The organism is Marinomonas fungiae, assembly GCF_001418205.1.
GTDB classification, from domain to species: Bacteria; Pseudomonadota; Gammaproteobacteria; order Pseudomonadales; family Marinomonadaceae; genus Marinomonas; species Marinomonas fungiae.
On the sequence record NZ_LIQF01000012.1, the window covers coordinates 1 to 42840 of the forward strand.

General features: G+C 46.4%; 40 protein-coding genes, 2 tRNA genes, 1 other RNA gene and 1 pseudogene. 20 read left to right on the forward strand and 24 right to left on the reverse strand.

Annotated features, from left to right (window positions below):
• Positions 1 to 367: 367 nt before the first annotated feature.
• Both nhaD and amt read left to right on the forward strand, forming a co-directional pair.
• A complete protein-coding gene (gene nhaD / locus ASC49_RS15190) occupies positions 368 to 1633 on the forward strand; it encodes a sodium:proton antiporter NhaD (RefSeq protein WP_055464106.1) in 1266 nt (421 codons plus the stop codon).
• 195 nt (positions 1634 to 1828) lie between these two features.
• The gene (gene amt / locus ASC49_RS15195; protein ID WP_055464107.1) at positions 1829 to 4897 is read left to right on the forward strand and encodes an ammonium transporter; all 3069 of its coding nucleotides are present in this window, start codon (positions 1829 to 1831) and stop codon (positions 4895 to 4897) included.
• Here the strand turns inward: amt and ASC49_RS15200 are convergent.
• The 15 genes and pseudogenes from ASC49_RS15200 to smpB all read right to left on the reverse strand — a co-directional run bounded on the left by ASC49_RS15200 (position 4894) and on the right by smpB (position 18067).
• On the reverse strand, positions 4894 to 5268 hold the full coding sequence (locus ASC49_RS15200) for a Na+/H+ antiporter subunit G (protein WP_055464108.1): 375 nt from the start codon (positions 5266 to 5268) through the stop codon (positions 4894 to 4896). The two genes, amt and ASC49_RS15200, sit on opposite strands and share 4 nt — an antisense overlap.
• 14 nt (positions 5269 to 5282) lie before the next feature.
• A complete protein-coding gene (locus ASC49_RS15205; protein WP_055464109.1) occupies positions 5283 to 5552 on the reverse strand; it encodes a K+/H+ antiporter subunit F in 270 nt (89 codons plus the stop codon).
• The gene (locus ASC49_RS15210; RefSeq protein WP_055464110.1) at positions 5546 to 6031 is read right to left on the reverse strand and encodes a Na+/H+ antiporter subunit E; all 486 of its coding nucleotides are present in this window, start codon (positions 6029 to 6031) and stop codon (positions 5546 to 5548) included. Before ASC49_RS15210 ends, ASC49_RS15205 begins: the two co-directional genes overlap by 7 nt.
• Complete coding sequence (locus tag ASC49_RS15215) at positions 6031 to 7560, reverse strand: monovalent cation/H+ antiporter subunit D (RefSeq protein ID WP_055464111.1); 1530 nt, start codon at positions 7558 to 7560, stop codon at positions 6031 to 6033. Before ASC49_RS15215 ends, ASC49_RS15210 begins: the two co-directional genes overlap by 1 nt.
• Complete coding sequence (locus tag ASC49_RS15220; protein WP_055464112.1) at positions 7561 to 7926, reverse strand: Na+/H+ antiporter subunit C; 366 nt, start codon at positions 7924 to 7926, stop codon at positions 7561 to 7563.
• Positions 7926 to 10724 carry a monovalent cation/H+ antiporter subunit A gene (locus tag ASC49_RS15225; protein WP_055464113.1) on the reverse strand — a complete coding sequence of 933 codons (2799 nt, stop codon included), beginning with the start codon at positions 10722 to 10724 and terminating at the stop codon, positions 7926 to 7928. The genes ASC49_RS15220 and ASC49_RS15225 overlap by 1 nt, the downstream gene beginning before the upstream one ends.
• 257 nt (positions 10725 to 10981) lie before the next feature.
• Positions 10982 to 11359, reverse strand: coding sequence for a CZB domain-containing protein (locus ASC49_RS20320; protein ID WP_245624743.1), 378 nt, complete (start codon positions 11357 to 11359; stop codon positions 10982 to 10984).
• Positions 11360 to 11407: 48 nt separating this feature from the next.
• Positions 11408 to 12064: pseudogene (locus ASC49_RS20325) on the reverse strand (methyl-accepting chemotaxis protein); the annotation flags it as partial.
• 214 nt (positions 12065 to 12278) lie between these two features.
• Positions 12279 to 12890 carry a Yip1 family protein gene (locus ASC49_RS15235; RefSeq protein ID WP_072242137.1) on the reverse strand — a complete coding sequence of 204 codons (612 nt, stop codon included), beginning with the start codon at positions 12888 to 12890 and terminating at the stop codon, positions 12279 to 12281.
• A 201-nt stretch (positions 12891 to 13091) separates the two neighbouring features.
• Complete coding sequence (locus tag ASC49_RS15240; RefSeq protein ID WP_055464115.1) at positions 13092 to 13736, reverse strand: hypothetical protein; 645 nt, start codon at positions 13734 to 13736, stop codon at positions 13092 to 13094.
• Positions 13737 to 13829: 93 nt separating this feature from the next.
• Positions 13830 to 15893, reverse strand: coding sequence for an FUSC family protein (locus tag ASC49_RS15245; RefSeq protein WP_055464116.1), 2064 nt, complete (start codon positions 15891 to 15893; stop codon positions 13830 to 13832).
• Positions 15894 to 15903: 10 nt separating this feature from the next.
• Positions 15904 to 16764 carry an efflux RND transporter periplasmic adaptor subunit gene (locus ASC49_RS15250; RefSeq protein WP_055464117.1) on the reverse strand — a complete coding sequence of 287 codons (861 nt, stop codon included), beginning with the start codon at positions 16762 to 16764 and terminating at the stop codon, positions 15904 to 15906.
• A 7-nt stretch (positions 16765 to 16771) separates the two neighbouring features.
• Entirely contained in the window at positions 16772 to 16972 is a 201-nt protein-coding gene (locus ASC49_RS15255; protein WP_055464118.1) for a DUF1656 domain-containing protein, read from the reverse strand.
• Between the two features lie 181 nt (positions 16973 to 17153).
• Positions 17154 to 17516: a transfer-messenger RNA gene (ssrA, locus tag ASC49_RS19655) on the reverse strand.
• Positions 17517 to 17587: 71 nt separating this feature from the next.
• A complete protein-coding gene (gene smpB, locus ASC49_RS15260; protein WP_055464119.1) occupies positions 17588 to 18067 on the reverse strand; it encodes an SsrA-binding protein SmpB in 480 nt (159 codons plus the stop codon).
• Positions 18068 to 18223: 156 nt separating this feature from the next.
• Between smpB and ASC49_RS15265 the strand changes: the two genes are divergently transcribed.
• Genes ASC49_RS15265 through ASC49_RS15275 form a run of 3 tightly spaced genes read left to right on the forward strand, consistent with a single transcriptional unit; the run spans position 18224 to position 20298 of the window.
• Positions 18224 to 19582: a sodium-dependent transporter gene (locus tag ASC49_RS15265; protein ID WP_055464120.1), complete on the forward strand. Its 1359-nt coding sequence runs from the start codon at positions 18224 to 18226 to the stop codon at positions 19580 to 19582.
• Between the two features lies 1 nt (position 19583).
• Positions 19584 to 20012, forward strand: coding sequence for a type II toxin-antitoxin system RatA family toxin (locus ASC49_RS15270; RefSeq protein WP_072242139.1), 429 nt, complete (start codon positions 19584 to 19586; stop codon positions 20010 to 20012).
• The gene (locus tag ASC49_RS15275; protein ID WP_055464121.1) at positions 20005 to 20298 is read left to right on the forward strand and encodes an RnfH family protein; all 294 of its coding nucleotides are present in this window, start codon (positions 20005 to 20007) and stop codon (positions 20296 to 20298) included. Before ASC49_RS15270 ends, ASC49_RS15275 begins: the two co-directional genes overlap by 8 nt.
• Position 20299: 1 nt before the next feature.
• On the opposite strand, the gene ASC49_RS15280 is transcribed toward ASC49_RS15275, so the two are convergent.
• Positions 20300 to 20617, reverse strand: coding sequence for an outer membrane protein assembly factor BamE (locus ASC49_RS15280; RefSeq protein ID WP_055464122.1), 318 nt, complete (start codon positions 20615 to 20617; stop codon positions 20300 to 20302).
• A gap of 71 nt (positions 20618 to 20688) precedes the next feature.
• On the opposite strand from ASC49_RS15280, the gene fur reads away from it, so the two are divergent.
• Positions 20689 to 21099 carry a ferric iron uptake transcriptional regulator gene (fur, locus tag ASC49_RS15285; protein ID WP_055464123.1) on the forward strand — a complete coding sequence of 137 codons (411 nt, stop codon included), beginning with the start codon at positions 20689 to 20691 and terminating at the stop codon, positions 21097 to 21099.
• 18 nt (positions 21100 to 21117) lie between these two features.
• Here fur and recN read toward each other — a convergent pair whose 3' ends face one another.
• Positions 21118 to 22794, reverse strand: coding sequence for a DNA repair protein RecN (gene recN, locus ASC49_RS15290; protein WP_055464124.1), 1677 nt, complete (start codon positions 22792 to 22794; stop codon positions 21118 to 21120).
• A gap of 208 nt (positions 22795 to 23002) precedes the next feature.
• On the opposite strand from recN, the gene grpE reads away from it, so the two are divergent.
• The 3 genes from grpE to dnaJ all read left to right on the forward strand — a co-directional run bounded on the left by grpE (position 23003) and on the right by dnaJ (position 26835).
• Positions 23003 to 23572, forward strand: a complete 570-nt coding sequence (gene grpE / locus ASC49_RS15295; protein WP_055464125.1) for a nucleotide exchange factor GrpE — start codon at positions 23003 to 23005, stop codon at positions 23570 to 23572.
• 103 nt (positions 23573 to 23675) lie between these two features.
• Positions 23676 to 25592 (forward strand): molecular chaperone DnaK, encoded by a 1917-nt coding sequence (gene dnaK / locus ASC49_RS15300; RefSeq protein ID WP_055464126.1) that lies wholly within the window; start codon positions 23676 to 23678, stop codon positions 25590 to 25592.
• Between the two features lie 115 nt (positions 25593 to 25707).
• Positions 25708 to 26835, forward strand: a complete 1128-nt coding sequence (gene dnaJ / locus ASC49_RS15305; RefSeq protein WP_055464127.1) for a molecular chaperone DnaJ — start codon at positions 25708 to 25710, stop codon at positions 26833 to 26835.
• Positions 26836 to 26875: 40 nt separating this feature from the next.
• On the opposite strand, the gene ASC49_RS15310 is transcribed toward dnaJ, so the two are convergent.
• Positions 26876 to 27484 (reverse strand): uridine kinase family protein, encoded by a 609-nt coding sequence (locus tag ASC49_RS15310; RefSeq protein WP_055464128.1) that lies wholly within the window; start codon positions 27482 to 27484, stop codon positions 26876 to 26878.
• 130 nt (positions 27485 to 27614) lie between these two features.
• Here ASC49_RS15310 and ASC49_RS15315 point away from each other — a divergent pair, with 130 nt between their 5' ends.
• The 4 genes from ASC49_RS15315 to ASC49_RS15330 all read left to right on the forward strand — a co-directional run bounded on the left by ASC49_RS15315 (position 27615) and on the right by ASC49_RS15330 (position 31456).
• Positions 27615 to 28205, forward strand: a complete 591-nt coding sequence (locus ASC49_RS15315; RefSeq protein ID WP_055464129.1) for a hypothetical protein — start codon at positions 27615 to 27617, stop codon at positions 28203 to 28205.
• Positions 28206 to 28212: 7 nt separating this feature from the next.
• Positions 28213 to 28545: a DUF3392 domain-containing protein gene (locus tag ASC49_RS15320; protein ID WP_055464130.1), complete on the forward strand. Its 333-nt coding sequence runs from the start codon at positions 28213 to 28215 to the stop codon at positions 28543 to 28545.
• A gap of 265 nt (positions 28546 to 28810) precedes the next feature.
• Complete coding sequence (locus ASC49_RS15325; protein WP_055464131.1) at positions 28811 to 30181, forward strand: glyceraldehyde-3-phosphate dehydrogenase; 1371 nt, start codon at positions 28811 to 28813, stop codon at positions 30179 to 30181.
• Between the two features lie 357 nt (positions 30182 to 30538).
• Positions 30539 to 31456: a LysR substrate-binding domain-containing protein gene (locus ASC49_RS15330; RefSeq protein ID WP_055464132.1), complete on the forward strand. Its 918-nt coding sequence runs from the start codon at positions 30539 to 30541 to the stop codon at positions 31454 to 31456.
• A gap of 3 nt (positions 31457 to 31459) precedes the next feature.
• On the opposite strand, the gene ASC49_RS15335 is transcribed toward ASC49_RS15330, so the two are convergent.
• Positions 31460 to 32227 (reverse strand): TSUP family transporter, encoded by a 768-nt coding sequence (locus ASC49_RS15335; RefSeq protein ID WP_055464133.1) that lies wholly within the window; start codon positions 32225 to 32227, stop codon positions 31460 to 31462.
• A gap of 188 nt (positions 32228 to 32415) precedes the next feature.
• On the opposite strand from ASC49_RS15335, the gene ASC49_RS15340 reads away from it, so the two are divergent.
• A complete protein-coding gene (locus ASC49_RS15340) occupies positions 32416 to 32700 on the forward strand; it encodes a hypothetical protein (RefSeq protein ID WP_055464134.1) in 285 nt (94 codons plus the stop codon).
• Positions 32701 to 32768: 68 nt separating this feature from the next.
• Here the strand turns inward: ASC49_RS15340 and ASC49_RS15345 are convergent, their stop codons facing one another.
• Together ASC49_RS15345 and ASC49_RS15350 are read right to left on the reverse strand one after the other, a co-directional pair.
• Positions 32769 to 33290, reverse strand: coding sequence for a DUF501 domain-containing protein (locus ASC49_RS15345; RefSeq protein ID WP_055464135.1), 522 nt, complete (start codon positions 33288 to 33290; stop codon positions 32769 to 32771).
• An 8-nt stretch (positions 33291 to 33298) separates the two neighbouring features.
• The gene (locus ASC49_RS15350; protein ID WP_055464211.1) at positions 33299 to 33709 is read right to left on the reverse strand and encodes a PilZ domain-containing protein; all 411 of its coding nucleotides are present in this window, start codon (positions 33707 to 33709) and stop codon (positions 33299 to 33301) included.
• Positions 33710 to 34161: 452 nt separating this feature from the next.
• Between ASC49_RS15350 and ASC49_RS15355 the strand changes: the two genes are divergently transcribed.
• The 3 genes from ASC49_RS15355 to ppnN all read left to right on the forward strand — a co-directional run bounded on the left by ASC49_RS15355 (position 34162) and on the right by ppnN (position 38184).
• Entirely contained in the window at positions 34162 to 36138 is a 1977-nt protein-coding gene (locus tag ASC49_RS15355; protein ID WP_055464136.1) for a methyl-accepting chemotaxis protein, read from the forward strand.
• A gap of 63 nt (positions 36139 to 36201) precedes the next feature.
• Entirely contained in the window at positions 36202 to 36681 is a 480-nt protein-coding gene (locus ASC49_RS15360; RefSeq protein WP_055464137.1) for a peroxiredoxin, read from the forward strand.
• 129 nt (positions 36682 to 36810) lie between these two features.
• Complete coding sequence (gene ppnN / locus ASC49_RS15365) at positions 36811 to 38184, forward strand: nucleotide 5'-monophosphate nucleosidase PpnN (protein WP_055464138.1); 1374 nt, start codon at positions 36811 to 36813, stop codon at positions 38182 to 38184.
• A gap of 70 nt (positions 38185 to 38254) precedes the next feature.
• On the opposite strand, the gene nudC is transcribed toward ppnN, so the two are convergent.
• The 3 genes from nudC to ASC49_RS15380 form a co-directional block, all read right to left on the reverse strand.
• Positions 38255 to 39067, reverse strand: coding sequence for an NAD(+) diphosphatase (gene nudC, locus ASC49_RS15370; protein WP_055464139.1), 813 nt, complete (start codon positions 39065 to 39067; stop codon positions 38255 to 38257).
• A gap of 80 nt (positions 39068 to 39147) precedes the next feature.
• Positions 39148 to 40182 carry an L-threonine 3-dehydrogenase gene (tdh, locus tag ASC49_RS15375; protein WP_055464140.1) on the reverse strand — a complete coding sequence of 345 codons (1035 nt, stop codon included), beginning with the start codon at positions 40180 to 40182 and terminating at the stop codon, positions 39148 to 39150.
• A 9-nt stretch (positions 40183 to 40191) separates the two neighbouring features.
• On the reverse strand, positions 40192 to 41403 hold the full coding sequence (locus ASC49_RS15380; protein ID WP_245624741.1) for a glycine C-acetyltransferase: 1212 nt from the start codon (positions 41401 to 41403) through the stop codon (positions 40192 to 40194).
• A gap of 116 nt (positions 41404 to 41519) precedes the next feature.
• Between ASC49_RS15380 and ASC49_RS15385 the strand changes: the two genes are divergently transcribed.
• The 3 genes from ASC49_RS15385 to ASC49_RS15395 all read left to right on the forward strand — a co-directional run bounded on the left by ASC49_RS15385 (position 41520) and on the right by ASC49_RS15395 (position 42837).
• Positions 41520 to 42590, forward strand: coding sequence for a polysaccharide deacetylase family protein (locus ASC49_RS15385; protein WP_055464141.1), 1071 nt, complete (start codon positions 41520 to 41522; stop codon positions 42588 to 42590).
• Between the two features lie 52 nt (positions 42591 to 42642).
• Positions 42643 to 42733: transfer RNA gene (locus ASC49_RS15390), tRNA-Ser, on the forward strand.
• 28 nt (positions 42734 to 42761) lie between these two features.
• Positions 42762 to 42837, forward strand: a tRNA-Asn gene (locus tag ASC49_RS15395).
• The last annotated feature ends 3 nt before the right edge of the window (positions 42838 to 42840 follow it).

Below are 42840 nucleotides of genomic sequence, written 5' to 3' on the forward strand. Positions count from 1 at the left end.
GATCCCTTATCTGATGGCAGTCATTAGAAGCTGATGTGCGTGCAGGGATCTGACCCCAGAAAGGCTATTGTCTTTGTCTGATCAGGTATCTAAAGAATGGCCATAGCATTTAAAACTTACGAATCTGACTGGCTTTTGAATCTTTTGTAAGTTTCTAAATGAAGTGTTGTTTCATTTAAGACTTTGAATGGTTGTTTTATGTCTTTTCACGCCAATAGATTCTGGGTTATCACTCTGGTAAATAGTCTTTATGTAATTTTTTTTCATAAATGAGCAGTAAATGAGTATGTGCCTTCGATAAAGCGGTATAAAATTTCCAAATCAAATTTTTGGGCTTTTTAAAATTCACTTTTGAGGGTTATGACAGATGTCTGATGTACTGCAAATGGTACTCATCGGGCTCGCGGTGTTCGCGTTGCTTGGTGTCGTACTAGAAGATGTTATACATGTAAATAAGGCGAAGATTACCTTGTTTCTAGGAACCTTTTCTTGGTTTTTATTGTATGTATTCCACTCTGAAACCGCTGCAGAATTGCAAGCTATAGGGCATGGCTTTGAGGAGAATGTATCCGAAATTGCCAGTTTATGGTTGTTTCTAGTGGCGGCCATGACTTTCGTTGCCTATCTCAATAAGAAGGGCATGATTGAAAACGTGATCTTGCTATTTTTGCCTAAGCAGGTCAAAGAGCGAACCTTATTGTTTTTAACTGCAATTTTCTGTTTTGTATTCTCTTCTCTGGCGGACAACATCACCGCGACTTTGGTTTCTGTGACCTTGATTTTATCGCTTAATCTCTCAACCCAGAAAACTGTGCGCTTTGCCACCTTGGTTGTGTTTGCTGTGAACTCGGGAGGCGTCTCACTGATTACAGGTGATGTTACAACTCTGATGATCTTCCTAGAAGGCAAAGTTCATATTCTTGAGCTTTTGATGTTGTCGTTGCCAGCGTTCTCTGCGGTGATGGTGTTAGCCTTGATTCTAAGCCGTGGCATGAATGAAGTTGTCGCAATTAACATTCGACATAACGAAGTGCGTCCAGTTGATCTAATGATTGCAGGTGCTTTCTTGTGTACGATCATTTCGACTATTGCGGCAAATGTGCTATTCGGCATTCCTCCTGTTTTGATGTTCTTAATGGGAATGGCGACCATGTTTTTGATTGCGCGCTTTTTTAATGATGATAAGGAAGAAGAGCAGTCGATCTTGGAATACATCCGTGTGATTGAGTTTGAAACCTTATTATTCTTCTTAGGTATTCTCCTGTTAGTTGGCATGTTAAAAGAGATCGAAGTGCTCGATTCTATTGTACGTATGTATGAAATCTTACCGCCGTATATTGCTAACTTCTTAATGGGGGTGCTGTCTTCTATGATTGATAACGTACCTTTGACTGCAGCGCTGCTTAAAGCAGGCATCGTGATGAGCGATACGGATTGGCTGGGCTTGACCTACGCTGTGGGCGTTGGCGGTTCTTTATTAGTTATTGGCTCTGCGGCAGGTATTGTGGCCATGAGTAAGGTCGATGGCCTGACTTTTGGTTCTTACGCTCGTTACAGCTTTATTCTCCTTATTGTTTATTCCCTTGGTTACGTCGCCTCGATCAGCTTGGCGCAGCTGGTCCTCGGCTCCTAATTACCATATGGCAATAGCAGGCACTTAGGTGCCTGTTTTTGTTTGTGGCATCGTCAGCGATATTGGCCTGAGTCTTGTATATAAACTATTGCTATGGATAACAAGTTTTGCTTTGAGCAAAGCTCCTCTTTATTGCGCATTTAGATGCGCGCTAGCGGTGCGTGCTCAGCTTGTATGTATCAAATTGGAGCATTTATGGTAGAGGTTGTGTGGCTTTTGGTCTCGGCTACGCTGGTGTTTATGATGCAAGCAGGCTTCCTATGTTTAGAAAGTGGACGCATACGCAGCAAGAATAGCATCAATGTCGCGGCGAAAAATATTTCGGATTTCATCGTTTCATCTGCCGTTTTTAACCTCGTTGGCTTCGGTTTAATGTTCGGGGCTTCCTATCAAGGAATATTCGGCACTTCTGATTTTCTATTTGGCGATCAAGCGTCATTCTCCTCAATCGCGTTCTTCTTATTTCAAATGATGTTCTGTGGCACAGCGGCAACCTTAGTGTCTGGTGCTGTCGCAGAACGTATGACATTTGTTGGTTATTTAGCGATCACCATTATTCTCAGTGCTTTTATTTATCCAATTGTGGGTCATTGGGCTTGGAATGGGATCTATCAAGTCAATAGCCAAGGCTGGCTTGAAACGCTGGGTTTTATTGACTTCGCCGGGTCAACCATTGTGCATTCCGTCGGTGGTTGGGTGGCGTTAGTCGCTATTTGGATGATAGGCCCTCGTCTGCGCCGTTTTGATCAAGGAATCTTGTTACCACAAGGCAGTAACCTACCGCTGTCCGGATTGGGTGTTTTGCTGATTTGGCTAGGTTGGGTGGGCTTTAATGGTGGCAGTACCCTGAGTTTTGATAAAAGCGTGCCACATATACTGTTGAACACCTTTATTTCTGCTATTTGGGGCGGTATTGCTTCAACCCTGCTCTTTTACAGTTTGTATCGCTACATCAATGTATCACAGCTGTTAAATGGCGTAATTTCGGGACTGGTGGGTATTACCGCAGGGTGTCATGTGGTCTCTACCTCTGCGTCGATCTTTATTGGTCTGATGAGTGGCATTATTACGGTAGTAGGCTCTATTTTGATGGAGCGCTGGCGTTTGGATGATGCTTTGGACGTTGTTCCATCGCACCTATTCGCCGGAGTATGGGGAACCTTAGCGGTTTCCCTATTTGGGAATCTTGAAACGATGGCAACGGGCTTAAGTCGTTGGCAACAGTTTCAAGTACAAGCCCTTGGTGTGGTCAGTATTGGTGCTTACTGCGTAATTGTCTCGGTTGTCGCTCTGACTTTATTGACAAAGATAATGCGATTAAGAGTGACGCATGAAGAAGAGGAGCAAGGGCTGAATATTGCGGAGCATCGGGCAACGACCGAGTTGATCGACTTGCTGAACTCAATGCATTACCAAGAGGATCAGGCTGATTTTTCCAAGCATGTACCAGAAGAACCTTTTACTGAGGTTGGCCAGATCGCCAAGCAGTATAACCAGGTCATTGATCGTGTACAGCAGGAGATTTCCGAGCGAGATCAAGCCTTGTACTGGTTTAAAGAAAGTGAAATGCGTAAATCGGCGATTTTGGACTCCTCGATGGACTGCATTGTCACCATCGATGGCGAGGGTAATATTATTGAATATAACCCAGCGGCCGAGCGCACATTTGGTGTGCTGAAACGTCAGGTTAAAGGTGCTAATTTCATCACTACCTTTGTACCTGAAAATGAGCGAACAGGCATTTTGAGTAGTTTAGAAACGGGTTTCTCCAGTTCTGATGGGTGGCTGATTAATCGGCGTAATCATTTCCAGTTACAGCGTGGTGACAATGAGGTCTTTCCTGTAGAGATAGCGATCACGAAAGTCGTCAACGAGCAGGGAAGTTTTCAAGAATTCACCCTACATATACGTGATGTAACTCGCCATGTGAAATTACAGCAGCGCTTACGTTTTTTAGCTTACAGCGATCCATTGACCAGTCTGTTCAATCGTACCTATATGACAGAGCGCTTAGAGCATGCTTTGCAGCAAGCGCAAGATACCCATCAAGCGGTCGCGTTACTATTTTTAGACTTGGATAAATTTAAGATTATTAACGACACCTTAGGCCATAAAGCAGGAGATGAGCTGCTCTGCGAAGTCTCTGAACGACTCTCTAGAGTTGTATCAGAATCCGATATCATTGCACGTTGGGGTGGCGATGAGTTTCTGATTATGCTCAAGCATGATGTCTGTACATCTCGCGCAGAGCGGTTGGCAAACGAAATCTTACAGCAGATGCGGGAGCCGGTTTTGTTGGCGGGTAAGCCTGTAAAAGTCGGCACCAGTATTGGCATAGCGATGACTGAGCAGCTTTATAATGCCGAATTATTAATTCAGCAAGCGGATATGGCTATGTATTGGGCCAAGCAAAACGGCCGAGATAATGCCAAATTCTTTGAGGCATATATGGCCAGTGAGGTCACTAGTCGTTTTCAATATGAACAAGAGATCAAAGACGCCCTAGACCAGCAGCAGTTTCATTTATTGTATCAGCCGCAGGTAGATACCTTGTCGCAGTCGATTGTTGGCTTCGAAGCTTTGATTCGCTGGTCTCACCCAGCGAATGGCATGGTGTCACCTGCCGAGTTTATTCCTATTGCGGAGGAGTCCAATTTAATCTGTCGCATCGGCGATTGGGTACTGGAACATAGCATTGCGACGCTATCTCAATGGCAAAAAGAGTGCGCCAATGCATTACCGATTGCTGTCAATATTTCCGGGCGTCATTTTGTTGCGGAGGGATTCATTAAGACGATTGAAACACTTCTGTTGCGCCATCAAGTGGATGGACAGCTGCTTAAGATCGAAATCACGGAAGGCGTGTTTATCCACGATATGAGTCAGTGCATTGATATCATGGGAGCACTAAAAGCCATAGGCGTGGAAATATCAGTGGATGACTTTGGTACAGGGTACTCGTCATTGCACTATTTAAAAGAGCTGCCGCTGGATATTTTGAAAATTGATAAATCATTTGTCCGTGAAATCGGGGATCAAGCAGAAGGCGATAAGATCTGTGAAGCCATTATTCAATTGGCGCATAATCTGGATTTGAAAGTCATTGCGGAAGGGGTTGAGACACAGGAGCAGGCTAAGGTATTGAATCGACTAGGCTGTTATATACACCAAGGTTATTACTATGATCGTCCGCTTTCAGAAGACGCTGCCCTAAAACTCTTAAAGCGAGAGCAGCATACTCCTGACGAAGTTAAGGTACCTTAATCTTCTTCCTTAGCATCCGCCGCTTTGCGTTGACGAATGTTGTTCAGCAGCGATAGACCTGTAGTACGAGGAATCGCAGAATTTTCGCGGTGCAGTGCCGTCTTGGCAATCATATTCGCTGCAACGGGAGCCGTGATTAACAAGAATAAGGTAATCAGTAGTTCTGAGACAGAGAAGTGTCCTTGATTAAGGGTTTGGTAAATCATGGAGGCTAATAGCACCCCCGTAATCCCAAGAGTCGTTGCCTTGGTAGGCCCATGCAGGCGTGTGAACACATCTGGCAAGCGAGCAAGGCCAATTGAGCCAATTAACAAAAATATCCCCCCAATCACCAGCAATACACAGATCAGTAACTCGGTATAAAACGACATAAATGATTCTCCCATTACTCGATGATATCGCCACGAAGTAGGTACTTACATAGTGCTGAGGTGCTGACAAAACCGAGCATTGCGATCAATAGGGCTGCCTCAAAGTACAAACTGGTTTCCATATAAATGCCATACAACATCAGCAAGGCGATGGCATTAATGTACATGGTATCCAACGCCATAATGCGATCAGACACATGTGGACCAACCAGTAAACGCCATAGGTTTAAGAACAAGGCGATACAAATACAGATGGTAACGAAGAATAACGCCCAGCTTAGCATCCTAGGATCTCCTTAATAGGGCGCTCATAGCGCTGTTTAATCTCATCAATCAGTGCTTGTTCATTATCCAAATGCAAAGCGTGAACATAAAGCCACTGTTTGTCCTCGGAAACTTCAACACTGACCGTACCTGGAGTTAACGAAACGGTACTGGCTAAGAGGGTGATCCCCACATCTGAGGTCACGTCTAAAGGAACGGCGACAAAGCCAGGCTTTAGTTTACGGATAGGCCCCAGCACCAGCACCGCTACTTGAATATTGGCAATCAATATATCTTTCAGTACCAAAAAGAAATAACGCAAAGCTAACCAAGGCTTACGAATTTTAGGCTGTTCGCTACGCATACTGTTTACTAGCAGCGGAATGCTGATGGCAAAAAACAAAGCCAAAACAATATGTCCAGGGCTAATAGAATTGTTCATTAACAACCAGATAACAAACAGCAGCAAACTGTGAAATGGCATAGGTAAAAATCGCATTAGAAGCCTCCGTCAGCCAATGGGCTTGTTAACAGTGCCTCAACCGATAAGCGAGGATCATGAAGGAAGGTTGCCGCATCATTTGCCAGTTCAGACACGGGGCCACCAAACAAAGCTAATAAAGGCGATGCACCCAACAGCAAGACAATCCCTAACCACTCACCAATGTGAACAGTTTGATGTTCTTCTGTTTGTTGTTTATTTACCGAATGGCGCCAGAACAGCGTTGTACCAGCACGCGACAGAGCGATTAAAGCGCCTAAACTGCTAAGCAATACAATAGGCCATACCCAAAGTTGCTCTGCAGTGGAGTGTGCAGCTTGCAGTATCATAATCTTTCCTAGGAACCCCGAAAGTGGCGGCATACCGATCACTGCAATAGCGGCAATGGCAAAGCCTATCCCAAGGAAAAGCGGATTATCCGTCTTCTTGGAGATAACAAATCGATCTTCAGCTTTACCGCGCTGACGAGCAATCAGGTCTGCTAACAGGAACATCCCCCCAGCAACCAGCGTACTGTGAACCATGTAGTACAATGCCGCACTCGTGGCCGCTTCACTGCCAATCGCCGCACAGACCATAAGTGTGCCAGCCGAAAGCACCACAAGGTTAGCGGTTAACAGCTTCAAACTAGGGCTTGCTAGGGCACCGATGGTACCAATGACAATGGTCAGCAGAGCAAGTGGCCATAACCAAGACTGCGCGATGTTCGCCAATTCCCCCGCCTCGTCACCAAACACCACCCCATGAATACGTAAGATGCTGTAGATACCGACTTTGGTCATGACGGCAAAGATGGCTGCGACCGGAGCACTGGCGCTAGAGTAAGTTTTTGGTAACCAAAAATGCAATGGCAACATGGCCGACTTCATGCCGAAGACGACCAATAATAACAGGGCTCCGATTTTGGCTAAGATCGCCACACTGCCTTCTAATTCACCGACTTTCTGAGCCATATCAGCGATATTTAAAGTACCTAAGGTACCGTACAAAATACCTAAACCGAACAAGAACACGCTTGAGCCAGCAAGGTTTAAGACCACGTAGTGAGTTGTTGCTTGCGTTTTTTGCTTGCCGCCGCCGTGAATCAATAGTGCATAAGAGGCGATCAAAAGCACCTCAAAGAACACGAATAGGTTGAACGCATCTCCCGTGAGGAACGCACCATTGATACCCATTACTTGGAACATAAACAATGGATAGAAGTAGCCGCCAGTGCGGTCGTGATAGCCTGTTGCATAGCAGACTGCACCAAAAGCCAAGAAGTTCGTGACACACACCATCACGCTCGACATGGGATCCGCGACTAATACAATGCCAAAAGGCGGGCGCCAGTCACCTAGAATATATTGCGTGACGCCATCTATTTGAACGGATGCCACCAAGGTAAAGCCAATGATGACTTGTAGAAGCATCGATAGAACTGTGAAAACCCGCTGGCGCTTCAGTGTTTTTGACAGCGGCGGCAACAATAACAGAGCACCGGTAAACAGCGGCAACAGAATCGGTAAAATACTTAGGTGTTGCATTTAACGCTGGCCTCCAGACTTCTGACGAGCTTGTTCCTTGGTTTGTGGGATACGGCCATCCACATGGTCATTACCTAAGTCGGCACGAGCACGCATAGCCAAGATCACGGCAAAAGCCGTCATGGCAAAGCCAATTACGATGGCGGTTAGCACTAACGCCTGAGGTAAAGGATCACCGTACTCTTCAGACATACCCAATACTGCGGCACCATCTAACTTCAAGCGACCGCTCGCAAATAAGAACAGGTTGACGGCGTAAGACAGAAGTGTCAAACCCACGACCACAGAAAAAGTACGGCCACGTAAGGTTAAGAAAATCCCGCAGGCGGTCATCAAACCTACGCAAAAAGCATAGATACCTTCCATTATGCTTCCTCCTCGAATACAGCACGTTCACTGGTGGTCAACTGACCTAGATTTGCCAAGATCAACATGGTTGCCCCCACGACGGTTAGGTAGACCCCAAGGTCGAACAGCATGGCGCTGGCCAACTCAAACTTACCGATCACAGGTAAATAGAAATAATCGAACCAAGAGGTTAAGAACGGACGACCGAAGAACCAGCTGCCAAGCCCTGTGAGGGCTGCAATACCAATGCCGGAACCGATCATGATCTGGTAATCCAGCTTCAAGCGGTCTTTGATCCAATCAACACCATGAGCTACGTATTGCTGAATAATTGCTACGGAGGTAATCAAACCAGCGATAAAACCGCCGCCAGGCATATTATGACCACGTAAGAAGATGTAAGCCGATACCAATAGCGCTAGAGGCAATAAACTTTGAGATACGACCGACAACATTAACGGATGGCGATCTGTAGACCATGGGCGGCCCTGCTCATTACTGGATGGCATATACAAACGCATGCGGGCGATCAATTTAAAGATACCCAATGCCGCAATACCCAGAACGGTGATTTCCCCTAAAGTATCGAAACCACGGAAGTCCACTAGAATCACGTTGACCACGTTGGTACCACCACCACCAGTTTTACTGTTTTCGGTGAAGAAGGTCGAAATAGTCTCTAATGGGCGTGTCATCAAGGCGTAAATTACCGTACCGACAACGCCACCGATCATGGCTGAAATCCCCAAATCACGTACTACGCGGCGTGGGCTAGACTCTTTCGGGGTTTTCTGTGGCAAGAAGAACAACGCCAGCATCAACAAGATGATGGTCACGACCTCAACAGATAATTGCGTTAGGGCTAAGTCGGGAGCGGAGAAGCGCGCAAATGCTAGCGTTACAATCAAACCCACGACAGACAGCGTCAATAAAGCCACCATACGACGGCGGTGCCAAACGACAGTCGCCAACGACGCAATCGATAACAACACGGCCCCCGTAATAGACAGGGCATCTAGAGGGATTTCTGGACGACGACCTGCGGTCGTATCCAGATCCAGTAACGGGTAAGCGCTCACCACAATCGTAAACATAAACAGGAAGTACATATAACGCTGCAATGAGCCATTTTCAAAGAAGCCGATAAACCAAGTCGCCTTAGCCACCAGCTGCTGAATGGCGCGCTCAAACAACACTTTAGGATCATTGCTTGGAAATTGTGCTTGGAACTTAAATAGATGCTGGCGGTTGTAATACACCAGCAAACCGCCCACTAATGCGATGGCACTCATTAGCAATGGAATGTTAAAACCGTGCCAAATAGCCAAGCTGTATTCTGGTACAGAAGCATTCAGTGCCGCAAATGAGGCGCTATGCAATAAATCGCCCACGATCCAGCTGGGGAAAATCCCCACTAACAAACATAACGCCACTAGAATCTCGACTGGCACACGCATATAGCGCGGTGGCTCGTGCGGTGTTTTTGGCAAATTAATAGGCTCGCCATTAAAAAATACGTCGTGTACAAAGCGCGTTGAGTACGCCACAGACAGCACACCACCTAGAGTTGCCATGACTGGCACCATCCAAGATAGAGAACCTAACGAATCTTGATGCAGGGTTTCGTTAAAGAACATTTCTTTAGACAAGAAACCGTTTAGCAGCGGCACACCAGCCATGGCCGAAGAAGCTACCATGGCTAAGGTTGCCGTGTAAGGCATGTACTTCCATAGGCCATTGAGTTGGCGCATATCACGAGAGCCTGATTCGTGATCAATGATCCCCGCCGCCATAAACAATGATGCTTTAAAGGTCGCATGGTTAATGATATGGAAAATCGCCGCGACGAGGGCAAGGTCAGAGCCCATGCCTAACAGTAGTGTGATCAAGCCTAGGTGACTAATGGTCGAGTTCGCCAGCAAGCCTTTTAGATCATGCTGAAACAGTGCTAGGTAACCCCCTAACAAGAAGGTTGCAAGCCCCGTCATGCTGACCAACAAAAACCATAAGTCAGTTCCAGCGAGAGAAGGGTAGAAGCGAGCCATTAAGAAAATGCCTGCCTTGACCATGGTTGCAGAGTGCAAATAGGCACTGACGGGAGTTGGTGCGGCCATGGCATTTGGCAGCCAGAAATGGAATGGGAACTGCGCTGATTTGGTGAATGCACCAATAAGAATCAGTACAGTAATGATCGGGTAAGCGCTGTGAGCACGGATTAAATCACCACTGTCTAATACCGTTTGTAGATCAAAACTACCGACTACGTTACCCAGTAGCAGCAGACCCGCTAATAGGAATAAACCGCCTGCACCGGTAATGGTCAGCGCCATACGCGCGCCCTTACGGGCTTCACTCTTGCCGCTCCAGAAGCTAATCAAGAGGAACGAGCTAATGCTGGTCAGCTCCCAGAATACCCAAATTTGTATCAGGTTATCGGACATGACCACGCCAAGCATGGCAAACATAAACAGTATTAGATAGCAGAAGAACTTGCCGATATTGTCATTGTGAGACAAGTAATAACGGGCATACAGGATGACCAACAGGCCGATGCCAAGGATCAGTATGCTAAACAGTAGCGTGAGGCCGTCTAATCGAAAGGCTAAATTCAAACCTAAGCTTGGCACCCAAGCCAGTGACGTCTGGAAACGTTGACCATCAAGCACCGATGGCGCTAACTGTAAAATTAAGAATAGAGCAATAGCAGGCAGAGCAGCTGTTAGAAACGCACATGCGGTTCGGCTATAGCGAGTACTACATAAGGGGACAAGAGTGCCCAGTAATACTAATAGGGGAATGCATAGTAGGGTATTCAACGGATCTGCTCCTTCATAGCATTTTCGACGGTGTATTTGTATCTAATTTGCATACCAACCGTATCCATTTCTTAGCCAGCATCTTTGAAAAAGTGCTGACTGTTTGACTGTATTTCGTAAGGATAGCGTGATGGAAGTATATTTTCTTTAAAAATCGGTATTAAAAAAGTAACAAAAATAATGTGTTGCATCGAAATCAAAAAAAACGCTGAGGATAAGTCAGCGTTTTCTAGTAGACCAGCAATCATTGCTTAAGTTCAGCTCGATTTGATTTCTTCCAGCAAAGACTCAATGCTCACAACGACTTGTAAGCTAGCCGTTTCCATTTTATCTAGATAGCTCAGCATTTCGGTTTTATTGGCAGCTTGAGCGGCTTTCACGGCAGCGCGGCCAGATTCATGCACGGCTTTGTGAGGTGCCTCAATCGCCTTGAAATTACGTGAGTTCTGATAATGCGTTGAGCCGTAACCCTGATAGTACCATTTACCAAGTCGACATTCGGTGTGAGCGTTTACTTCTGAGTGGAAATCACGCTTATCAATACGACGGTAAACTTCGTTTTTCCATACAGCATGATCCAACTTCACGGTATCTAAGAAAGACTGTGTTGCCGCTAAGTTAATCGCAGCCTGCATTTTTTGTGACGTTTCGATCACACTTCCAACAATACTATCAATCTGGCTAGCTGAAGTGGCGACATCTTCGGCGCTGGATTGGTTTTTATCGACCATTTGTTTGATCGAATGAGTCTGATCTAATACTTTGCGCACCAGCTCTTCGACCTGTTCACTAGCAGAATGTGTTTTGCTGGCAAGATTACGTACTTCATCGGCTACCACAGCAAAACCACGACCCGCTTCCCCTGCGCGCGCTGCTTCGATTGCCGCGTTCAGTGCCAGTAAGTTGGTTTGATCAGAGATTTCCTGAATGCTAAAAACCAGTTTGCTGATACCACTGGCCGTATTATCCAGAATCTGCGCCGCTTCCATGCTAGAGCTGGCCTGTTCATTAATAAGGACAGCACGTTGATTTAAACGTTGTAGTGCCGAGCGTGTGTCGCTGAACAGGGAATCAACTTCTTTCAATTGCTGATGTTCATTGATTAAGGTTTCTGCGCTGTCCGCTAGACCATGTCGAATCGAATTCAGCATATCGCCACCGCGTAATTGGTAGCTAAGCAGCTCCGTACAGCTATCGTCGTTTTGCGTTTGCTTGGCATCGGCACGGGCTTCTGCAAGCTGAGACTCTAAAATAGCCACACGTTGTTGATGATGTTCACGCTCTTGCTGTATTTGTTGTTCAAGTTCACTGATTCTATTTTTATGAGAAGAGAAAAACATTAATCGGACTCCGCCGGTACTGATAAAGACGCGACTAATTTGGTCGACGCAAGTTATCTATGTATTGTGTGCTTACTGAGCAAAGGATAAAAGTTATTTATTTCTTCACAGTTATAATTTTGTAAAAATGCGGCAGCCAACATACAAAAGCCTGCCCCAAGTCAATGGTAGCAGGCTATACGAACAACGATAGGGTGGATAGAGCAGGCGGCCATTAGCCAAAGAATGCCCAAAGCGGACTGTGCTCAGATCCCATGCTCCAGAGTAGAACAACCACAGCGAGTAAGAACTCAAGAATCAGCACACCAATCCCCAAGGTACCCGTGGATAAAATAAACCCTTCTTTGTGACTAATACCTAGGAAACGCGGCGTGCCCTTGTAAAGTAAGTAGGCGGAATAGGCCACCCCGATACAAACGGCCAGCATACATAACCAAGCAATTGGGTAGATGGCAAACAGGCCACTTAAAAACATGGGTGTTGCGATATACCCCGCAAAGATAATACTTTCTGAGCGGCTCGGACGGTGTGAATATTGGCGCGATAATGCGTGAATAGCCGAACCGACACCAGCAACAGCCAGCAGAATTAATGCATAGAACAATACACCTAAGCCAAGCGCGGTCATGACACTCAGTTTTATCCCTTCCTCTCCGTTAAGTGTCCAACCTACTTGGGTGGTACCAATAAAACTACTGACAACAGGAATCGCCGCCAAAATCAGTACGTGGTGCGCGTACATGTGGCTAACCGATTCATGCTCCTTATTGATTTCACGCCATTCTCGATCAGGATGGTGCAGTAATCCCCATACATGATTAATCATGCTTTCCTCCTCGCTTCCGACATCTGAATTAAGGTTTATGTGAATGTTTTGATTAGTATCAAAACGATCCTCATAACGTTCATTATAGATGTGTACGAGAAAGTGGAGCGGTTGGATGATAACGATTTCTTATATGAATCTAAGCTTTTATAGAGATGTATTCTATTAAGAGTCTGGCGAAAACCAGACTCTTCTGCTTGTCTACAAATCATCGGTGCATTGGTAGTCTTCTGGCATCTCGATGCGATAGGGCTGATCTTGGGGCTGTTCGACATTGAGATTCTTGATGGAACGCTCGATGAGAAACTCATACAACTTCCAGCGTGAGCACTGAGAATGCTCGACGGAGCTACTGCTGTGTAGCACAACTTTACCATTGGTATTTACCAGCTCAAGATCAAGTACCGCCTCAAGAACCGACCGCTTGACAGTCTCGTAGCCAACTAAATACGGCATAACATGGAAATCGGTCTCACAGTGGCGGCCACCGTCTTTGTCCTCATAGCAGTGGGTACTGCGTCCTGTACGACGCTCTTCATAAATCGGCTCTTGGCGCTCGCGTACTTGCGCTTGGCTGGTTAAGTGATAGCGCGCAATAAAATCAGGCGAACTTAATTTTGCTCCGACATAGAAATACCCTTTGTTTTTAAAGGACTGCACAACTTGATCGAGATAACGCTTATTGGTCAATGGATCGGCAGATTTCTGCGCTTCCACCAAAATACGAGATTCGGGTGTGATTTTAACATCCGGGTCCACATTGCTGACCTGACGTCCCATCATCACCACATTAGACGAACAGCCGGTCACAAACAGCAGTAGCAGGACAGATAAAAAAGCTCTCATAACACTCTCCGATGCTGGAATCTATTAACGTTAATGCAATCCGCCTAATCCGCAAAGAGCGCCTGATGTAAACCTAGGTAAGGGCGAAAAGGGTTAAGCGGGTATTTGACTACGCTCAACCGCAATCATAGTCGCAGAACGATTAAGAGACAGCGCGATACGTTCAATGCTGCCGCGAATCAGCTCGACTTCCTCATCAGAGAGCTCATGCTTAGGTAGGCGTTCGAGAAACTGCTGTGCCGTGCGATGAAACACTTGCGGACTTTTCCCGTAATAGCAATTTAAAAAAGCACAGGCCAATGCCTTTTGTAAGCTATCTAATTCTGAGTTGAGCTGCTCACCATAACGGGCTTGAATCATATTGCGTAAATGCAACGAGACATGGCCGAGGTTGAGCGCTGTCAGAGCCAAATCAATCAGATTGCGGCTTTTGGTCATGCCCTTTTCATAAGTGGCAATACGCAATAAGCGATCGCCCATGCGCGCGTTGAACCACATATCCGCTTTAGGATGATACGAAAGCGCCAGCAAATCTCGATAGGTGTTCTTCATCAAGCGTTGCATCATCAGAGTCAGGCTCGGCCCTGTAATCATTTTGAACAGCCAATAGAGCACACTTACCCCCACAAAAATCGCCAACGCATTGCTGACCGTAGCATCGATTTGAAAGGCTTGAACCATACCGGGGCTTGGCATAACAAAGATGGTAAAGGGAATGGAAATCCCCAAGCCATAAGGCAACGTGGCACGATTTGCCAGCAGTAGCAAACTGGCGAAATACGGGCCAGCCAAAATCAGTATCAGTAATTCATAATCGCCGGAGCTTTGTGCCAATAAAGGGAGGGCGTAAAACACCGCGAGCGCTAGGGCAATCACAACACCGATTAAAATACGACGTAGCACCACGGTAAGAATCATCATCGGCAGTCGCGCCATCATGATTGAAAACACCACCGGCATAATCATAATCATCAAGACCGTACTGGAGCCAGTTCCCAGCCACAAGGTCGCACCAACAACAAACATCACCATGCTACGGAGACCCGTACTCAATCCTACTAATGGATCGTGATGGGGTTTAATGCGTGGCGCATTAAGCTTAGGTTGGCGTTCACTGGTCAGCGCGTCGTAGCTTTTCAGGATGACAACCAGCTCCGCGCTGAGATCCTGAGCAATTTTAAATAAGCGCAGACCGAGTGCGGACTCGTTTTCGGCCGTGTTGGCATATTGACTTTGTCGGCGGCGCAGAGCTTGAGTGAGCTGATAGCTGTCAGCAAAGGACGTCGCGCTGGCAATGGCACGAAAGGATTGATACATATCATCGAGCATCGCGCCCATAGACGTTGAAATCAGCTCAGGGTGATTACGCTGCAAGCGGCCAAAGATCTGAATCAACGCCAACAGCGAAAGAATCTTATTCGAAAGCAAGTTGGAAGCTCTGTTGCGCCCCGGGCCATGAGGACCTTCATAACTGACAGCGGTTGAATCGTCGTTTAGCTCAGTGAGGGATTCTAAAATACCATCAATCGCCTGATGTCGGCTGGCGTGGGAGCCTTGCGGATCCAACTCCGTTGCCAAATAATCCAGCGTTTGATTGATGCTTTTGCGGGCATTGGCGCGCAGCACAGTGCTAACTTTCACCGGCCAAATTAGCGTGCTGACCAAGGCGGCACAGACAACGCCGACAATGATTTCACTGACCCGAGCTTGGGCAATATCAAATATCGATGCGCTGCTGGCCTGTTGAGGTTGTACCATGACCAACAACACGACAAGGCTAGCGGTCATACCAGCCATGGCAAAGGCGTAAATTAAATTAACCCGTCGCACCAGCGCCGATAATCCAGCATTAATGCCAAGCCAAAGCGCTAAGCAAGACATGGCCAAAATGGGCTCACTGGGAAATAACTCTAAAATCAAAATACCGACCGTACCGCCGACCACCGTGCCGATAATTTGATACAAGCCTTTTTCCAACACTAGGCCGCTTTCTGGACGCATTTGCAGGAAAATAGCGCTGATCAACGCCCAATTGGGACGCTCCAAACTAAAAAACATCGCCATATACAGCGCCAAGGCCATCGCCAGAACGCCCTTAATCGCGAACTTTATGGCATCCCTTTGTGGGAAGAGCAGGCTTGTGATTAATGGCTGCATAAATCAACCATTACTCGTCTTCTAGACGAATTGACACCGTCATACCGGCACTTAGCTGCACCCCATCAAACGGATCAAGCTGAATGTCCACCGGAATACGTTGCGCCAAACGCACCCAATTAAAGGTCTGCTGTACCTGAGGTAGCAGCTGGCTATTGCTATTGGTATTGGCGTCAGCAATGGCCCTGCCAATACTGGTGACGGTGCCTGTTAATGGCTGATCACCATTCATCAAAGTGATCTTAGCCCGTTGCCCTTCATGGATCAGCTGCAGCTTGGTTTCCTCGAAATAGCCCGTCACGTATAGCGAATTTTTCTGAACCAGTGACAACACCGGCGTGCCGCGGCTGACGTAGTTGCCTTCACGTAGATTCAAGTTAACGATATAGCCATCCTGAGGCGCACGTATTACAGAGCGTTCAACATCTAACTGAGCAGCATTTAACTCGGCCTGACTCAACTTCAAGGTAGCCTCGGCGCGTTTGACCTGAATACGGGCACTTTCCGTGGTTTCATCCGAGACCAACTGACCTTTTTGACTTAACTCTTGGCGGCGCTGATATTGATGCTGCGCCAGCTCCAAGGCATAACGATTACTCTCCACTTGAGCTTCAAGCTGAGCAACCTTGGTCTGAGCGCGGGCATCATCCACCTGCAAAATCACATCGCCTTGCTTGACCGCTTGATTATCCCGTACCGCCAACTGAGTCACCCAACCGGATACATCCGGCGCAATGGTGATCACATGGGCGCGCACGCGGCCATCTCGCGTCCAAGGGGAATACAAATAATGCTGCCAAACCCAGTGGCCAGCGACGATTGCCAGCAACACCACCGCAATCGTAAGGGAGATGCGCAACGTATTTTTCATAGACCGATTAACTCCCAAGTAAATAAACAACCAACGCCAAATAGCACACATACAACCCGACCTCAAACCAAGCCACACGCCAGATTTTTAGATAAAGACCGGATTTATAAAGGAAAAAACGCGTGATCCAAGACAGGATAAACGCTAGCGGAGCAAATAAAACCAACGGGCTAAACAACAAACCACCCAAGGCTAACTCTTGAAACATAGTGTTTTATCCCCTGTCACCAATGACACGCCATGCAACCACGCAAGCGTTTCGAATAGGTAAAGCTTACCTCAGTATAAAACAAGAAATAGGGCAAAAGGTTACAGATTTCAGGGAAGCGGTGTGAGGGTAGGCAGCAACAAAAAAGGCCGCTTATTGCTAAGCAGCCTTTTTAGACGTCTGGTGGAGATGGGGGGAGTCGAACCCCCGTCCGCCAGTCCTCTGCCATCGGATCTACATGTTTAGTCACTTCTACTTTTTGACTGTTTACCGCCCGAAGGACAGGGTGTAACCAGCGAGCCTGATTGATCTTAGATCCTTATCCCCAGGCAGGGCATCGGATAGCATCTCGTAATTTATGATACTGCGGAATCCCGGGCTACAAGCAACCTGGGGGCAGCACACTAGCAGGTTATTAAGCTGCTAGAGCGTAGTTTTCGTCGTTTGCGACTATATAGTTGATACATGTGGATTTACGAGATCACGTATCACTCTCGACATGCACCTCAGGTTTTGTAACCGGCGTCGAAACCATGTCATCCCCGAAGTTGCGGCCATTCTAACGAATCTTGGCGGATTACGCTAGTCAGTCGCTCTGTTTCCACACTGTGGAAGCTAAACTTTTGATTTCATTAGGCGTTCTTTATCGCGCGCCCAATCTCGTTCTTTCGCGCTATCACGCTTGTCGTGGTCTTTTTTACCCGTTACCAAGGCGATCTCACATTTAACTTTGTTGCCTTTCCAGTATAGCGCCATCGCCGCACACGTTTTACCTTTTTGCTCGATGGTTTCAATAATACGATCTAGTTCGCGACGGTTTAGCAACAGTTTGCGTTGGCGCACGGGTTCGCACACAACGTGTGTCGAGGCGCTCATCAGTGGTGTAATACGTGCGCCGATTAGATAAGCCTCGTTTTGGTGGATAATAACGTAGCTGTCCACTAATTGGGCTTTGCCTTCGCGAAGACTTTTGACTTCCCAGCCTGTTAGCGCAATTCCGGCTTCAAACTTTTGGTCAACAAAGTAATCGTGGCGCGCGCGCTTGTTTAGGGCAATCGTGCCTGTGCTATTTGGTTTTTTCTTTGCTTTACTCATAGGTAAAAATTATACGGTCGATAGGGCGAAAATCCTATGCTTTTCTTGAGGTATGCGCCCTAATATAAGAAAATTCAGAACTTTAAGTAAATTCGGTGCAGGCAGCTGTTCTGCTGTATGTTTTAAAATTCGCTTAACTCATTGAGAGCTTAATGTATGCCCGAGAGTCGCTGTTTACAAGGGATTTGGTCAAACCCTTGGATATTTATTTTCGCCGCTGCCGGTTCTGCGATTGGTTTGGGGAATATTTGGAAGTTTCCATATATGTTGGGGGCCAACGGAGGTGGGGCGTTTCTGTTGATTTATTGCCTTTGCCTTGTGGTGGTGGGCTTGCCAATGCTGATGGCTGAGGCGGCGCTTGGGCGGACGGTGCGCTCTAACCCTGTAGATACGGTCAATGATTTAGCTGAGCGTCGTGTCATTTCGAAGTTTTGGGTGGCGCTTCCCTATTTGTCGGGGATCACGGGATTACTGATTCTGACGTACTACAGTGTAATTGCCGGTTGGGCATTTGCTTACTCGCGCCGTGCGGTGATGGGCTCTTTAGAGAATCTTGATACCGAAAAATCGGTGGCTTTGTTTCAGGCGTTTCTCGATGCCCCAGTAGAGATGATTTTCTGGCTTACTGTGTTTTTGACATTGGTGGTGTTAGTGGTTGGTCAGTCGGTGACGCAGGGGCTGTCAAACGTTGTGAAGCTATTGTTGCCGACACTGATCACCATGATGTTGGCGTTGGCCGCTTATGCCTTGGTGATGGGGAATAGCAGCGAGGCGTTAAGTTTTATGCTGAGTTTTGATTGGGAACAAGTCACTTTTGATGTGGCCTTGTCGGCGATCGGCCATGCGTTATTTAGTTTGGGTGTGGGCTTGGGGGCGCTTTTTTCTTACGGCGCTTATATGAGTAAGCGGATGTCGATTGCTAAGGCCGGAGCCATTGTCGTGGGCTTGGATCTGTTGGTGTCGATTTTGGCGGCGTTGATCATTTTTCCGCTGACGTTTGAGTTCGGGATCGATGCGCAGTCAGGCCCCAGTTTAACGTTTGTTACCTTGCCGATCATTTTTGATTTGTTGCCAGCAGGTCAGGTCATTGGTTTGATGTTTTTTGCTTTGTTGGCGTTGGCTGCATTGACTTCGGCAATTGCTATGATGGAGCTGTTTGTGTCTTGGTTGCATGAACGCTTCTATATTGGTCGTTTAAAAGCAGCTTTTCGTTTGGGAGTTGGCGTATGGTTCTGTGGTATCGCCATTGTGTTGTCGTTTAATCACTGGGATGCCAAGATTCTGTTTGGCATGAATCTGTTTGAATTAGTCGACAATGTGACCTCTTTTATAATGTTGCCCATTGCGGCCGTGGCGTTGTCTATTTTGGTGGCTTGGGTGCTTCCTGAACCGATGTTGAAAAACGAGATGATTGTGAAGACCCCAAGTCACTTTGGCTGGTGGTACACTACACTGAAATACGTCAGCATTCCGGCGGCAATTTTAATTACCGTAGCCGGATGGATAGGAGTTTAGTTTGAGTCATATTCAGAAGTTTGCTCATGTGAATTATAGTCAGAAACAAATGTACGACTTAGTGAACGATTTCGAGCAATATCCTGCTTTTTTACCGGGCTGTTTAGGCGCGCGCACTTTGTCTCGTACTGATCGTGAGATTGTTGCGACATTGGATGTTGGTAAAGGCCCTATTCATCAATCGTTTACCACTCGCAATGTACTGACCGAGTCCAGTCGTGTGGAAATGAATCTGGTGCAAGGGCCCTTTAAGAAGTTGCACGGAGTATGGACTTTCGAGCCTTTGTCAGAAACAACGTGTAAGATTGCCTTAAGTATCGATTTTGAGTTAAGTGGTATGCTCAAATTCGCTTTTGGTGGTGTGTTTGGGCAAGTAGCAAACGCTATGGTTGAAGCCTTTAGTGAACGAGCGAAAGTGGTATATGGCTAAGATTCGAGTTGAGGTGGCGTACGCGTTGCCAGAAAAACAAAAGATTGTGGCATTGGATGTGGACGAAGGCTGCACTGTGATGGATGCGGTGCGACTGTCGAACATTGATGCGTTCTTTCCTGGGTTGGATTTGAGTGCCCCTAAGTTGGGTATTTTTGGTAAGGCGGTTCGTAAACCTGAAGAGCAAATATTGCGCGCGGGCGAGCGAGTGGAAATTTATCGAGAGCTGAAAGTTGACCCGAAACAAGCTCGGGCCAACCGTGCAGCGAAAGCGGACAAAGAATAACTTATTTCTCCTGAATATCTTGTAATACGCCGTTTTGGAAGGTTAATACAAGATGTTTGACTTCGCTTACTGTGCTGTCTTGCTTGCTGTAAAGGCTGGTGAACAAGTAATGCCATTGGTTTGATTTGAATGTGCTTTGTACCATTGGAGTGCCTAGTACGTACAAGACCTGAGATTCGGTCATGCCAAGTTGGAGTTGTTGTACTTGTTCTGTTTTAATGACGTTGCCTTGCTCAACAGTTGGCTTGTAGGGTGAAGGAAGCAGGCTACACGCGCTGAGTGTGAACAGTGTAGATAGTAGGAGAATCGTTTTCTTCATTGGGCTTAATCCTGTGTTGGTTAGGTCAATGATAAAGTAATTATTAACGAGATCGAAATAGAGAATGACTCATGAGCAGTGAAAATCAAGAACTTAAAAAAGCTGGACTGAAAGTAACACTTCCACGCGTGAAAATCTTACAGATTCTAGAAAATGCTGGTGACCATCACATGAGCGCGGATGATGTTTACCGTACATTGTTGGATCAAGGTGAAGATGTAGGTCTAGCAACGGTGTACCGTGTATTGACTCAATTTGAGACGGCGGGTTTGGTTTCACGCCATCATTTTGAGGCTGGCACTGCTGTCTTTGAGTTGGCGAAAGGTGAGCACCACGATCATATGATCTGTTTAGAAACAGGTAAAGTGATTGAGTTTGTGGACGATGTGATCGAACAGCGTCAACACGAAATTGCAGAAGAGCATGGTTACGAAATCGAAGATCACAACCTGATCATTTACGTTCGTCCAAAGAAGAGTTAATCAACTTCAGTAGCATGGCTACTGAAGTTGGACATTACCGAGCATTTCTCTAGCATGTGCGAGGGTTTGCTCGGTAAGTTCAATCCCTCCTAACAAGCGTGCGATTTCTTGCGTACGGTTGGTTTCTGCCAACGATTCCACTTTTGATACGGTTGCTTCATTGAATACTTCCTTGCTGACACGGAAGTGCTGATGACCTTGAGCTGCCACTTGCGCCAAGTGGGTGACACAGAAGACCTGTCCACGATTGCCTACGGCGCGCAGCATTCGTCCAACGACTTCTGCAGTACCGCCACTGATGCCTACGTCAACTTCGTCGAATACCAAGGTTGGAATGACGGAGGTGTGTGCTGTCACTACCTGAATGCCTAAACTGATACGCGATAATTCGCCTCCTGATGCCACTTTACGCAGCGGTTGTGCAGGTTGACCTGGGTTAGAGGCGATCATGTATTCAATTTCTTCATAACCATTGACACTGATTTGATCTAATGGATCACAGTGGATGTAGAATCGCGCGTGGGGCATACCAAGGCCGTGAATCTGTTCTTCAACTCGCTGTGCCAATTCCTCTTTGGCTTGCATACGTTTTTCCGTCAGTAGGGTCGCGCTGGTTGTGAGCTGCTGATAGGCCTTTTCTTCTTTAAGTTTTAATGCGTCGAGGCTTTCTTCACTGCCAGATAAGCTGTTCAGCTCTGCTTCCACTTCTTCACGCAATGGGATTAAGCCTTCCGGTAATACTCGATGTTTACGAGCTGTGTCATAAATATCGCTGAGTCGTTGCTCGATATCTTGCAAACGGCCAGGATCTTGCTCAAGGGTATCTTGATAATGGTTTAAACTTGCCGACGCTTCTTCTGCTTGAATAAGCGCTTGGTTCATCATCTCCAGCGCATTTTCCAGCTCTTTGGTTGGCGGGTGGATGGCGCTGGCTTGTTGGATGGCTTGGTGCAATAAAGAGCAAACGTTGCCTTCATCGCTGTCTCGCAGAATGCCGCTGGCAGCGTAGGCTTTGTATTGCGCATCGGCGATGTTGGAGAGAAAGGCTTGTTCGTTTTCCAGCTCTTCCAGTTCGTTGGCTTTTAAATCCAGTTGCGCCAGTTCTTCCGCTTGGTAAGACAGCAGTTGTACTTTGGCTTCTTGTTCTGCTGAGCGGTTTTGCTTGGCATGAAGTTCTTCTTTTAGCTTGCGCCAAGCGTTGTATTCTTCGCGCACTTGACGGGTCAGGTCGGTTAAACGGCCATATTCATCCAGCTGTTGGCGTTGGGCGCTGCGCAAAAGTAACGATTGATGCTCATGTTGACCATGAATATCAACCAAGAAACTACCGGCTTCTTTTAGGTCGGCTAGGGTGCAAGGGCGGCCGTTAATATATGCTTTGGAGCGGCCTTCTTTGCTGATGACGCGGCGTAAGATGCATAGGCTCTCGCTTGTATTTTCCAGATCTCGTTCTTCTAACCAGTCTTGTACCGCAGGGTAAGCACTGATCTCAAAGGTAGCGCTGATATCGGCTTTCTTTTCCCCATGACGGACCACGCCGGCGTCCGTTCGCCCGCCTAGGCATAAGGATAGGGCGTCTACCATGATGGATTTGCCTGCGCCCGTTTCACCCGAGATAGCGGTCATGCCGGGTTTCAATTCCAATTCAAGGCTTTCAACGATAGCGAAGTTTGAGATAGCAATACTGGTTAGCATGATCTGCTCCTGATAAAGCAAACAATAGCATGGTTATTTATACAGTGTTTTATGTGTTTATTTATACAGTACTTGTATGTTTTTTGACAAGTGCCAGAAAAAGAAATTATTTGCGTACTTTTAATGGGGATTAGGTGTTGAAAGCACAAAAGACGTCCCCATATACCACGCACAGACAGTGATTACTTTCTGTTATTTGGAGATGAAAATGAGTGATCAAACGAATAAAGCACAGCAAGAAGTCGAGCAAGAAGAATTGCTAAACGAAGCCGATGCAGCCATTGCCGAAGAAGTTCTTGAAGGTATGGTTGAAGATGACGCTTCTGAAGAACTGATTAAGGCACGTGAAGAAGCGGCCCAGTACAAAGAAGTGGCGCTTCGTGCTCAAGCTGAAGCACAGAACATCCGTCGCCGTGCTGAGCAAGATGTAGAGAAAGCTCACAAGTTTGCGTTGGAAAAATTCGCGAAATCGGTAATTACCGTAGCTGATAACCTAGAGCGTGCCTTGTCTTCTGCGGCAGAAGGTTCTGAAAATGATCCAATGCGCGAAGGTGTCGAACTAACTTACCGTGACCTAGTAGAAACGTTAGCTCGTTTTGAAGTTGTGGCTGTTGATCCTGCTGGTGAACCATTTAACCCTGAGTTACATCAGGCGATGACGATGGTGCCTAATCCAAGCATGGAACCAAACACGGTTATGGACGTGGTTCAGAAAGGTTACACCCTAAATGGCCGCTTATTGCGCCCTGCGATGGTAGTGGTTTCAAGCGCAGCTTAAAAAAACTGTCATTTTTTTGACAGTCAGCGCTTGAAATAAAAATTGCCGTACCCAAATACAGAATTATCGAAACTACTAAAGAATTTTTACTGGAGATGCAACCATGGGCAAAATCATTGGTATTGACTTAGGTACAACTAACTCTTGTGTTTCCGTGCTAGACGGAGACAAGGCTCGCGTTATTGAAAACGCGGAAGGCGATCGCACCACCCCATCTATCGTAGCATTCACTGAAGATGGCGAGATATTGGTAGGTCAGTCAGCTAAACGTCAAGCGGTTACAAACCCAACGAACACGCTATTTGCAGTGAAGCGTTTGATCGGTCGTCGTTTCCAAGACGACGTGGTTCAAAAAGACATCTCAATGGTGCCTTACAAAATCGTTGCTGCGGATAACGGCGATGCATGGGTAGAAGTGAAAGGCGACAAAAAAGCGCCGCCACAAATCTCTGCTGAAGTTCTTAAGAAAATGAAGAAAACAGCGGAAGACTACCTAGGTGAGAAAGTAACCGAAGCGGTTATCACGGTTCCTGCTTACTTCAACGACTCTCAGCGTCAAGCGACGAAAGACGCCGGTAAGATCGCGGGTCTTGATGTAAAACGTATCATCAACGAGCCAACAGCAGCAGCACTAGCATATGGCCTAGACAAGGCATCTGGTGACTCAACTGTAGCAGTATACGACCTTGGTGGTGGTACGTTCGATATCTCTATCATCGAAATTGCGGATGTTGATGGCGAAAAACAATTCGAAGTACTGTCTACTAACGGTGATACGTTCCTAGGTGGTGAAGACTTCGACATGCGCGTGATCGAATTCTTGGCAGCAGAGTTCAAGAAAGACACGGGTATCGATCTACACAATGACCCATTAGCGCTACAGCGTCTAAAAGAAGCGGGTGAGAAAGCGAAGGTTGAGTTGTCTTCTTCTTCTCAAACAGAAGTAAACCTACCGTACATCACGGCTGATGCATCAGGTCCTAAACACCTTAATGTTAAGTTAACTCGTTCTAAGCTTGAGTCTTTGGTTGAAGACCTAGTGACTAAGTCTCTAGAGCCTTGCCGTCAAGCACTGAAAGATGCTGATCTATCTGCTTCTGACATCGACGAAGTTATCCTAGTGGGTGGCCAGACTCGTATGCCTATGGTGCAAGCGAAAGTGACTGAATTCTTCGGTAAGGCGCCACGCAAGGACGTGAACCCTGATGAAGCGGTTGCGATCGGTGCGTCAATCCAAGGTGCGGTACTAGCAGGTGACGTGAAAGACGTTCTTCTACTAGACGTTACACCTCTGTCTCTAGGTATCGAGACAATGGGTGGTGTGATGACAACTTTGATCGAGAAAAACACGACGATTCCAACGAAAAAGTCACAAGTATTCTCGACGGCAGAAGACAATCAGAACGCAGTAACGATTCATGCCCTACAGGGTGAGCGTAAACAAGCGGCTCAGAACAAATCTCTAGGTCGTTTCGACTTGGCTGACATTCCACCAGCGCCACGCGGTGTGCCTCAAATCGAAGTAAGCTTCGATATCGATGCCAACGGTATCTTGAGCGTTTCTGCGAAAGACAAAGCGACTGGTAAAGAGCAGTCTATCGTGATCAAAGCCTCTTCTGGTCTAAGCGATGAAGAAGTGGAGAAAATGGTTCGCGACGCGGAAGCGAATGCGGAAGAAGACCGTAAGTTCGAAGAGCTAGTACAAGCTCGTAACACTGCGGACGGCATGATCCACGCAACTCGTAAGACTCTAACTGATGCAGGCGATAAAGCGACTGCAGAAGAGAAAGAAGCCATTGAGAAAGCGATTGCTGACCTTGAAGCGGCACTAGAATCTAACGACAAAGATCAGATCGAAGAGAAAACCAATGCGTTGACTCAAGCCTCTGGTTCTTTGGCTCAAAAACTGTACGAGCAAGCGGATGCGTCACAAGCTAAAGATGGCGAGCAGGCTTCTGGTTCGAAACAAGACGACGCAGTTGATGCTGAGTTTGAAGAAGTTAAAGACGACAAAAAATAAGCCGAGTGCTTCCTTAAGTCGTCGTCCCTAGGGACTTATGCAAAACACGGGACGTAACCGTGTTTTGCTGTATTTAGGGATTTGAACTCACTCTACATATTCAGGAACACCTGCAATGAGTAAACGTGATTATTATGAGGTGCTTGGAGTAAGCAAAGACGCGGATAAGAAGGACATTAAAAAAGCCTACCGCTCTTTAGCCAACAAGTACCATCCGGATAAAAACCCGGACAATCCAGAAGCACTGGATAAATTCAAAGAGATCGCTGAAGCCTACGAAGTGTTGTCTTCGGAAGATAAGCGTGCGGCCTATGATCGTTTTGGTCACGAAGGCGTGAATGGTCAAGGCGGCCACGGTGGCTTCGGTGGAGGCGCTGGCGGTTTCAGTGATATCTTCGGTGATGTGTTTGGTGATATTTTCGGCGGTGGTGGTGGCGGTCAAAGCCGTACTCGTCGTGGTTCGGACTTACGCTACACCCTTGAGTTGGATCTTGAGCAAGCGGTTTGGGGTTGTGAAGAAAAAATCCGTATTCCTACCGCGGTAGAGTGTGATAAGTGTGAAGGATCAGGTGCAAAACCTGGTACCAAGCCAACCACCTGTCCTACCTGTAATGGTGCTGGGCAAGTGCGTATGTCACAGGGCTTTTTCTCGGTACAGCAAACTTGTCCGCAATGTCATGGTCAAGGTCAGATTATCTCTGATCCTTGTACTTCATGTCATGGTCAAGGTCGTAAGCAAGAATACAAAACGCTTAATGTTAAGATCCCCGCAGGGGTTGATACGGGCGACCGTATCCGCCTAACGGGTGAAGGGGAAGCGGGCACGTTTGGTGGTCCACCAGGGGATCTGTTTGTTCAGGTGTCGGTGCGTTCGCACGCAATCTTTGAGCGAGATGGCGCTAACTTATATTGTGAAGTGCCGATCAGTTTTGCGACGGCTGCGTTGGGTGGTGAAATTGATGTACCGACCCTTGATGGTCGCGTGCGACTAAAAGTCACACCTGAGTGTCAAACAGGCAAGCTGTTCCGTCTCCGTAATAAAGGTGTGAAGCCTGTTCGTGGTGGCCCAGTAGGCGACTTGATCTGTAAGGTTGTGGTCGAAACACCAGTGAACCTAACCGATCGACAAAAAGAGCTGTTTAAAGAGTTGGCTGAGTCCATGGGGGAAAACTCCGACCATTCGCCAAAGCAGAAAAGCTGGTTTGACGGTGTGAAGCGCTTTTTTGAAGATATTAAAAAATAAGCGCTCCTCGGTATTGTGAAGCTTGTAAAAGGAGCCTATGTTAGGCTCCTTTTTCTATTAGTAGGCTCTCAATATAATGGCGCAACAAGTTGGCGGCATTGGTAAAGCTTGTGTTGTTAGGGATGATGAAATCGGCCTTATTGCGGATTTCGATGGTTTTCAAGGATGCATGACGCACATGGCGCATATAACGACTGGTCACTTCGTTAACATTACGGCCACGTTCAGCAATATCACGTTTTAAGCGACGGACAATAGCGATGTCCATATCCGTGTCCACAAACAGTAGGTAGTCTACTGCATCGCGAATGGCTGGATCTTGAAACATCATATGACCTTCTACTAGCACGACTTTGGAAGGTTCCAAATTACGGTACCCAACACGTTTGTGTTGTGAATGATCGTAAACAGGTATTTCGTTGGGTTGCTGCTGATTTTTGCAGTTATGTATTGCCAAAGAGATACTTTCTAAATCCAAAGAGTTAAGATCATCAAAATTGTAGACGTCCGGGTCGATGTTGCCGCAGCCTTTGTAGAAACTATCTTGGCAGATAACGGTCAACTTGCTTCCTAAGCCTTCTGCTAACAACGAGCACAGGCGGCTTTTACCGCTACCAGAAATACCGGTGATGCCGATTACGAGTGCCATGAGCTACCTCAAGAAAAATGAATTTGCATTACGGGGTGGAAGAATTAGGATTTAATTGTATCAAAGAAGCGCAAAAATCGCTTATTGACTTACTGGTTAATGTTACAAAAAAAGAGTTCATAAAGAGATCATGTGGAGTATTTATCCCGCGTTTAAAAAAATCGTTGTAAGTGTCTGCCTTGTCGCAGGTGTCGTTTGGGCAGCTGAGCCAGATAACTCGACAACCAATGCTGCAGATTCGGTCGTTGCAGCACCAGAATTTTCAAAGGGGGCTGAATTATTTGGTATCCCCTTTAATGATTTGTCTAAAGCTGAATTTGAGCAGCATCTCTCGAAAATGGGGTTAGAATCGTATCCTTCTTACCGACAGGGCGTGGCAAATTACAGTCTAGGTGCCACGGGTATTTTAGGTATTAAAGAGCTGACGGTTGTCTATAACCAGTATGACTTTGTTGAACGTGCGACTATGTCAGGTGTAGTAGAGGATCCTGCATTACGAGCGAAGCTTGGTACTGTGTTAGAGAAAAAATACGGCCCACCATCCGTGGGGTTTGTGCGTGACGGCTATGGCCGTGCGCGCTGGTTCTTGTCAGATGGTACCGAAATAGAGTTACATAACACCACCTTTGATGTGTCAGTGATCTATATGGACCGTGTGCCTAAGCGCATTGCGCCTTCAGGTCGTATCGACGTAGAGGCCCTTCTTAAACGTAATCAGTAGTGTATTGATGGACTTAATACTCAGTTTTAATATGGATATGGCGCACAAGTTGCGCCCCTACCTACAAGACATTTCCCTGGCATTGGTCGCAACCATGTTGGTGATTTTCGGCGATCATGTGAACCGAACTCTCAAGCGGGCCGTGGCGAATTGGATGTTTATTGCCCGCATCGGTGCTTTTGTTCTAATGTGTACCTTTGGTTATGGTTTGCTGACCTTATGGGGACAGCCATTGGTCTATTGGCTACTGACTCACCTTGATCCAAGCCTGCGTCCGATCACAATTCTATTCTGCTTCTGTTTACTGGGTGTTTTAGCGGAAAGAAAACGTTATTTATAAAAAAATTTAAGAAATTTTCATTCTTTTTTTGTATGTAAATTACGTAAATTTATGAGATTTAGATAGGGGTTTTCCCTCAAAAACCCCAAATGTTGTTATTTAATAACATACTTCTGATAGTTACGTTGTTTTCATAAAATAACGCGCTAAACTCCCGTTTTTAATGGTTTTTTGTTGCCTTGTTACAATTTGATGTTAGTTCTATGAATGGGTAGACTGCGCCCAAATTGATGTGAAAACGTTTGTTTTTCTCGGGGGCAGATAAATGGCAAACACTTGGTTAGAAACGGTTTCCAAAGTTGAATCAATGATTCCTCTTTTGGGTAAGTTAGGTCGCGAACAGTCAGTAAAAGTTCAGCTAGCTGGACAAACTCTGATGTCCGATTCAGTCACTGGTTTGGTTGCATTGTTTGACCAATACCCAGCTGTAGATCTAGCGCGTGTGTATCAAGTGTTAGAGCAATTGATCGCAAATAAAACTGCAAACGTGGTGGTTGAACTTGAAGAAGCACTTGCGGACGCTGATATTGCGTCACTTGAAGGCTTCGCTCAAGCGGGTTCTGCAACACCGGTTGTGCTGTACGGTTTTGGTCGTATCGGACGTCTATTGACTCGCCGTATGTGTACTCTTGGCCACACAACTCCTGGCATGTGCTTAGCAGCAATTGTTGTTCGTAAAGCGGCGGATAATGATTTGGCTAAGCGTGCTAGCTTACTGAAATTTGACTCCGTTCATGGCACCTACGAAGGTGTTGTAAAAGCCGATGAGCAAAACTCTCAGCTAATCATCAACGGCCAGCCAGTTAAAGTAATCTACGCGTCAGATCCAAGCGAAGTTGACTACAAAGCACACGGTATCAACAACGCTCTGCTAGTGGATAACACTGGCCGCTGGCGTGATCACGATGGGCTAAGCGTTCATCTAGCTCGTCCTGGTATCGATCGCGTTGTTTTGACGGCTCCTGGTAAACAAATGAAAAACATCGTATTCGGTGTTAACGATTCTGATATCCAGTCAAGTGATCAAATTCTATCTGCAGCGTCTTGTACGACAAATGCGATTACTCCGATTCTGTCTGTACTTGAAGAAAAGTACGGCATTGAATCAGGTCACGTAGAAACAGTTCACGCTTACACGAACGACCAAAACCTAATCGACAACGTTCACAAAGGTGATCGTCGCGGTCGTGCTGCAGCGATGAACATGGTCATGACAGAAACAGGTGCAGCGAAAGCCGTATCCAAAGCGATTCCTTCTCTTGAAGGCAAGCTAAGCGGTAGTGCAATCCGTGTTCCTGTGATTAATGTGTCGATTGCTGTTTTAAGCTTGAATCTAAAAGCGGCAACGTCAGTAGAAGAAATTAACGAAGTATTGAAGAAAGCTTCTGCAAGTGCGGCATTGACTGGCCAAATCGGTTACAGCGCTGAAGCCGATGCAGTAAGTTCAGACTTCATCGGTAGTGAGCAGGCAGGTGTGCTGGATTCACTATCAACTAAAGTACGTGGTAACCAAGCGACTCTTTACGTTTGGTACGACAACGAATACGGCTACAGCTGCCAAGTAGTTCGCCTAATGGAAAAATTAGCGCAGATGGCTTTGGCTGATAGCAACGCTGTGGAAACTGCAGCGGCGTAATTGACCGGACACATTTAAGCATGTGTGTTAGTTCGGCGACCTTTGGTCGCCGTTTTTTTTGCCTGAAGAAAAGTTGAAGATCAGTGTGTTCATCAAGGCATAAATTTGAGGCAAAAAAAATCGGGCCATAAGCCCGATTAAAATAACTAGCAGTGTTGTGACGTGTGGCGCTCACCAACATCACAGTCTAATACATGGCTGTGGGGGCATGTATTAGACGAGGCATCAACATCATGAAAGATGCCGATGTTTGGAAGCAGTACTACCAAAACATGTGGCCATTTTAATGGTTGGTTAAAATTCCACAAACGATATAAACTGAGGTTTTGGATTAGCTCTACTAATGCAAGAGTCTCTATGAATAAAGTCTCGTTACCATTTCTTCACACCTTTGTCGTGGCCGCTAAACACCTTAGTTTTACTAAAGCGGCACAGGAGCTGTTTTTAACGCAAGGCGCAGTAAGCCAGCAAATACGCCTTTTAGAACAGCGTTTAGGCTTTACTTTGTTTGTGCGCTATCACCGTAGTTTAGAGCTGACGCCAATGGGCGCTAGGCTGGCGCTGCATCTGCGTCATATGTTCGCTGACTTAGATGGGCTTATCGAAGAGCTGCGTGAAGAACGCGACTCAACCATCATTACTTTGTCGGTCATGCCGTCCTTCGCTACGCGTTGGTTGATGCCACGCTTGGGACGTTTACAGGAACTTCATCCCGGCCTTCAATTGCGCATTCAAGCCAATGACCGTGAAGTGAATTTTACCCGTGATCGTATTGATGCCGCGATTGTACACAGTCATATTCACTCTGGTAGCGCCTATACCGTACCCTTGCTTCATGATCATGTTTTTCCGGTATGCAGCCCTGTATTTGCCGAACAGAATCAATTACGCATTCCAAAAGATCTCGCCCGTGTCCCTCTAATAAACGACGATTCTGAGTGGCGCTTTTTTAGCCCCTATGCAGAGTGGGAAGCTTGGCTGAGTAAAGCCGATGTGAAAGGAGCTAGGCCAAGTCGAGCGATCAGTTTTAACCGTGGTGATTTAGCCGTTCAAGCCGCGCTTTCAGGGCAAGGCGTTGCTTTAGGTCGAACGCCATTGGTGATGGATGATATTCGCGAAGGTCGATTATTGAAGCCTTTTGAGCAAGTGTATGACAATGGCCATGTCTATTTATTTGCCTGCCCCAATGAATATCGTGATCGTGAACCGATTCAGCAGGTGCTTAACTGGTTGCAGGAGGAGTGCCGTCTTTACATGGATGAAGCGTCACTTTAAAGGTTATGACGCAGTGAGTAGTTTAATGGAGAGGGCAATACACATGAAAATCACCATTGGGCGAATCAAAGTACTGCCGCGGCTAATTACTAAACGTGAACCAATTTGGGCTCCAAGCCATTGTCCCAGTCCCATGATGAGGCCAATGCCCCACAATACATGACCAGTAAAACTGAATAAAATCAGAGACGATAAATTGCTGGTGGCGTTCAAAATTTTCGTATGAACCGTGGCGGAGATAATTGAGAAGCCCATAAGACAGATGAACGCAGTGGAGAAAAAAGCCCCTGTTCCTGGGCCGATTAAACCGTCGTAAAAGCCAATGGTAAAGCCTGCGAACAATGCAAATTGAGCCATACTGATGCGCACAAATTTGGCAATCATCGGCTGAATTTTGGGTAATAAATAAAAGAAGATAGCCACGGCAATTAAAATGGCAGGAATCATCTTTATCAGTAAATTGCTATCAAGATAAGACACTAATATGGTACCGGCGAAGCTACCTAAAGCAGTCATAGCAATAGGAAAGCGCATCTCGGACAAAGAGACTTGTTTGGTTTTAACGAAGTGATAGGACGCGGACAGGGTGCCTGCACATCCCTGCAATTTATTGGTTGCAAGGGCTTCGAGTGGAGAAACGCCGGCGGCGATGAGCGCTGGCACTGTAATGAGGCCACCACCGCCCGCTATGGCGTCGATGAGTCCTGCAAAAAAGGCGATGAAGAATAGTGCAACGACTGTCCACACTGATAAATCAGAGAACCACTCCAACTAAAGCTCCTTGTCTAAAAAAGTAATAGCATCCTCAGGGCATCTTACAGTATGTTTACATTATTAGGCTAGCCAACTTATTCAATGAGCATTACGTTACGTATTGCTACGTAGGTTTGCTTGAGGTTCATGGCTTAACTGGCTAACTTATGGAACTGATATCGGTTATTTTTTGAGGGATTGAATTGATGGCTAAACAATACGCAGAAGTGCATCAAGATGATTTTATGAAGTTTGGTGGCGAGCGTCCTAGCTACCTTGATATTGAAGATGCCTTGCTGGCGCTGGGTGGGCACGGTGTGTCTGGTAATAACTTCAAAAAAGAAGCACTGAAAATGGCAGGCTGGACTGGCGGAGCATTGACGACTTATGCGCAACGCCCAGTGGTAGCAGCGAACGCATTTAACAAAATACGTGAGGGATTGGCTAAAGTGTCCAGTGCGGATGAGCTAAAAACGTATTTGAAAGGTTAGGCAAAAGCGTCTGACAAGAGGAACAATGTATAGGTTAGCAAGGCTAACTTATACATTGTTTCTGTGATTTATTTCATTTCGGCATCTGCAACGGCGCGGATGCCATATTCTTCGTCAAGAATCTTCCCGATGATGTTGTCCCCAGCTAGATGGTGAGCATATTGCATATGCAGGCAACGGATTTGATCCCAGTTTTTGATACCGCCAATACCGAGTTCTTCGAACAGGTGTGTGAAGCCTTTTTGTTCGATGATTTGTTTGTGCTCATCGCTCATTGCGTCCCAGCGACGCTGCACATAGTCCTCGTGTGACTTGTGGTACGCTGCACGCAGCTCTTCATCGTCGCGGATGCGTTGTTCTAGTTCTTTTACAACCCCTTGGCTTTCGATACGTGCCAGCGCTTTGTCGATGGCGCTGCTAGACAGCCAGTACAAAGTTGGAAATGGCTGATCGAACACCCAAGTTTCCATTTCTAGAACTTGTGGTACGCCATTAGGTGAGTAGTGTGCAACGCTACGGATGCCGCTTGGTGTGCGGCCCAATTGCTGAGTAATGATGTCAATATCAGCTTGAGATAGGGTATTAGTCATTAGGAGTTTTAAAGTGTGAAAGCTGGGAAGCTGGCAGCAAATTGTTTAATCCACTCCGCCGCAGCTTCGTTATAGTTTAAGCGCCGGCCCTGACTTTTTGCCTGTCGTCGATAGTGCTCTATTTGCGAGAGCTGCTCGACCATTCGCACACAATAACAGTCGTCATTATTGGGGAATTCAATCGCGATGCGGTACTCTTCCTGCTCTTTGTCGCACCAAGCTATACGGCCCGTCACACAAAAATGCGGGTCGATTTCCTGTAATGTGATACGCACACAAGTGCCTGCTTGGTATGAGAGCGGCGCTAAATAGGTAATGCCTACGAAGCCAATCCGATCCGTACCAACAGTTGGAAAAGACTGATCCTCGACAACCGTAATGTCTAAAGGTAAGTCTTTAGGATGTGCAACAAATTCCATCGCAACAAGCCAGTTTTTGTTCAATTAATTAGTCTATCGGCCGGACAGCCAGATGGTTTAAGAAGAAAGCGAATTGTACGCTTTTTACTCTGGCTGTACAGACGAAATTTAGGATAAATTTCAATCAACGCATAACTTTTTATTGATCAAATAGCATAACGCCAGAATTTAATTCATTTGTGCCAAAACCTCGTCGAAAAAGCGTCTTGAAAACCTTTTTAATGCCGCCGTATAGGTCATTCTTTACGCGCATTGTTTTTTTCTTTATGCATAAAGCGGTCCAACTAACCAAGCCACTTTGGGAATACTTTTGTTGTGAATTGTAAAATATGTAAGGCTTGGTACTTGCAGCTTGAACAAATAACAGGCTATATTTTTAATTAAATGACTGTTTAATTAAAGCTTTGTCAATTATCCATAACATGGTAATGGCTTGAAGCTAGGAGGATTCGATGTCTTTGTCCGTAGTCCAGCGCGTTTTGATGGGATTTGTGATGCTGTTGTTGCTGCTATTTGTTGTGGCGGGAGCGGGAGTGGGAGGCTTGAACTCAGTGCAGGAGCGCATCGAAACCGTGACAGGAGAAATTGCGAGTATTTCTGACAGTAGTATGGAAGTCAGTGCCGATCTCGCACAAGCCAGTAGTGCTGTGTTGCAATATCTTGTGGCATCTTCCGATAGCATGTTAAGTGATGCGCTAACGCAATATCAGTCAGGAAAGGAGCGCTTTTACGCCGAGGCGGATGCATTGAAGGCTCAGGCAGCTGAATCCCCTGATGTGTCAGCAACCGTGGTTGAAATTGAGCAACAATCCAACGTCTTTTTTGAGCTCGCGGACACGGCCATTTCCGATCACAGTCGAATGGTTCAGCTAGAACGTGGCATGGCCGATAAAAAACTCGATCTAAAAGATCAACTAAGCTATGTCGTTGAGGATCTTGAAGCCATTATCAGCTATCCAGAAAGCGATGAACAAGCGTTCGCGGCAGGTTTGGCGAAAACGCAAATGGAAAGCTTGCAGCTACTGATTGGCGATTATTTCGATTCGACCACAGTGCCTTCGTTAAACAGTATTCGTAAGGAAATGGGGAAGGCCTTTGCCCCTGTAGACAAAGTAATCGGCAAACTAGGTGATGATTTGATCACCGAGAATATTAATAAGATCCGTACTTCTGTTGAAGACGAGGCTGGCGTTGTAAACGAGTTTCTAGAGTTTAACCAAATCCAAGTGGCTTCTGAGCAGGCCGCAGCGGCGTTATTAAATAGCTTGGCGGTTATGAAGACACAGCAAGATACGCTAGAGAGTCATGTTTCTGTATTACGTGATCAGGCCAAGCTTAATGCCTTAGAAAGCTCAAATAATGCGAAAAATATTTCCTATCTGGTCGTGGCTGTTTCCGTTGTCATTGCCCTGTTGATTGCTTACTGGGTAAGCCTCAGCATTCGTAAACCATTGGCACAGATTCTGAAGGTACTGGATCAAATAGCGAATGGTGACCTGACCCAGCGCGTTACTGTTTCGAGTAAGGATGAATTCGGTCAGCTGTCGCACTGGGTGAACTCTTTGGTACAGAAACTGGGCGATGTGATTAAGCAAATTGATGAAGCGTCACATCAGGTTGTTTCTTCAGCAGATACTGTTTATAAGTCAACGACTTATACTCAATCTATTATACAAGAGCAAAATGATCGCACCACCTCAGTGGCAACAGCCATGGATGAAATGTCGGCGACAGTGCGTGAAGTGGCTCGACACTCCGAAGTGACGTTAGAGAAAGTGCAGGATGTGGATCGCAGTGCAGAAGTAAGCTTACAACGCATGCATACCAACATTGCTCAAGTGGAACAGTTGGTGGCGCAGTTGGAATCTTCGGCGGGTGTGGTGCAACAGGTTGCTCAATACTCGCAGAATATCGGCTCTATTTTGGAAGTCATTCAAGATATTGCCGAGCAGACTAACTTGTTGGCTTTAAACGCCGCTATTGAGGCCGCGCGAGCAGGTGAGCAAGGGCGTGGTTTCGCGGTGGTGGCAGATGAAGTGCGCACACTGGCTAACCGGACACATACTTCGACGGAAGAAATTCAGCAAGTGATTACCGAATTGCAGGGTGGTGTAAAAGCCACGGTTGTGACGATGGAACAAAGTTGTCAGAACGCACGTGAAAGTATGAATGAGGCACAAAGTGTCGGCCAAGTGTTGTCCGATCTACGTACCTTTATTGTTGAAATTCGTGACTTAAGTATGCAGATTGCCACGTCGGCGGAGCAGCAATCTAATGTGGCGCAAGACATCAATCGCAGTGTGCATGAGATTTCTCATAGCTCCGAAGGTGCCATGGAAGAAGCGATGGCGAGCCAAGAAAATTGTCAACGGATGAATGAGCTGGCACAGCATCAGCGCGCTTTGGTAGGCCAATTTAAGATTGTATAGCATCGCTGTTCTTCTATATTCGCGCTATGATGCTGTATCGCTGCGATTAACAGGAGAAATAGCATGAGTGTTCAGATGGGAGATATGTTGCCTTACGGAAGCTTTTTAGTGATGGGGCAAGATGGACCAGAAGAGGTTGATGTAACGAGCTTTTTTGCTAATAAAACTGTCGTAATGTTTGCTGTACCTGGGGCGTATACCCCAACCTGTAGTGCGCGACATTTACCGGGCTATGTTGCTAATTATCAAAACTTTAAAGACAAAGGTGTTGATGAAGTCGTCTGTTTATCTGTCAACGATGTGTTCGTTATGAATGCGTGGGGGAAAGAGCATAACGCTGAGGCGATTGTGATGGCTGCGGATAATTTAGCCCAGTACACCCAAGCTTTAGGGTTGGAAATTGAGATCGCCACGGCTCAGATGGGGCTGCGAAGTCGCCGCTATGCCATGCTGGTTAAAAACGGGGTGATTCAGCACTTGTGGTTGGAGGAGCCTGGTGAGTTTGGTATCAGTTCCGCTGAGCAAGTACTAAGTCATCTGTAACGATTAAAGCCACATTTGTGGCTTTTTTGCTCTTATGGCTTCTTGAATGATTCTTGAAATTCACTTGCAATTTTATTTTGTAAGATCAATATAGTTATAAGACAAGAACATAGAATAAGGAGGGCGATCATGTTGTATGAAGATCGCGTTGATGCGCTGGTATCACCCAAAGGCGCATTGGAAATGTTGTCACAAGAAGAAATCGCACGCATGTCAGAAGACAGCGGTGATTTACACGATTTATTTCGTCGTTGTGCATTGGCCATTTTAAATTGTGGCAGTGACTCAGACGATCCCGCTGAAATCATGGCTGCTTATAAGGATTTTGAGATCCGTATTATTCAGCAAGAGCGTGGCGTTAAATTGGAATTAACCAATGCGCCGAGCAGTGCCTTTGTGGATGGAAAAATGATTAGCAGTGTGCGTGAAATGCTATTTAGTGTTTTGCGTGACATTATCTTTACCTATCACGAATACAATGTGGCGCGCGGTTTAAATGATGCGTCGTCCGACAAAATTACCAACGTCGTTTTTGAGTTGCTGCGTAATGCCAATGTGTTCCGACGCATTCAGTCACCGGATATGGTGGTGTGCTGGGGTGGTCACTCCATTGCGCGACACGAGTATGACTATACCAAGCATGTGGGACACGAGCTGGGTTTACGCGAACTAAATATCTGTACTGGTTGTGGTCCTGGTGCCATGAAAGGGCCGATGAAAGGTGCCGCAATTGCCCATGCTAAACAGCGCATTCAAAATGGTGTATACCTAGGGTTGACTGAGCCAGGCATTATTGCCGCGGAATCGCCAAACCCTATCGTGAATCAGCTGGTTATCATGCCAGACATTGAAAAGCGTCTTGAGGCTTTTGTACGAACCGGTCATGGCATTGTTGTGTTCCCAGGTGGAGCTGGTACAGCAGAAGAAATTTTGTATATTTTAGGGATCTTGTTACATCCTAAAAATGAGGGTATGCCATTCCCGTTGGTGTTTACGGGGCCGAAAGAAAGCGCCGCTTACTTTGAACAAATTCATGAGTTCATTGGCTCCGTGTTAGGACCTGAAGCGCAAGCAAAATACAAAATCATCATTGATGATGGAGTAGAAGTCGCGCGTGTGATGAAGGCTGGAATGGAAGAGGTTCGCTTGTACCGTAAAGCCCATCAAGATGCTTTCTATTACAATTGGAAATTGCATATCCCTGATGAGTTTCAGCGTACCTTTGAGCCGACGCACGAGAACATCGCTAGTTTGAATCTGTCCTTTGGTCAAGAGACTCATTTATTGGCGGCTGACCTTCGTCGTGCATTCTCTTCGATTGTGGCGGGTAATGTGAAGCCTCAAGGCGTGGCGAGTATTAAGAAGCACGGTCCGTTTGAGATTCATGGCGATAAAGAGCTAATGAAAAAACTGGATGCATTGCTAGAAGCATTTGTGAAGCAGCAGCGTATGAAGCTGCCGGGTAGTGCTTACGAGCCATGTTATCGAGTTATTACCGAGTAATGGTTTGATCGGTGGTAGGTCAGAAAAGCCCAGCATGATGCTGGGCTTTTTGGTTCTGTGTGCCTCGGAGCTATGTCTGCTCTGAGGATTCGGCAGCAATACGTTTGGCATGCTCTAGAATTAACTGCCCCGAAATACTGGTTGGATTGGGAATATTTGGAAGATCATCGAAACTCCACCAGCCCGCTTCGGCGATCTCATCTGGTGCTGGTGTTAGCTCACCACTGTCGAATTCGGCAAAGAACCCCACCATTAATTGGTGAGGAAAAGACCAAGGCTGACTGCCTCGGTATTCTAGATTCTTGATTTGTACCCCCACTTCTTCAAACACTTCGCGCCGAACCGCTTGCTCTAATGTTTCGCCTGCTTCGACAAAGCCAGCAATATTGCTGTAACGGCCTTCCGGCATTACAAAGGAGCGCGCTAATAGCAGCTGCTTGCCTTTTCTTACCGAGACAATAATGCACGGTGAAATGCGCGGGTAATGGCGTGTGTTGCAATGTTGGCAAAGTTTAGCGTGTTCTTTATCATGTTTTTGCGTCATTGGATGGCCGCAGCGGCCGCAAAACTGGTGGTCAGCATCCCATGTTGCCAGTTGGTGAGCGCGACTTAAGATGTCAAAGAAGCGGTCATCTGTCGCAAACAGCATGTCACGCAAGCCCACTTCTTCAAAGCCTTTTGGTGTATGAGGGAAACTGCAAACGAATAGATCTAGGCCCTCAAATTTACCAACGAACACGCTGCGCATTTGCGCAGTGGGATGAAAGTCTGACAAGGTAAATAAAAATTGCTGTTCCAGTGTTAGGACTTTTTGTTTAGCAAGTAAGATATAGCGCGCGTTACCGTGTGGGGATGGATGCGCGTTGGTTCCAATTTCTAGCATAACGGTCTCGTTTTACAGGTGATTCTATTACGCTACTCGGTACGGAGTAGCCACGCAACCTTACGGTTTTGAATTCTAAGTTAGTCGAGTGTTTGCCAATCTAATATGACCTTGCCGGATTTTCCGGAAAGCATGGCCTCAAAGCCTTTCTGAAAGTCTTGAACCGAAAAATGATGGGTAATGATGGGGGTGATATTAAGCCCGGACTGGAGCATGGCGATCATTTTGTACCATGTTTCATACATTTCTCGGCCATAGATACCTTTAATCGTTAACCCTTTAAAAATGACTTGATTCCAGTCGATGGCGGTGTCTTTGCCAGGTATGCCTAATAACGCCATTTTGCCACCATGGCTCAAATAGCTGATCATACTTTGAAGGGCTTGATCATTGCCGGACATTTCTAAGCCAATCGAGAAACCTTCCTCTAACTGCAACTCTTGAATAACATCACTTAATGATTCTCGGCTAGTGTTGACAATGCGAGTCGCACCTAAGGATTTTGCTAGTTGAAGGCGGTAGTCGTTGATATCACAGATGACGACATTACGTGCTCCGACATGTTTAGCAATGGCAGCAGCCATTGCGCCAATGGGGCCGGCGCCGGTAATCAAAACATCTTCACCCACTAAGTCGAAGCTCAAAGCGGTATGTGTAGCGTTTCCTAACGGATCTAGGATGGCAGCCAAATCATCGCTGATGTTCTCTGGCAGTTTCACGACATTAATCGATGGTATGGCTAGGTATTCGGCAAAGGCGCCAGGGCGATTGACCCCAACTCCCTGCGTGTCTTTGCAATAATGGCGTTTACCCGCGCGGCAGTTACGGCAGTGACCGCAGGTAATGTGTCCCTCACCTGAAACGCGATCGCCCACTTTTATATTGGTCACTTCGATACCGACTTCGGCGACAGTGCCAACGAATTCGTGTCCGATAGTCATGTGGAGTGGCACGGTGCGTTGAGCCCAGTCATCCCAGTTATAAATATGGACATCTGTCCCGCATATCGCCGTTTTGCTGATTTTTATCAGTACATCATTGTGGCCACATTTGGGGCGCTGGGCTCGTGTCAGCCAAATTCCTGGATCAGCTACTTGCTTTGTGAGTGTCTTCATTGCCGTTCCTTACAGAAGATTAAACTGCTTTCCTACCTTATAGAAAGAAGAGATAGCGTGATCAAGATCGCTCTGGCTTAAAGTGGCCGACATCTGCGTACGAATTCGTGCTTGCCCTATCGGCACAACAGGATAGGAAAAGCCGACCGCTAGCACGCCTTCTTCTAATAGTGCACTGGCTATACGTTGAGCTAAACTGGCATCATGAACCATGATTGGAATAATAGGGTGCTGTCCGAGAATAAGCTCAAAACCTAACCCTGTCATGTGCTCTCTAAAGTAATCCGCATTTTGCTGTAACTGCTGCAGCAAATTCTGACGCTGATCTAGTAGTTTTAAAATACTTAGACTGGTAGCGGCAATCATGGGGGCCAGACTATTTGAAAATAGGTAGGGACGTGAACGCTGGCGCAACCAATCAATAATTGGCTGTGCAGCGCAGGTATAGCCACCAGATGCGCCGCCTAGAGCTTTGCCTAATGTGCCAGTAATGATGTCTACTCGTCCCAATACCTGACAATGTTCAATTGAGCCTTTACCGCGTTTCCCTAGCACGCCTACTGCATGAGAATCATCAACCATCACTAATGCCTGGTACTGTTCTGCTAAATCACAGATGGTATTTAGATTGGCAATAGTGCCGTCCATCGAGAATACCCCATCGGTAACAATTAGAGTGGTTTTACTGTGTTGCTGAGCGGCTTGCTTTAAACAGTCTTCCAAGGCTTGCATATCATTGTTTGAGTAGCGCAGGCGCTGAGCTTTGCTTAAGCGGATGCCATCAATAATGCTGGCGTGATTGAGGCTATCACTGATGATGGTGTCCTGTTCATCAAGCAAGGTTTCAAACAAACCGCCATTGGCGTCAAAACAAGAGGAGTAAAGAATGCAATCATCCATGCCAAGGAAAAGACTTAGCGCTTGCTCTAATTGTCGATGAATGGTTTGCGTGCCACAAATAAAACGTACTGAGGCCATACCATAACCATATTGATCCAATGCTTGATGGGCGCTAGCAATGACTTCAGGATCGTTAGCAAGGCCAAGATAGTTATTGGCGCATAGGTTGATGAGCTTTGAGTGTTGGAGCGTGGCAACTTGACTGGCTTGAGGCGTTAGTAAAGCTTGCTCAGCCTTATATAGCCCTTGATTTTTTAAAGCTTGAATTTGGTCGTTGAGCTGGTCGAACAAGCGTGGTGATAGCATACGACTTTCTCCCATAACTTTTTTCTTATCAGTATAGTTGGCCTTTTTGATGGTGAGGAAGTCTTGGCTAACTGTTACTTGCTGTACATTCCACGTACAATACTAGGCAAAATTTCTAGCTAAGGTTACTTATGTTATTACGAAATGCTTTGCTAGCTAGTGTGCTTCTGTGTGGCACTACAATGGCGCTGGCACAAGATTACTTACCGATTCTGCAATATCATCATGTGGACACCAGTACGCCTCGTTCTACCTCTGTATCCCCGGATGAGTTTCGTGAGCATATGGATTATTTGGCTGAGGCTGGCTTTCAAGTAGTCGATCTAGCGACGGCGCTGGCGGATATCAAAGCGGGGGTTGCCTTGCCTGACAAGGCGGTGGCTATTACTTTTGACGATGCTTATCGCAATATTTATCAAAATGGTTTTCCAATTCTTAAGACACACGATTTCCCGTTTACCGTCTTCATTAATACTGGACCGGTCGAAAAAGGACACACTAGCTTTTTGACTTGGGAGCAGATGAGAGAAATGGAGCAGTCTGGTGGTGTATTTGCCAATCACACAGTAAGCCATCCTTATATGCTGCGTTTAGAAGATGGTGAAACGCTTGAGCAATGGCTAACGCGTATGGCTCATGAAGTCAATGAGGTAGAAGCGTTACTTAATGAGAAGTTGGGTCATTCGCCTAAAATGTTGGCTTACCCATATGGTGAGTCGAATACCGAGATCCGAGCGCAAATGGCTGAGCTTGGGATGATTGCTTTTGGTCAGCAGTCTGGTGTCGTCGATAAAAATTCAGACTTTACCAATTTGCCGCGTTTTCCTGCTGCAGGCAATTACGCGAAACTGTCTTCTTTAAAGGTAAAGCTAAATGCTAAACCGATGCCACTAGTTTCGTTCGAAGATCAAGGGGACTTTGCAAGCAGTGAGCCTGTTCAGATGACCTTGCATTTTCAGCAAGGTGATTACCGACTGCAGGAATTAGCGTGTTATGTGTCAGGGCAGGGGGAAGCCAAATTAGACTGGCTTGGGTCAAACAGTGTTAATGTCCAAGCTGAAAAAGCCTTTCCCGTGGGGCGAGGTCGCATCAATTGTACAATGCCTGATCAATCTGGACGCCATTATTATTGGTTTTCAAATGTCTGGATTCGCGCGGCGGCAGATGAGACTTATGTAACGGAAAAAGTTAAAAAAAATTAAAAAAAGTGTTGCACTGAAATTTAGAATCCGTAATATACACCTCGCTCGCAACGGAGGGGTGGCAGAGCGGTTTAATGCACCGGTCTTGAAAACCGGCGAAGGTTAATAGCCTTCCGAGAGTTCGAATCTCTCCTCCTCCGCCATTTCATCTGCTTAGTGCAGGTCTATTGTTCCCTGATAGCTCAGTTGGTAGAGCAAACGACTGTTAATCGTTAGGTCACTGGTTCGAGTCCAGTTCAGGGAGCCATTC

Bases quoted from the DNA above. Each gene is read 5' to 3' on its own strand.
- nhaD (WP_055464106.1), top strand. From the start codon at position 368: ATGTCTGATGTACTGCAAATGGTACTCATCGGGCTCGCGGTGTTCGCG.
- amt (WP_055464107.1), top strand. From the start codon at position 1,829: ATGGTAGAGGTTGTGTGGCTTTTGGTCTCGGCTACGCTGGTGTTTATG.
- ASC49_RS15200 (WP_055464108.1), bottom strand. From the start codon at position 5,268: ATGTCGTTTTATACCGAGTTACTGATCTGTGTATTGCTGGTGATTGGG.
- ASC49_RS15205 (WP_055464109.1), bottom strand. From the start codon at position 5,552: ATGCTAAGCTGGGCGTTATTCTTCGTTACCATCTGTATTTGTATCGCC.
- ASC49_RS15210 (WP_055464110.1), bottom strand. From the start codon at position 6,031: ATGCGATTTTTACCTATGCCATTTCACAGTTTGCTGCTGTTTGTTATC.
- ASC49_RS15215 (WP_055464111.1), bottom strand. From the start codon at position 7,560: ATGCAACACCTAAGTATTTTACCGATTCTGTTGCCGCTGTTTACCGGT.
- ASC49_RS15220 (WP_055464112.1), bottom strand. From the start codon at position 7,926: ATGGAAGGTATCTATGCTTTTTGCGTAGGTTTGATGACCGCCTGCGGG.
- ASC49_RS20320 (WP_245624743.1), bottom strand. From the start codon at position 11,359: ATGCAGGCTGCGATTAACTTAGCGGCAACACAGTCTTTCTTAGATACC.
- ASC49_RS15235 (WP_072242137.1), bottom strand. From the start codon at position 12,890: ATGATTAATCATGTATGGGGATTACTGCACCATCCTGATCGAGAATGG.
- ASC49_RS15240 (WP_055464115.1), bottom strand. From the start codon at position 13,736: ATGAGAGCTTTTTTATCTGTCCTGCTACTGCTGTTTGTGACCGGCTGT.
- ASC49_RS15245 (WP_055464116.1), bottom strand. From the start codon at position 15,893: ATGCAGCCATTAATCACAAGCCTGCTCTTCCCACAAAGGGATGCCATA.
- ASC49_RS15250 (WP_055464117.1), bottom strand. From the start codon at position 16,764: ATGAAAAATACGTTGCGCATCTCCCTTACGATTGCGGTGGTGTTGCTG.
- ASC49_RS15255 (WP_055464118.1), bottom strand. From the start codon at position 16,972: ATGTTTCAAGAGTTAGCCTTGGGTGGTTTGTTGTTTAGCCCGTTGGTT.
- smpB (WP_055464119.1), bottom strand. From the start codon at position 18,067: ATGAGTAAAGCAAAGAAAAAACCAAATAGCACAGGCACGATTGCCCTA.
- ASC49_RS15265 (WP_055464120.1), top strand. From the start codon at position 18,224: ATGCCCGAGAGTCGCTGTTTACAAGGGATTTGGTCAAACCCTTGGATA.
- ASC49_RS15275 (WP_055464121.1), top strand. From the start codon at position 20,005: ATGGCTAAGATTCGAGTTGAGGTGGCGTACGCGTTGCCAGAAAAACAA.
- ASC49_RS15280 (WP_055464122.1), bottom strand. From the start codon at position 20,617: ATGAAGAAAACGATTCTCCTACTATCTACACTGTTCACACTCAGCGCG.
- fur (WP_055464123.1), top strand. From the start codon at position 20,689: ATGAGCAGTGAAAATCAAGAACTTAAAAAAGCTGGACTGAAAGTAACA.
- recN (WP_055464124.1), bottom strand. From the start codon at position 22,794: ATGCTAACCAGTATTGCTATCTCAAACTTCGCTATCGTTGAAAGCCTT.
- grpE (WP_055464125.1), top strand. From the start codon at position 23,003: ATGAGTGATCAAACGAATAAAGCACAGCAAGAAGTCGAGCAAGAAGAA.
- dnaK (WP_055464126.1), top strand. From the start codon at position 23,676: ATGGGCAAAATCATTGGTATTGACTTAGGTACAACTAACTCTTGTGTT.
- dnaJ (WP_055464127.1), top strand. From the start codon at position 25,708: ATGAGTAAACGTGATTATTATGAGGTGCTTGGAGTAAGCAAAGACGCG.
- ASC49_RS15310 (WP_055464128.1), bottom strand. From the start codon at position 27,484: ATGGCACTCGTAATCGGCATCACCGGTATTTCTGGTAGCGGTAAAAGC.
- ASC49_RS15315 (WP_055464129.1), top strand. From the start codon at position 27,615: ATGTGGAGTATTTATCCCGCGTTTAAAAAAATCGTTGTAAGTGTCTGC.
- ASC49_RS15320 (WP_055464130.1), top strand. From the start codon at position 28,213: ATGGACTTAATACTCAGTTTTAATATGGATATGGCGCACAAGTTGCGC.
- ASC49_RS15325 (WP_055464131.1), top strand. From the start codon at position 28,811: ATGGCAAACACTTGGTTAGAAACGGTTTCCAAAGTTGAATCAATGATT.
- ASC49_RS15330 (WP_055464132.1), top strand. From the start codon at position 30,539: ATGAATAAAGTCTCGTTACCATTTCTTCACACCTTTGTCGTGGCCGCT.
- ASC49_RS15340 (WP_055464134.1), top strand. From the start codon at position 32,416: ATGGCTAAACAATACGCAGAAGTGCATCAAGATGATTTTATGAAGTTT.
- ASC49_RS15345 (WP_055464135.1), bottom strand. From the start codon at position 33,290: ATGACTAATACCCTATCTCAAGCTGATATTGACATCATTACTCAGCAA.
- ASC49_RS15350 (WP_055464211.1), bottom strand. From the start codon at position 33,709: ATGGAATTTGTTGCACATCCTAAAGACTTACCTTTAGACATTACGGTT.
- ASC49_RS15355 (WP_055464136.1), top strand. From the start codon at position 34,162: ATGTCTTTGTCCGTAGTCCAGCGCGTTTTGATGGGATTTGTGATGCTG.
- ASC49_RS15360 (WP_055464137.1), top strand. From the start codon at position 36,202: ATGAGTGTTCAGATGGGAGATATGTTGCCTTACGGAAGCTTTTTAGTG.
- ppnN (WP_055464138.1), top strand. From the start codon at position 36,811: ATGTTGTATGAAGATCGCGTTGATGCGCTGGTATCACCCAAAGGCGCA.
- nudC (WP_055464139.1), bottom strand. From the start codon at position 39,067: ATGCTAGAAATTGGAACCAACGCGCATCCATCCCCACACGGTAACGCG.
- tdh (WP_055464140.1), bottom strand. From the start codon at position 40,182: ATGAAGACACTCACAAAGCAAGTAGCTGATCCAGGAATTTGGCTGACA.
- ASC49_RS15380 (WP_245624741.1), bottom strand. From the start codon at position 41,403: ATGGGAGAAAGTCGTATGCTATCACCACGCTTGTTCGACCAGCTCAAC.
- ASC49_RS15385 (WP_055464141.1), top strand. From the start codon at position 41,520: ATGTTATTACGAAATGCTTTGCTAGCTAGTGTGCTTCTGTGTGGCACT.